The 56633-nt window shown below is 60.1% G+C and carries 53 protein-coding genes (1 of these 53 running past the window's edge); 34 read left to right on the forward strand and 19 right to left on the reverse strand.

Features of this window, described 5'->3' with window-relative positions; genetic code table 11:
- Positions 1-19: 19 nt before the first annotated feature.
- Genes U367_RS0103465 through gcl form a run of 3 tightly spaced genes read right to left on the reverse strand, consistent with a single transcriptional unit; the run spans position 20 to position 3496 of the window.
- A complete protein-coding gene (locus U367_RS0103465) occupies positions 20-928 on the reverse strand; it encodes a 2-hydroxy-3-oxopropionate reductase (RefSeq protein WP_323990650.1) in 909 nt (302 codons plus the stop codon).
- On the reverse strand, positions 928-1710 hold the full coding sequence (gene hyi, locus U367_RS0103470) for a hydroxypyruvate isomerase (protein WP_028615701.1): 783 nt from the start codon (positions 1708-1710) through the stop codon (positions 928-930). The genes U367_RS0103465 and hyi overlap by 1 nt, the downstream gene beginning before the upstream one ends.
- A gap of 10 nt (positions 1711-1720) precedes the next feature.
- Positions 1721-3496 carry a glyoxylate carboligase gene (gene gcl / locus U367_RS0103475; protein ID WP_028615702.1) on the reverse strand — a complete coding sequence of 592 codons (1776 nt, stop codon included), beginning with the start codon at positions 3494-3496 and terminating at the stop codon, positions 1721-1723.
- Between the two features lie 256 nt (positions 3497-3752).
- On the opposite strand from gcl, the gene U367_RS0103480 reads away from it, so the two are divergent.
- Positions 3753-4193, forward strand: a complete 441-nt coding sequence (locus U367_RS0103480; protein ID WP_028615703.1) for a GlcG/HbpS family heme-binding protein — start codon at positions 3753-3755, stop codon at positions 4191-4193.
- A gap of 98 nt (positions 4194-4291) precedes the next feature.
- Here U367_RS0103480 and U367_RS0103485 read toward each other — a convergent pair whose 3' ends face one another.
- Entirely contained in the window at positions 4292-4897 is a 606-nt protein-coding gene (locus U367_RS0103485; protein WP_028615704.1) for a TetR/AcrR family transcriptional regulator, read from the reverse strand.
- Positions 4898-5031: 134 nt separating this feature from the next.
- Between U367_RS0103485 and U367_RS0103490 the strand changes: the two genes are divergently transcribed.
- Together U367_RS0103490 and U367_RS0103495 are read left to right on the forward strand one after the other, a co-directional pair.
- A complete protein-coding gene (locus U367_RS0103490; RefSeq protein WP_028615705.1) occupies positions 5032-5946 on the forward strand; it encodes a DUF808 domain-containing protein in 915 nt (304 codons plus the stop codon).
- Positions 5947-6084: 138 nt separating this feature from the next.
- Positions 6085-6456, forward strand: coding sequence for a DUF805 domain-containing protein (locus tag U367_RS0103495; protein ID WP_028615706.1), 372 nt, complete (start codon positions 6085-6087; stop codon positions 6454-6456).
- Positions 6457-6522: 66 nt separating this feature from the next.
- Here U367_RS0103495 and U367_RS0103500 read toward each other — a convergent pair whose 3' ends face one another.
- The gene (locus U367_RS0103500) at positions 6523-7311 is read right to left on the reverse strand and encodes an MlaA family lipoprotein (RefSeq protein WP_028615707.1); all 789 of its coding nucleotides are present in this window, start codon (positions 7309-7311) and stop codon (positions 6523-6525) included.
- Positions 7304-8602, reverse strand: coding sequence for a serine/threonine protein kinase (locus U367_RS0103505; RefSeq protein ID WP_028615708.1), 1299 nt, complete (start codon positions 8600-8602; stop codon positions 7304-7306). Before U367_RS0103505 ends, U367_RS0103500 begins: the two co-directional genes overlap by 8 nt.
- A gap of 237 nt (positions 8603-8839) precedes the next feature.
- Between U367_RS0103505 and U367_RS0103510 the strand changes: the two genes are divergently transcribed.
- Positions 8840-9208, forward strand: a complete 369-nt coding sequence (locus tag U367_RS0103510; protein ID WP_028615709.1) for a hypothetical protein — start codon at positions 8840-8842, stop codon at positions 9206-9208.
- A 97-nt stretch (positions 9209-9305) separates the two neighbouring features.
- On the opposite strand, the gene U367_RS0103515 is transcribed toward U367_RS0103510, so the two are convergent.
- Positions 9306-10859, reverse strand: a complete 1554-nt coding sequence (locus tag U367_RS0103515) for a glycoside hydrolase family 17 protein (RefSeq protein WP_028615710.1) — start codon at positions 10857-10859, stop codon at positions 9306-9308.
- 332 nt (positions 10860-11191) lie between these two features.
- Here U367_RS0103515 and U367_RS0103520 point away from each other — a divergent pair, with 332 nt between their 5' ends.
- The 3 genes from U367_RS0103520 (at position 11192) to U367_RS0103530 (ending at position 14227) form a co-directional block, all read left to right on the forward strand.
- The gene (locus U367_RS0103520) at positions 11192-12043 is read left to right on the forward strand and encodes a glycine betaine ABC transporter substrate-binding protein (protein WP_025857941.1); all 852 of its coding nucleotides are present in this window, start codon (positions 11192-11194) and stop codon (positions 12041-12043) included.
- A gap of 217 nt (positions 12044-12260) precedes the next feature.
- Positions 12261-12572: a DUF485 domain-containing protein gene (locus U367_RS0103525; RefSeq protein WP_003190001.1), complete on the forward strand. Its 312-nt coding sequence runs from the start codon at positions 12261-12263 to the stop codon at positions 12570-12572.
- On the forward strand, positions 12569-14227 hold the full coding sequence (locus U367_RS0103530; RefSeq protein WP_028615711.1) for a cation acetate symporter: 1659 nt from the start codon (positions 12569-12571) through the stop codon (positions 14225-14227). Before U367_RS0103525 ends, U367_RS0103530 begins: the two co-directional genes overlap by 4 nt.
- Before the next feature lie 156 nt (positions 14228-14383).
- Here U367_RS0103530 and gltA read toward each other — a convergent pair whose 3' ends face one another.
- Entirely contained in the window at positions 14384-15673 is a 1290-nt protein-coding gene (gene gltA / locus U367_RS0103535; protein ID WP_028615712.1) for a citrate synthase, read from the reverse strand.
- A 364-nt stretch (positions 15674-16037) separates the two neighbouring features.
- Between gltA and sdhC the strand changes: the two genes are divergently transcribed.
- From sdhC to U367_RS0103590, 11 genes are all read left to right on the forward strand, one after another.
- A complete protein-coding gene (gene sdhC, locus U367_RS0103540; protein WP_003190005.1) occupies positions 16038-16412 on the forward strand; it encodes a succinate dehydrogenase, cytochrome b556 subunit in 375 nt (124 codons plus the stop codon).
- Positions 16406-16774 carry a succinate dehydrogenase, hydrophobic membrane anchor protein gene (gene sdhD / locus U367_RS0103545; protein WP_003172805.1) on the forward strand — a complete coding sequence of 123 codons (369 nt, stop codon included), beginning with the start codon at positions 16406-16408 and terminating at the stop codon, positions 16772-16774. The genes sdhC and sdhD overlap by 7 nt, the downstream gene beginning before the upstream one ends.
- Positions 16775-16777: 3 nt before the next feature.
- Positions 16778-18550: a succinate dehydrogenase flavoprotein subunit gene (gene sdhA / locus U367_RS0103550; protein WP_010211741.1), complete on the forward strand. Its 1773-nt coding sequence runs from the start codon at positions 16778-16780 to the stop codon at positions 18548-18550.
- 11 nt (positions 18551-18561) lie between these two features.
- The gene (locus U367_RS0103555; protein ID WP_003172807.1) at positions 18562-19266 is read left to right on the forward strand and encodes a succinate dehydrogenase iron-sulfur subunit; all 705 of its coding nucleotides are present in this window, start codon (positions 18562-18564) and stop codon (positions 19264-19266) included.
- 262 nt (positions 19267-19528) lie between these two features.
- A complete protein-coding gene (locus U367_RS0103560; RefSeq protein WP_016979562.1) occupies positions 19529-22360 on the forward strand; it encodes a 2-oxoglutarate dehydrogenase E1 component in 2832 nt (943 codons plus the stop codon).
- Between the two features lie 44 nt (positions 22361-22404).
- Positions 22405-23628 carry a 2-oxoglutarate dehydrogenase complex dihydrolipoyllysine-residue succinyltransferase gene (odhB, locus tag U367_RS0103565; RefSeq protein WP_028615713.1) on the forward strand — a complete coding sequence of 408 codons (1224 nt, stop codon included), beginning with the start codon at positions 22405-22407 and terminating at the stop codon, positions 23626-23628.
- A 106-nt stretch (positions 23629-23734) separates the two neighbouring features.
- The gene (gene lpdA, locus U367_RS0103570; protein WP_028615714.1) at positions 23735-25171 is read left to right on the forward strand and encodes a dihydrolipoyl dehydrogenase; all 1437 of its coding nucleotides are present in this window, start codon (positions 23735-23737) and stop codon (positions 25169-25171) included.
- Between the two features lie 204 nt (positions 25172-25375).
- The gene (gene sucC, locus U367_RS0103575; protein WP_016979559.1) at positions 25376-26542 is read left to right on the forward strand and encodes an ADP-forming succinate--CoA ligase subunit beta; all 1167 of its coding nucleotides are present in this window, start codon (positions 25376-25378) and stop codon (positions 26540-26542) included.
- Complete coding sequence (gene sucD, locus U367_RS0103580; protein WP_003210566.1) at positions 26542-27423, forward strand: succinate--CoA ligase subunit alpha; 882 nt, start codon at positions 26542-26544, stop codon at positions 27421-27423. The genes sucC and sucD overlap by 1 nt, the downstream gene beginning before the upstream one ends.
- Positions 27424-27800: 377 nt before the next feature.
- A complete protein-coding gene (gene brnQ / locus U367_RS0103585; protein WP_028615715.1) occupies positions 27801-29114 on the forward strand; it encodes a branched-chain amino acid transport system II carrier protein in 1314 nt (437 codons plus the stop codon).
- Between the two features lie 208 nt (positions 29115-29322).
- Positions 29323-30060, forward strand: a complete 738-nt coding sequence (locus tag U367_RS0103590; protein ID WP_028615716.1) for a DUF599 domain-containing protein — start codon at positions 29323-29325, stop codon at positions 30058-30060.
- A 90-nt stretch (positions 30061-30150) separates the two neighbouring features.
- Here the strand turns inward: U367_RS0103590 and U367_RS0103595 are convergent, their stop codons facing one another.
- Positions 30151-30402 (reverse strand): hypothetical protein, encoded by a 252-nt coding sequence (locus U367_RS0103595; protein WP_012723095.1) that lies wholly within the window; start codon positions 30400-30402, stop codon positions 30151-30153.
- 156 nt (positions 30403-30558) lie between these two features.
- On the opposite strand from U367_RS0103595, the gene U367_RS0103600 reads away from it, so the two are divergent.
- From U367_RS0103600 to U367_RS0103615, 4 genes are all read left to right on the forward strand, one after another.
- Positions 30559-31035 carry a PaaI family thioesterase gene (locus U367_RS0103600; RefSeq protein WP_028615717.1) on the forward strand — a complete coding sequence of 159 codons (477 nt, stop codon included), beginning with the start codon at positions 30559-30561 and terminating at the stop codon, positions 31033-31035.
- Positions 31032-31484 carry a PaaI family thioesterase gene (locus U367_RS0103605; protein ID WP_028615718.1) on the forward strand — a complete coding sequence of 151 codons (453 nt, stop codon included), beginning with the start codon at positions 31032-31034 and terminating at the stop codon, positions 31482-31484. The genes U367_RS0103600 and U367_RS0103605 overlap by 4 nt, the downstream gene beginning before the upstream one ends.
- An 89-nt stretch (positions 31485-31573) precedes the next feature.
- Positions 31574-33478, forward strand: a complete 1905-nt coding sequence (gene htpG, locus U367_RS0103610) for a molecular chaperone HtpG (RefSeq protein ID WP_028615719.1) — start codon at positions 31574-31576, stop codon at positions 33476-33478.
- Positions 33479-33544: 66 nt separating this feature from the next.
- Complete coding sequence (locus tag U367_RS0103615) at positions 33545-34273, forward strand: dienelactone hydrolase family protein (protein ID WP_028615720.1); 729 nt, start codon at positions 33545-33547, stop codon at positions 34271-34273.
- Positions 34274-34371: 98 nt separating this feature from the next.
- On the opposite strand, the gene U367_RS0103620 is transcribed toward U367_RS0103615, so the two are convergent.
- Entirely contained in the window at positions 34372-35238 is an 867-nt protein-coding gene (locus tag U367_RS0103620) for a pirin family protein (RefSeq protein ID WP_028615721.1), read from the reverse strand.
- Positions 35239-35302: 64 nt separating this feature from the next.
- Positions 35303-35719, reverse strand: a complete 417-nt coding sequence (locus U367_RS0103625) for an OsmC family protein (protein WP_028615722.1) — start codon at positions 35717-35719, stop codon at positions 35303-35305.
- A 140-nt stretch (positions 35720-35859) separates the two neighbouring features.
- On the opposite strand from U367_RS0103625, the gene U367_RS0103630 reads away from it, so the two are divergent.
- Positions 35860-36882: an amidohydrolase family protein gene (locus U367_RS0103630; protein ID WP_028615723.1), complete on the forward strand. Its 1023-nt coding sequence runs from the start codon at positions 35860-35862 to the stop codon at positions 36880-36882.
- A gap of 95 nt (positions 36883-36977) precedes the next feature.
- Entirely contained in the window at positions 36978-38603 is a 1626-nt protein-coding gene (locus tag U367_RS1000000132880; RefSeq protein ID WP_028615724.1) for a methyl-accepting chemotaxis protein, read from the forward strand.
- Between the two features lie 170 nt (positions 38604-38773).
- Here U367_RS1000000132880 and fabB read toward each other — a convergent pair whose 3' ends face one another.
- The 5 genes from fabB to U367_RS0103660 all read right to left on the reverse strand — a co-directional run bounded on the left by fabB (position 38774) and on the right by U367_RS0103660 (position 45720).
- Positions 38774-39994, reverse strand: a complete 1221-nt coding sequence (gene fabB, locus U367_RS0103640) for a beta-ketoacyl-ACP synthase I (protein ID WP_016979549.1) — start codon at positions 39992-39994, stop codon at positions 38774-38776.
- Positions 39995-40005: 11 nt separating this feature from the next.
- The gene (gene fabA, locus U367_RS0103645; RefSeq protein WP_010211704.1) at positions 40006-40521 is read right to left on the reverse strand and encodes a 3-hydroxyacyl-[acyl-carrier-protein] dehydratase FabA; all 516 of its coding nucleotides are present in this window, start codon (positions 40519-40521) and stop codon (positions 40006-40008) included.
- Between the two features lie 249 nt (positions 40522-40770).
- The gene (locus U367_RS0103650) at positions 40771-42672 is read right to left on the reverse strand and encodes an ATP-binding protein (RefSeq protein WP_028615725.1); all 1902 of its coding nucleotides are present in this window, start codon (positions 42670-42672) and stop codon (positions 40771-40773) included.
- Positions 42669-43598 carry an ABC transporter substrate-binding protein gene (locus tag U367_RS0103655; protein WP_028615726.1) on the reverse strand — a complete coding sequence of 310 codons (930 nt, stop codon included), beginning with the start codon at positions 43596-43598 and terminating at the stop codon, positions 42669-42671. Before U367_RS0103655 ends, U367_RS0103650 begins: the two co-directional genes overlap by 4 nt.
- Before the next feature lies 1 nt (position 43599).
- Positions 43600-45720, reverse strand: a complete 2121-nt coding sequence (locus U367_RS0103660) for a TonB-dependent receptor plug domain-containing protein (protein ID WP_317135396.1) — start codon at positions 45718-45720, stop codon at positions 43600-43602.
- A 195-nt stretch (positions 45721-45915) separates the two neighbouring features.
- On the opposite strand from U367_RS0103660, the gene U367_RS0103665 reads away from it, so the two are divergent.
- From U367_RS0103665 to U367_RS0103705, 9 genes are all read left to right on the forward strand, one after another.
- Positions 45916-46941, forward strand: a complete 1026-nt coding sequence (locus U367_RS0103665; RefSeq protein WP_028615728.1) for an NAD(P)H-dependent glycerol-3-phosphate dehydrogenase — start codon at positions 45916-45918, stop codon at positions 46939-46941.
- A gap of 10 nt (positions 46942-46951) precedes the next feature.
- On the forward strand, positions 46952-47299 hold the full coding sequence (locus U367_RS0103670; RefSeq protein ID WP_028615729.1) for a DUF4389 domain-containing protein: 348 nt from the start codon (positions 46952-46954) through the stop codon (positions 47297-47299).
- Positions 47296-47745 carry a phosphohistidine phosphatase SixA gene (sixA, locus tag U367_RS0103675; protein ID WP_028615730.1) on the forward strand — a complete coding sequence of 150 codons (450 nt, stop codon included), beginning with the start codon at positions 47296-47298 and terminating at the stop codon, positions 47743-47745. Before U367_RS0103670 ends, sixA begins: the two co-directional genes overlap by 4 nt.
- An 85-nt stretch (positions 47746-47830) precedes the next feature.
- Positions 47831-49480 carry an AMP-binding protein gene (locus tag U367_RS0103680; RefSeq protein WP_028615731.1) on the forward strand — a complete coding sequence of 550 codons (1650 nt, stop codon included), beginning with the start codon at positions 47831-47833 and terminating at the stop codon, positions 49478-49480.
- Between the two features lie 31 nt (positions 49481-49511).
- The gene (locus U367_RS0103685) at positions 49512-49955 is read left to right on the forward strand and encodes a hotdog fold thioesterase (protein WP_028615732.1); all 444 of its coding nucleotides are present in this window, start codon (positions 49512-49514) and stop codon (positions 49953-49955) included.
- A 97-nt stretch (positions 49956-50052) separates the two neighbouring features.
- On the forward strand, positions 50053-50856 hold the full coding sequence (locus U367_RS0103690) for an alpha/beta fold hydrolase (protein WP_028615733.1): 804 nt from the start codon (positions 50053-50055) through the stop codon (positions 50854-50856).
- A complete protein-coding gene (locus U367_RS0103695; protein ID WP_028615734.1) occupies positions 50853-51707 on the forward strand; it encodes an alpha/beta hydrolase in 855 nt (284 codons plus the stop codon). Before U367_RS0103690 ends, U367_RS0103695 begins: the two co-directional genes overlap by 4 nt.
- Before the next feature lie 102 nt (positions 51708-51809).
- The gene (locus tag U367_RS0103700; protein WP_028615735.1) at positions 51810-52628 is read left to right on the forward strand and encodes a DUF4892 domain-containing protein; all 819 of its coding nucleotides are present in this window, start codon (positions 51810-51812) and stop codon (positions 52626-52628) included.
- A gap of 72 nt (positions 52629-52700) precedes the next feature.
- The gene (locus tag U367_RS0103705; protein ID WP_016979537.1) at positions 52701-53762 is read left to right on the forward strand and encodes an AI-2E family transporter; all 1062 of its coding nucleotides are present in this window, start codon (positions 52701-52703) and stop codon (positions 53760-53762) included.
- Here U367_RS0103705 and U367_RS0103710 read toward each other — a convergent pair.
- Together U367_RS0103710 and U367_RS0103715 are read right to left on the reverse strand one after the other, a co-directional pair.
- Entirely contained in the window at positions 53759-54793 is a 1035-nt protein-coding gene (locus U367_RS0103710; protein WP_028615736.1) for a sensor histidine kinase, read from the reverse strand. The two genes, U367_RS0103705 and U367_RS0103710, sit on opposite strands and share 4 nt — an antisense overlap.
- Positions 54793-55557 (reverse strand): response regulator, encoded by a 765-nt coding sequence (locus U367_RS0103715; RefSeq protein WP_032864128.1) that lies wholly within the window; start codon positions 55555-55557, stop codon positions 54793-54795. Before U367_RS0103715 ends, U367_RS0103710 begins: the two co-directional genes overlap by 1 nt.
- A 260-nt stretch (positions 55558-55817) precedes the next feature.
- Between U367_RS0103715 and pyrF the strand changes: the two genes are divergently transcribed.
- A complete protein-coding gene (pyrF, locus tag U367_RS0103720) occupies positions 55818-56516 on the forward strand; it encodes an orotidine-5'-phosphate decarboxylase (protein WP_010211681.1) in 699 nt (232 codons plus the stop codon).
- 101 nt (positions 56517-56617) lie between these two features.
- Here pyrF and U367_RS0103725 read toward each other — a convergent pair whose 3' ends face one another.
- A protein-coding gene (locus tag U367_RS0103725; RefSeq protein WP_028615738.1) for an NADP-dependent oxidoreductase crosses the window boundary here: on the reverse strand, positions 56618-56633 show its 3' end. It continues 992 nt past the right edge of the window; only the last 16 of its 1008 coding nucleotides appear in the window; its start codon lies off the right edge, out of view; the stop codon is at positions 56618-56620.

Raw genomic sequence — 56633 nt, forward strand, 5'->3', positions numbered from 1 at the left:
TTGCATTTCAAGTGAACACTTACTTATCGCGAATCGAGAAATTCGCCATATGCTCCAGGCCCTTGATCAGCGCCGAGTGGTCCCAATTGCCGCCGCCAATCGCCGTGCAGGTGCTGAACACCTGCTGCGTACCGGCGGTATTCGGCAGGTTGATCCCCAGTTCCTTGGCACCGGCCAACGCCAGGTTGAGGTCCTTCTGGTGCAGGTTGATGCGGAAGCCCGGGTCAAAAGTGCCCTTGATCATGCGCTCGCCATGCACTTCGAGGATTTTCGACGAAGCAAACCCACCCATCAGCGCTTCACGCACCTTGGCCGGGTCGGCGCCGTTCTTGGCGGCGAACAGCAACGCTTCGGCCACCGCCTGGATGTTCAGCGCGACGATGATCTGGTTGGCGACCTTGGCGGTCTGGCCATCACCATTGCCGCCCACCAGGGTGATGTTCTTGCCCATGGCCTGGAACAGCGGCAAGGCGCGTTCAAAGGTCTGCGGCTCGCCGCCGATCATGATGCTCAGGGTGCCGGCCTTGGCGCCGACTTCACCACCGGACACCGGTGCATCCAGGTACTGCGCGCCGGTCTCGTTGATCTTGGCGGCGAACGCCTTGGTGGCGGTGGGGGAGATCGAACTCATGTCGATCACCACCTTGTTCGGCGACAGGCCGGCGGCGACGCCGTCTTTGCGGAACAGTACGTCGTCGACCTGCGGGGTGTCCGGGACCATCACAATGATGAACTCGGCTTCCTGCGCCACTTGCTGCGGGTTGGCCAGGGCCACGGCGCCTGCGTCGATCAGCGCTTGCGGCGCCTTGCCATGGTGCTCGGAAAGGAACAGTTGGTGACCTGCTTTCTGCAGGTTCGCGGCCATGGGTTGGCCCATGATGCCAGTGCCGATGAATCCGATTTTAGCCATGAAAGAATCCTCTTTTATTAGATGGCGTTGTGGGTCTTCAACCAACCCAAACCCGCTTCGGTGGTGGTCAACGGCTTGTATTCACAGCCGACCCAACCCGTGTAGCCGATGCGGTCCAAATGTTCGAACAGGAAGCGGTAGTTGATCTCACCGGTACCCGGCTCGTTGCGCCCTGGGTTGTCCGCCAGTTGGATGTGGTTGATCTCACCCAGGTGCGCGGCCATGGTGCGGGCCAGGTCGCCTTCCATGATTTGCATGTGATAGATGTCGTACTGCAGAAACAGGTTGGCGCTGCCCACCTGTTCGCGAATCGACAGGGCTTGCGCCGTGTTGTTCAGGTAGAAGCCCGGGATGTCGCGGGTGTTGATCGCTTCCATCACCAGCTTGATGCCCACCGCTTGCAGTTTTTCAGCGGCGTACTTGAGGTTGGCGACGAAGGTTTTTTCCAGGGTTTCGTCGTCAACGCCTTGTGGCCGGATGCCCGCCAGGCAGTTGATCTGGGTATTGCCCAGCACCTGGGCGTAGGCGATGGCCAGCTTGACCCCGGCACGGAATTCTTCGACCCGGTCCGGGTGGCAGGCCAGGCCGCGTTCGCCCTTGGCCCAGTCACCGGCCGGCAGGTTGAACAGCACCTGGGTCAGGCCGTGGGCGTCGAGTTGCGCCTTGATTTCGGCAGAGCTGAATTCATAGGGGAACAGGTACTCGACACCTTCGAAGCCCGCATCGGCGGCCGCTTTGAAACGGGCAAGAAAGTCCTGTTCGGTAAACAGCATGGACAGGTTGGCGGCGAAACGCGGCATAAGGTTCTCCTTAATCGAGCAGGGAAATGGCAGTCGGCGCATCGTTGCCGACCAAGGCCAGATCTTCGAATTCGTTGACGGCGTTGATCTCGGTGCCCATGGAAATATTGGTCACGCGCTCCAGAATAATCTCAACGATTACCGGAACCTTGAATTCTTCGATCATTTCCTCGGCGCGGCGCAGGGCCGGCGCGATCTGGCTCGGCTCGAACACACGCAAGGCCTTGCAACCCAGGCCTTCGGCAACGGCCACGTGGTCCACGCCATAGCCATTGAGTTCCGGGGCGTTGAGGTTGTCGAAGGACAGTTGCACGCAGTAGTCCATTTCAAACCCGCGCTGAGCCTGGCGGATCAGGCCGAGGTAGGAGTTGTTCACCACCACGTGGATGTACGGCAGCTTGAACTGTGCGCCCACGGCCAGTTCTTCGATCATGAACTGGAAGTCGTAGTCGCCGGACAGCGCCACCACTTTGCGGCTCGGGTCAGCCTTGACCACGCCGAGGGCGGCGGGGATGGTCCAACCCAACGGGCCGGCCTGCCCGCAATTGATCCAGTGGCGTGGCTTATACACGTGCAGGAACTGCGCGCCAGCAATCTGCGACAGGCCGATGGTGCTGACGTAGCAGGTGTCTTTGCCGAACACCTGGTTCATTTCTTCATACACGCGCTGTGGCTTGACCGGCACGTTGTCGAAATGGGTCTTGCGGTGCAGGGTGGCTTTGCGTTGCTGGCAGTCATTGAGCCAGGCGCTGCGGTCCTTGAGCTTGCCGGCGGCTTTCCACTCGCGGGCCACTTCAATGAACATCGTCAGCGCGGAACCGGCGTCGGACACGATACCCAGGTCCGGGGTGAAGACGCGGCCAATCTGGGTCGGCTCGATGTCGACGTGAATGAACTTGCGGCCCTCGGTGTACACCTCGACCGAACCGGTGTGGCGGTTGGCCCAACGGTTACCGATGCCCAGCACCACGTCCGACTTGAGCATCGTCGCGTTGCCATAACGGTGGGACGTCTGCAGACCGACCATGCCGACCATCTGTGGGTGATCGTCCGCAATGGTGCCCCAGCCCATCAGGGTCGGGATCACCGGGATGCCGGTCAGTTCAGCGAATTCAACCAGCAGCTCGCTGGCGTCGGCATTGATTACGCCACCACCGCTGACCAGCAGTGGGCGCTCGGCCTGGTCCAGCAGCGCCAGGGCTTTTTCCACCTGCACGCGGGTTGCCAGCGGCTTGGCGAGGGGCAGGGGTTGGTAGGCGTCGATGTCGAATTCGATCTCGGCCATCTGCACGTCGAACGGCAGGTCGATCAACACCGGGCCTGGGCGGCCGGAGCGCATTTCATAGAAGGCTTTCTGGAAGGCGTACGGCACTTGGCCAGGTTCCAGGACGGTGGTTGCCCACTTGGTCACCGGCTTGACGATGCTGGTGATGTCCACGGCCTGGAAGTCTTCCTTGTGCATCCGGGCGCGGGGCGCTTGACCGGTGATGCACAGGATCGGGATCGAGTCGGCCGACGCGCTGTACAGGCCGGTGACCATGTCAGTGCCTGCCGGGCCCGAGGTACCGATGCACACGCCGATATTGCCGGCCTTGGTGCGGGTGTAACCCTCGGCCATGTGGGAGGCGCCTTCAACGTGGCGAGCAAGGACGTGATCGATGCCACCCACTTTCTGCAAGGCCGAATACAGCGGGTTGATCGCGGCGCCTGGGATACCGAAGGCGGTGTCCACACCTTCGCGACGCATCACCAGGACGGCGGCTTCGATTGCTCTCATTTTGCTCATGATATTGGTGCCTCTTGCGTTTTGTAATTGTATACAAGTGGTGTCTGGACAAAGTGTATTCACGGCGAGCGGCGTAGGTCAATGCATTTTATAAACTGGCCTATGCGTTCGTCGGAACGGCTTTTTTCGACGCATGGAGCCTTTGTGCGAAAATATTGTATACAAAATTAAAGGTCATTGTGTTCTATTTGTTTGATCGAGCATCTGATCATTCAGACCTCCATCGCTTTCCCAATAACAAAAGAAGGACGGCACCATGAGCGCTTTAACCTTGAAAGTCGCCACCCAACTGGCCAGCCAGGCCCTCAGTGCAGGGCGCACCATCTGCGCTGCGCCGCTGACCATCGCCGTGCTCGACAGCGGCGGCCATTTGATCACCCTGCAACGCGAAGACGGCGCCAGCCTGCTGCGCCCGCAAATCGCCATCGGCAAGGCCTGGGGCGCAATTGCCCTTGGCAAGGGCTCGCGCCTGCTGGCACTGGACGCGCAGCAGCGACCGGCGTTTATCGCGGCGTTGAACAGTTTGGGGCAGGGCAGCGTGGTGCCTGCGCCGGGTGGGGTATTGATTCGAAATCAGGAAGGCGCGGTGCTGGGGGCGATCGGGATCAGCGGGGATACGTCGGACATTGATGAGCAGTGTGCGATCACGGCGATCGAGGAGATCGGGCTGTTGGCAGACGCCGGCGTATCAGCCTGACACCACCCTTTGTAGGAGCCGGCTTGCCGGCGATGGCGCTCGAAAGAGCGCCGCAGAATATGAAAGTCTCATCGCCGGCAAGCCGGCTCCTACCAAGGTCAGTCCGGCTCGCAGCCTTTGAGCACCAGCCGGATGATCGTCTGCGCCGCCGCCTCGTAATCCGCCTCATCCAGCTTGGCCTTCCCGGTCACCGCCGAGATCTGCCAGTCAAAATCCGCATAGGTCTGCGTCGCCGCCCAGATGGTGAACATCAAGTGATTGGGTTCAATCGGCGCAATCAGGCCGCGATCTACCCAGTCCTGGATGCAGGCGATGTTGTGCTTGGCCTGGGCGTTGAGCTGTTCGACCTGGTCGGCGCTGAGGTGCGGGGCGCCGTGCATGATTTCGCTGGCAAAGACCTTGGAGGCAAATGGCAGGTCGCGGGAGATACGGATTTTCGAGCGGATGTAGTTGCTCAGTACTTCCTTGGGCGCGCCGTCCGGGTTGAACGGCGTGGAAGCGGCCAGGATCGGCTCGATAATGCTCTCGAGCACCTCGCGGTAGAGGTTGTCCTTGGACTTGAAGTAGTAATAGACGTTGGGCTTGGGCAGCCCAGCCTTGGCGGCGATGTCGCTGGTTTTGGTCGCGGCGAAGCCCTTGTCGGCAAACTCCTCGCTGGCCGCCCGCAGGATCTTTTCTTTGTTGCGCTCGCGAATGGTGCTCATAAACCTGGAGTTTCCTTGCCAAGACTGGCGGTTGCGCATGGTAGCACCGGCCATCTGCGAGCCTCAACAATCTGCCCGCCGGGCCTTGCGCCGCGCTATGCTCGCGTCATCCCACTCTTACGGAAGCGCGATTCATGGCAGGAAGCAGCTTGTTGGTGTTGATCGACGATATCGCCGCAGTACTCGATGACGTTGCCCTGATGACAAAAATGGCGGCAAAGAAGACCGCTGGCGTCCTGGGTGATGACCTCGCCCTCAATGCCCAACAGGTCTCCGGCGTGCGTGCCGAGCGGGAAATTCCCGTGGTGTGGGCGGTGGCCAAGGGGTCCTTCGTCAACAAGTTGATCCTGGTGCCAGCGGCTTTATTGATCAGCGCGTTTGCACCGTGGGCGGTGACGCCGTTGTTGATGCTCGGCGGTGCCTACCTGTGTTTCGAAGGGTTCGAGAAGCTGGCGCATAAATTCCTGCACAGCAAAGATGAAGACCATGCGCAACATGTGCAGTTGGTCGAGGCCGTCTCGGACCCGGCAACCGACTTGGTAGCCTTCGAAAAGGATAAGATCAAAGGCGCCATCCGTACCGACTTCATCCTCTCCGCCGAAATCATCGCCATCACCCTCGGCACCGTGGCCGATGCGCCCTTGATGCAGCAGGTGATCGTGCTGTCCGGCATTGCCATCGTCATGACCGTGGGTGTCTACGGGCTGGTGGCCGGCATCGTCAAGCTGGATGACCTGGGCCTGTGGCTCACCCAGAAACCTGGCCAGGCGGCGCGCAGCATCGGTGGTGCCATCCTGCGTGCGGCGCCGTACATGATGAAGAGCCTGTCGGTAATCGGTACGGCGGCGATGTTCCTGGTGGGCGGCGGGATTCTCACCCACGGCGTGCCGGTGGTGCATCACTGGATCGAGACGGTCAGCCAGGGCGCAGGCGGGGTGGCGTGGTTGGTGCCGACGCTGCTGAATGGCGTGGCGGGGATCATTGCCGGGGCGGTGGTGTTGGTCGTCGTGCAAGTAGTTGGCAGGGTATGGCGAGCCGTTAAGCGCTGATTAGTTCGCAGCGAATACAGACTGAAAAGTTGTTTAAGCTTAATCCTACAGTTCGGTTTTCAAGGCATTTATAGGATGCGTCGCGTGCCTTCCCGTGAAGTCACGCACTAAGAAAACGGATCGAGTAGGGAGTTAAGGATGAACTGGTGTTTTCAGGCGATAAAAAACTATGCCAACTTCAGCGGGCGCGCTTGTAGAAGGGAGTATTGGGCGTTTGCAGTTTTAGACTACCTGCTGATGTACGGCTCAATTGTAGTAGCAGGCTGGGCCGGGGTTGCCTACAGCAAGTGGTTTTATATCCCGCTAGGCGTTTACGTTGTACTTACGATCATCCCCCGGCTATCTGTAACATTTAGGCGGCTTCACGATGTGAACACGACTGGCGCTTATATCCTGTGGTATGCGCTACCGTTCGTGGGTTTATTAGTTGTGACCATCCGACTGCTTAGAAAAGGCGACAAGGGGGAGAATAACTACGGATTGCCTTGCCGTGATGTCGAACATTCTTAACAGACCGGGCTTACCGTAACCGCAATAAAAAAGGCCATTCAATCGAATGGCCTTTTTTGTGGGCGTTTACTCGGCAATCTGCAGCTTTCGCGATTCCGTATAGATGTAGCGCACCTTCTCGTACTCGAACGGCGAGTTCATCTGGCCATACCGGAAGCTGGTCTGATAACGCTTGTCCACTGCGCGCAATGCCCAGATTTCCGGGTGGTTGGAGCTGACTTCGGACACATTGAGGAAGTTGATCTGGGTTTCGGCACCGTAGTCGACGATCAGGCCGGTGGTGTCGCGCAGGTTCGATGGGCCGAAGATCGGCAGCACCACATACGCGCCGCCGGGTACGCCGTAGAAGCCCAGGGTCTGGCCAAAGTCTTCGCTCTGGCGCGGCAGGCCCATGGCGGTCGCCGGGTCCCACAGGCCGGCGATGCCGATAGTGGTGTTGACCAACAGGCGGCCGGTGGTTTCCAGGGAGCGATGCCCCTTGAGTTGCAGCAGGCTGTTCAACAGGTTGGGCACGTCGCCCAGGTTGTTGAAGAAGTTGCTCACGCCGGTGCGCAGGAAACTCGGGGTGACGTAGCGGTAGCCGTCGACCACCGGCAGGAACACCCATTGGTCGAAGCGGTAGTTGAAGTGGTACACGCGACGGTTCCACGATTCCAGCGGGTCATACACGTTGAGTGCGGTGAGCGATGAGCGCTCGAACTCACGCTGGTCCAGCCCTGGGTTGAACTTGAGCTTGGTCAGCGGCTCCTTGAAACCGTCGGCGCCGACATTGACCGGCTCGTGGGCCTTGCTGTTGTCGGCATTGGCCACGCCTGCGCACATCAGGGCGGCAAGCAGCAGAAGATATTTAGCCACGGAAGAACTCCAGCATAGCGTCGGCGTTGACGCGGTAATTGAGGTTGCCGCAATGGCCGCCCAGCGGGTAGACGGTCAAGCGATCGCCGAAGGTTTTACGCAGGAAGCCGAGGTCGCCAGGGCCGAGGATCACGTCGTCGGCGTTGTGCATGACGGCGATCTTCGGGTTGGTGTGCAGGTAGTCCTTGAGGGCATACAGGCTGACCTGGTCGATCAGTTGCAGCAGGCTGCCGCCGTCGGAACGGGCGCGCCACATTGGGATCACTTGTTCGGTGAGGTAGCAGTCGAAGTCGCACTGCAGTGCACGCTTGAGGAATGGCGTGAGGCTGGTGCCTTCGGTGATCGGGTACTTCGGCGGGATGATCAGTCCGCGGCGGTTGATCAGGTCCGAGGTAAAGGCGATGTCGGCTGCCGAGAAGCGGAACGAGGTGCCGATCAGCATGGCCATCTGTTCGTTGGTCAGGTGCTGCTTGGATTGCTGGAAGTCGTAGAGCAGGGCGTCGTTCAGGTCGATGTAGCCCTTTTGCTGGAAGTAGCGGGTCAGCTTGTTCAGCACCAGCTCATAGAAGGTGGTGGTGTTGTTGATGCCTTTCACCTCGGTCTGCACCAGCTTGTCGAGGTTGGTGATCGAGGTGTAGAGGTTGACCGGCGGGTTCAGCAACAAGACTTTCTTGAAGTTGAAACTGCGGCGCGTCTCGTCGAGCTTGCTGACGAACGCTGCATCCAGGGCACCGAGGCTGTAGCCGGTGAGGTAGAAGTCAGTCACTGGCAACGAAGCGTTCTGCGCGCGCACGGCTTGCATCACGCGGTACATGTCTTCGGCGTCTTCCTGGGTGATGCCCGGCGTGGCGAAGCGCGAGGCGGCACTGATGAAGTCGAAGCTGGTGGGCGACGACAGTTGCACCACGTGGTAGCCGGCCTGGTAATACAGCTTTTTCAGGTATTCGTTGATGCTGCTGTCGAAGCGCGCACCGGTGCCCGCGATCAGGAAGATCAGCGGCGCGGCGCGGTCCTGCTTGGCGATGCGGTAGGTGAGTTTCTTCACCGCCCAAAAGTTGTCCGGCAGGCTGAATTCGCGCTCGGGGCGCATGTTCAGGGTGTAGTCGGACTGATTGATCTCGTCATCGCTCGGCAATTTCGGCCGAAGGTCAGGCGGCGTGGTGGCGATGGTGGCTTCAAACGGGTTGGTCAAAGGGTAGCCATAGCTGGCTTGGTCAATGTCGACGGCCAGTGCTGACGCACTCAGAAAAAGGCTGCCCAGCAAGGCAGCACAGCGCAAGGAACGGAGCATGACTTAATCCCTAGGAGGAAACGTACTTAATGAAGTTCGCAGGCTATGACCGCCGTCCAGTCGCCGAAGTGCCATCACGCGGCACGAAATGTCGGAAAAAAAACGTCGGAATCGGGGTAATAGTAGCCAGACGATACACTTTGCCACGCTTTGGTGAACACTAATTGTGTGTATGCGCCTTGCTAACGGCTGCCGGGGCATTAAGCTGAGCGCCGTTTTTGCCTATCGGAGTACCCCATGTCCCGTCGTTTGCCGCTGATTTTGCTGCTTATTGCACTGCCGCTGTGGCTGGCCGCCAGTTACGGTGCGCGCTATGGCTTTATGGAAGATGGCCAGTGGGTGGGCCTCTGCGCGGACGAGGCGAGCCGCTGGGAATGCCAGCTGCGTTCGAACCTAGGGTTGATGATCCACTTCAAGGTGCTGGGCTGGACGGCGTTGATCACGTCGGTGCTGGCGTTTTTCGTGCCGGGTCGGGCGGGGTGGGGGTTGGCGGTGCTGGGGATGGTGTTCGGGTTGCCGGCACTGGCGTTGTACAACACCACGTTTGCGGTGTTTGCCGTGGTGATTGCGGGGTTGCGGTTGGTCAGGAAGCCCCGCGGCGCCTGATAGGGCCTCTTCGCGAGCAAGCCCGCTCCCACATTTGACCGAGTACATCCTTGGAATGCGGTCGAATGTGGGAGCGGGCTTGCTCGCGAAAGCGGTCTTAAGTCTTGCGTGCCCGCAAGCAGCGCCACAAGGCTGCCGTCATGAGCAGGCTCACTACCGCCCAGCCCCAAGCCTGCTGGTTCAATAACCCCTCACGGTACAACTGCGGCGCAATGCCCGCACCGATGATAAAGGCCAGCAACGCAATCTCCCGACGCGGTCCCGTCACCGGACGTATCACGTACACCAGGGCCGGCAACACCAGCGCCGCGCTCGGAAAGCTGCGGTAGCGCGGGTCGAAGACCAATGCCAGCATCATTACCGCTCCGGCAAACCCGGCAATCGCCACCAGCCAGCCTGCGCGTTGCTCCAGCCAGTTGAACGCCCGCTCACGCCAACCTTCCTGTGCACTCAAGGCCAAGGCCGCATGGGCCAGCACCAGCAGGTTCAACACCAGCAGCAACCCAGCCCACATCCATTCATCATTGAAGCGCGCCGTCACGCGGGTCAGCTCGGCCCAGGTGCCAATGGAGCAGGCCGCAACGGCGCCCAACAACGGCAGGGCAAGCGCGGCACGCGCGCTGCGTACTCGACCACCCAATGCGAGGGTGCCCAGCAGGATAATCCCGCCGACGCCCAACCACAGCGGCCAGTACGGCACATTGGTCACCGGCCCGGCGAGGATGCCCTTGTCCTGGCGATCGGCATCAAACAGGCCCCAGTAACCACCCACGGCGCCTTCACTGGCACGCTTCCACGGCTGGTCAAAGGCTTCGATCAGGTTGTAACGCCAGCCATTGGCCTCGGCCATGGCCACGAAGCCGCGCATGAACTTGGCTTCATTAACCCGGCTCGGCACGGCCGTTTCGCGCTGGCGGCCTTCGCTTGGCCAGCCGGTTTCACCGATGAGTATGTCCTTGGGCGCAAACTTGTTGCCGAAGGTCTGGCGCACATCGCCCACGTGCTTGAGGGCCTGGTCGATGCCCGACGGGTCATCTTCCCAGTAAGGCAACAGGTGGATGGTCAGGAAATCCACCGCCGGGGCGATTTCCGGGTGCTGCAGCCAGAACTCCCACACATCCGCGTAGGTCACAGGCTGCTTGATCTGGCTCTTGACCGTCTGGATCAGCGCCACCAGCTGCTTGGCGGTCACTTCCTTGCGTAGCAATGCTTCGTTGCCGACGATCACCGAGGTTACGACATCCGGGTGGGCGTTGGCCGATGCGATCAATTCGTTGATTTCTTTTGCGGTCGCCACCGGGTCACTGCTGACCCAGGCCCCGGCCATTACCTTCAGCCCGTGCTTGCGCGCCATGTCCGGCAAGGCTTCCAGGCCGGTCATAGAGTAAGTGCGAATGCACTCGAAGCGAGTGGCCAGCAGGGCGAGATCAGCGTCCATGCGCTCCGGACGCAGCGTGAATGGCTGGTCGAACGGCGATTGGTCTTTATCGAACGGTGTATAGGACGCGCAATGCATCTTGTGCGTGGCGCTGGCGACGTCGGGCAGCACCACGGGCCGGCCGAGGCCATACCAGTAAGCGAACAGGGCCAGCAGGCCGAGGATCAAGGCGAAGCAATAGGGCAGGGCAGGGAAGCGGGCAGTCGCGGGCATGGTCGGCTTATCTGGAAGAGCAAAGGCGCGCATCTTACCCGGATTTGGCCCGACTCAGTGGGGCTGCATAATTTTGACATGCAAAGTTCGGGCGGGATTTTGGCGTCAAGTCCTACAAAACATCCTACTGGCGATGTGATGTCGTTCCTTGCTTGTAGGATGTCGCTGACAGAGCAGGTCCAACACCCGAGCAGGTTGATGATCGAAGTGTCAGTACTCCGCTGACGGCGCACTACCGTGATCGATGCGCGTGAAGGGGGCGCGGTGCACCACATAACAACAGGTTGACGTCGCTCGGCATCCGCCGGGCGCAGCACTTTCGGGGAAGTACTATGAAGATGCGACGACTCTTGGGCGCAGCTGCCACTCTGGTAGTTGCGATGAGCTCCACACTGGCCAGCGCCGACAGCAAGACCCTGAGCATCGGCTATGTGGACGGCTGGTCCGACAGCGTGGCTACCACCCACGTGGCGGCAGAAGTGATCAAGGCCAAGCTCGGTTATGACGTGAAACTGCAAGCCGTCGCCACCGGGATCATGTGGCAGGGCGTTGCCACCGGCAAGCTCGACGCCATGCTCTCCGCCTGGCTGCCGGTCACCCACGGTGAGTACTGGGCCAAGAACAAGGACAAGGTGGTCGACTACGGCCCCAACTTCAAGGACGCGAAGATCGGCCTGATCGTACCGGAGTACGTCAAGGCCAAGTCCATCGAAGACCTCAAGACCGACACCACCTTCAAGAACAAGATCGTCGGCATCGACGCAGGTTCTGGCGTGATGCTCAAGACCGATGAAGCGATCAAGCAATACGGCCTCGATTACAAGCTGCAAGCCAGCTCGGGCGCGGCGATGATCGCCGAGCTGACCCGTGCCGAAGACAAACAGGAATCCATTGCGGTCACCGGTTGGGTGCCACACTGGATGTTCGCCAAGTGGAAACTGCGTTTCCTGGACGATCCAAAAGGGATTTATGGTGCTGCTGAAACCGTCAACAGCATCGGCAGCAAGGGCCTGGAGAAGAAAGCGCCGGAAGTCGCGGCCTTCTTGAAGAAATTCCAATGGGCCTCCAAGGATGAAATCGGCGAAGTCATGCTGGCGATTCAAGAAGGCGCCAAGCCTGATGCCGCCGCCAAGGATTGGGTCGCCAAGCACCCTGAGCGTGTCGCCGAGTGGACCGGTAAATAACACCCGAAGCGTCTAGACAGCACCTTGCAAGCCCGCCTGGCGTTTTCGTCAGGCGGGCTTTGTCGTTTTTGTGCCAAAGGCTGTCAATTCGATCAGTTCAAAACTGGCGACAACGCCTATGTCGTTCTAATACTAAGGTCGTCTGGAACCCTTTGTGCAGCCGCATACAGTGGATACGTTCCAATAATAAAAAAGCTGTGCTGCGAGGATAAAAACAATGAACGACAGCATTTACCTCTCGATTCAAAACAGCCCGCGTTTCAAGGAGCTGGTGAGAAAAAGGGAAAGGTTCGCCTGGATTCTCTCGGCGATCATGCTAGGGCTTTACTCCGCTTTCATCCTGTTGATCGCCTACGGGCCACAAGTACTGGGGGCCAAGATCAGCCCCGGCTCGTCGATTACCTGGGGCATTCCCCTGGGCGTCGGGCTGATTGTGTCCGCCTTCATCCTGACCGGCATCTACGTGCGCCGGGCCAATGGCGAGTTTGACGACCTGAACAATGCGATTCTCAAGGAGGCTGCGCAATGATCCGGCGTCTACTGGCAATATTCGGCGCTTCGCTCTTTGCCCCGGCCGTTTGGGCGGCGGATGCATTGACCGGTGAAGTGCACAAGCAACCCCTGAACGTTTCGGCCATCGTGATGTTCGTCGCGTTTGTCGGCGCCACCCTGTGCATCACCTACTGGGCCTCCAAGCGCAACAAATCGGCGGCCGACTACTATGCGGCCGGCGGCAAGATCACCGGTTTCCAGAACGGCCTGGCGATTGCCGGTGACTACATGTCGGCGGCGTCCTTCCTGGGGATTTCCGCGCTGGTCTACACCTCTGGTTATGACGGCCTGATCTACTCGATCGGCTTCCTGGTGGGCTGGCCGATCATTCTGTTCCTGATCGCCGAGCGCCTGCGTAACCTGGGCAAGTACACCTTTGCCGACGTGGCGTCCTATCGCTTGGGCCAGACCCAGATTCGCAGCCTCTCGGCCTGTGGCTCGCTGGTGGTGGTGGCGTTCTACCTGATCGCGCAGATGGTCGGTGCGGGCAAGCTGATTCAGCTGCTGTTCGGCCTGGACTACCATGTTGCGGTGATCCTGGTCGGTATCTTGATGGTGATGTATGTACTGTTCGGCGGCATGCTGGCGACCACCTGGGTACAGATCATCAAGGCTGTATTGCTGCTGTCCGGTGCATCGTTCATGGCACTGATGGTGATGAAGCACGTCAACTTCGACTTCAATGCCCTGTTCTCCGAGGCGATCAAGGTTCACCCTAAAGGTGAGGCGATCATGAGCCCCGGCGGCTTGGTGAAAGACCCGATTTCCGCGTTCTCCCTCGGGCTTGCGCTGATGTTCGGTACGGCTGGCCTGCCACACATCCTGATGCGCTTCTTTACCGTCAGCGACGCTAAAGAAGCGCGTAAGAGCGTGTTCTACGCCACCGGTTTCATCGGTTACTTCTACATCCTGACCTTCATCATCGGCTTTGGCGCGATCCTGCTGGTCAGCACCAACCCGGCGTTCAAGGATGCGGCAGGCGCCTTGCTGGGCGGCAACAACATGGCGGCGGTGCACCTGGCCAACGCGGTGGGTGGCAGTATCTTCCTGGGCTTCATCTCGGCCGTGGCCTTCGCCACCATCCTCGCGGTGGTTGCCGGCTTGACCCTGGCCGGTGCGTCGGCGGTGTCCCATGACCTGTACGCCAGCGTGATCAAGAAAGGCAAGGCCAACGACAAGGATGAGATTCGCGTTTCGAAAATCACCACCGTTGCCTTGGGCGTCCTGGCGATTGGCCTGGGTATCCTGTTCGAAAGCCAGAACATCGCGTTCATGGTTGGCCTGGCGTTCTCCATTGCCGCCAGCTGTAACTTCCCGGTGCTGCTGCTTTCCATGTACTGGAAAAACCTCACCACTCGTGGCGCAATGATTGGCGGCTGGCTGGGCTTGATCAGTGCCGTTGGCCTGATGGTGCTGGGCCCGACCATCTGGGTCTCGATCCTGCACCATGAAAAAGCCATCTTCCCTTATGAGTACCCGGCGCTGTTCTCGATGATCATTGCGTTCGTCGGCATCTGGTTCTTCTCCATTACCGACAAGTCGGCGGCGGCAGAGAAAGAGCGTGCGCTGTACTTCCCGCAGTTTGTGCGTTCGCAAACTGGCCTGGGGTCGAGTGGGGCGGTTTCTCACTAAGGTTGTAGCTGGATAGGAAAATACCCCGGTCGAAAGGCCGGGGTATTTTTTTGTCTATAAATTAGGGATTGATCTGACAAAACTGTTTCTCAAATCCTGCACAAATAAAAACGGCCTCCACTAAGGGAGGCCGTTTTCAGTGCAACTAAGCGATGCTTACTTGCGATCTTCCAGCTGGGTGATGTCACGCGACTCGTAGCCGGTGTACAGCTGGCGCGGGCGGCCAATCTTGTACGGGCTGGAGAGCATTTCTTTCCAGTGGGAGATCCAGCCCACGGTCCGCGCCAGGGCGAAGATCACGGTGAACATGCTGGTTGGAATGCCGATTGCCTTGAGGATGATCCCCGAGTAGAAGTCGACGTTCGGGTACAGCGAGCGTTCGATGAAGTACGGGTCGGTCAAGGCGATCTCTTCCAGGCGCATGGCCAGTTCGAGTTGCGGATCGTTCTTGATGCCCAGTTCCTTCAACACTTCGTCGCAGGTCTGCTTCATCACGGTGGCGCGTGGGTCGCGGTTCTTGTAGACGCGGTGACCGAAGCCCATCAACTTGAACGGATCGTTCTTGTCTTTGGCCTTGGCGATGAACTTGTCGATGTTCGAGACATCGCCGATTTCATCGAGCATGGTCAATACGGCTTCGTTCGCACCGCCGTGGGCAGGGCCCCAGAGTGCGGCGATACCGGCGGCGATACAGGCGAACGGGTTGGCACCCGAAGAACCTGCCAGGCGGACGGTGGAGGTGGAGGCGTTCTGCTCGTGGTCGGCGTGGAGGATGAAGATCCGGTCCATGGCCTTGGCAAGCGTCGGGCTGATCGGTTTGATCTCGCACGGCGTGTTGAACATCATGTGCAGGAAGTTTTCCGCGTACGTCAGGTCGTTGCGCGGGTACATCATGGGTTGACCCATGGAGTACTTGTAAACCATTGCGGCCAGGGTCGGCATCTTGGCAACCAGGCGGATCGCGGAGATTTCGCGATGCTGCGGGTTATTGATGTCGAGGGAGTCGTGATAGAAGGCCGACAGGGCGCCGACCACGCCGCACATAACGGCCATCGGGTGGGCGTCGCGACGGAAGCCGTTGAAGAAGGTCTTCAACTGCTCGTGAACCATGGTGTGGTTCTTCACGGTGCTGACGAACTGGGCTTTTTGCTCGGCTGTTGGCAGCTCGCCATTTAGCAGCAGGTAGCAGGTTTCCAGGTAGTCCGATTTCTCAGCCAGTTGCTCGATCGGGTAGCCGCGATGAAGCAGAATGCCATTATCACCGTCGATATAGGTGATCTTCGACTCGCAAGAGGCGGTCGACATGAAGCCTGGGTCGAATGTGAAACGGCCCGTGGCCGTCAGGCCCCGTACGTCGATAACATCGGGACCAACGGTGCCGGTTAAAATGGGCAGCTCGACGGGGGCTGCGCCCTCGATGATCAACTGCGCTTTTTTGTCAGCCATGTGGCCTCCTATTTATGCTTCAAATCATCAGACAGACCCCCCACGCAGGGCCCGCACCACTATATTGATATAAATCCAGATGTCAATTTGCCTAAAGTCTTGCAGCAGAAGGCTTTAACCGTACTTTTTCCTCGAAATTGCCTGCCATTTACGCCTTTTATTCCCCCAGCGCAATCCGCTATTAGGGTGAGGAGTGCGCGTTGTCATTAGTAACCTAACTGTCTATACTCGGCCACCGACCGCCAAGGGCTTTTGGGCTTGCTTTCATTGGGGGTCGCACTCCCTGGGTGGTGCTTACCTGACCAGTGCACTCCCCAACAACTTTGCCCTGATTGTTAGGGGCTCTTCAGTGTGAAAAAAAGCCGTGAATAGCCAACGACCTGTAAACCTAGACCTAAGGACCATCAAACTCCCCATCACCGGCGTTACGTCGTTCCTGCACCGTGTTTCCGGCATCATCCTGTTCCTGGGCTTGGGCATCATGCTTTATGCATTGAGCAAATCCCTGGGTTCCGAGGAAGGATACGCCGAGGTGAAGGCATGCTTGACCAGCCCGCTGGCCAAGTTCGTAGCATGGGGCCTCCTGTCTTCTCTTCTGTATCACCTGGTAGCCGGTGTGCGCCACTTGATCATGGACATGGGCATCGGTGAGACGCTGGAAGGCGGCCGCCTGGGCTCGAAAATCATCATCGCCATTTCCGTGGTGCTGATCGTTCTGGCAGGAGTTTGGATATGGTAACCAGCGTTACGAACCTTTCGCGTTCGGGCCTCTATGACTGGATGGCACAGCGTGTGTCTGCGGTCGTTCTCGCGGCTTATTTCATTTTCCTGATCGGATACCTCGTCGCAAACCCGGGCATCGGCTATGAGCAATGGCACGGCCTGTTTTCCCACAATGCGATGCGAATCTTCAGTCTGCTGGCCCTTGTTGCCCTGGGCGCACACGCCTGGGTAGGCATGTGGACCATCGCGACCGACTACCTGACGCCGATGGCGCTGGGCAAGTCCGCGACTGCAGTACGTTTCCTCTTCCAGGCAGTATGCGGCGTCGCGATGTTCGCTTACTTCGTCTGGGGTGTGCAGATTCTTTGGGGTATCTGATTCATGGCTAACATTCCAACTATTTCATTCGACGCCATCATTATTGGTGGCGGCGGTGCTGGCATGCGCGCTGCGCTGCAGCTGGCCCAGGGCGGTCACAAGACTGCCGTGATCACCAAGGTGTTCCCGACCCGTTCCCACACCGTATCGGCCCAGGGTGGCATCACCTGCGCCATCGCCTCCGCCGACCCGAACGATGACTGGCGCTGGCACATGTACGATACCGTCAAGGGTTCCGACTACATCGGTGACCAGGACGCGATCGAATACATGTGTCAGGAAGGCCCGGCCGCGGTGTTCGAGCTGGACCACATGGGTCTGCCGTTCTCCCGTACCGAGCAAGGCCGTATCTACCAGCGTCCATTCGGCGGCCAGTCGAAGGATTACGGTAAAGGCGGGCAGGCTGCCCGTACCTGCGCCGCGTCCGACCGTACCGGTCACGCGCTGTTGCACACCCTTTATCAGGGCAACCTGAAAGCCGGTACCACGTTCCTGAACGAGTACTACGCGGTCGACTTGGTGAAAAACGCCCAGGGCGAATTCGTCGGTGTAATCGCCATCTGCATCGAAACCGGTGAAACCACCTACATCCGCGCCAAGGCTACCGTGCTGGCGACCGGCGGTGCAGGCCGTATCTACGCGTCGACCACCAATGCCCTGATCAACACCGGTGACGGCGTCGGCATGGCACTGCGTGCTGGCGTACCGGTGCAAGACATCGAAATGTGGCAGTTCCACCCGACCGGTATCGCTGGCGCTGGTGTACTGGTTACAGAAGGTTGCCGTGGTGAAGGCGGTTACCTGATCAACAAGCACGGCGAGCGTTTCATGGAGCGTTATGCTCCGAACGCGAAAGACCTGGCGGGTCGTGACGTTGTGGCTCGTTCGATGGTTAAAGAGATCATTGCCGGCAACGGCTGTGGCCCGAATGGCGACCACGTACTGCTGAAGCTCGATCACCTGGGCGAAGAAGTACTGCACAGCCGTCTGCCAGGTATCTGTGAGCTGTCCAAGACCTTTGCTCACGTTGACCCGGTGGTTGCTCCGGTGCCGGTTGTTCCGACTTGCCACTATATGATGGGCGGCGTGCCGACCAACATTCATGGCCAGGCGATCACCCAGAACGCCGAAGGCGAGGACGAGATCATCCACGGTCTGTTCGCTGTAGGCGAAGTGGCGTGCGTATCGGTTCACGGCGCCAACCGCCTGGGCGGCAACTCGCTGCTCGACCTGGTGGTCTTCGGCCGTGCTGCCGGCCTGCACCTGGAAAAGGCGCTGACCGACGGCATCGAATACGACGACGCTACCGACGCCAACATCGAGGCCGCCCTGGCGCGCCTGAACGCTCTGAACGAGCGCACTGATGGCGAAGACGTGGCTACCCTGCGTCGCGAACTGCAAAGCTGCATGCAGAACTACTTCGGTGTATTCCGTACCGGCGAATACATGCAGAAGGGTATCGCCCAGCTGGCTGACCTGCGCAAGCGCATCGCCAACGTCAAGATCAACGATAAGAGCCAGGCGTTCAACACCGCTCGTATCGAAGCCCTTGAACTGCAAAACCTGCTGGAAGTGGCCGAAGCGACTGCAATCGCCGCCGAGGTTCGTAAGGAATCCCGTGGTGCCCACGCCCGTGAAGACTTTGAAGATCGCGACGACGAAAACTGGTTGTGCCACACCCTGTACTTCCCGGGTGACAAGCGCGTGACCAAGCGTGCCGTGAACTTCTCGCCGAAGACGGTTCCGACGTTTGAACCGAAAATTCGGACTTACTAAGGGTGGCTGCCATGTTGAAAGTCAGTGTTTACCGCTACAACCCTGATCAGGACGCCGCGCCGTTCATGCAGGAATTCCAGGTCGATACCGGTGGTAAAGACCTGATGGTGCTGGATGTATTGGCACTGATCAAAGAGCAGGACGAAGGTTTCTCCTATCGTCGCTCTTGCCGTGAAGGTGTGTGCGGTTCCGACGGCATGAACATCAACGGCAAAAACGGCCTGGCGTGCATCACGCCGCTGTCCGCCGTGGTCAAAGGCAACAAGCTGATCGTTCGTCCACTGCCAGGTTTGCCGGTTATCCGTGACCTGGTCGTCGATATGAGCATCTTCTACAAGCAATACGAGAAAGTTAAGCCGTTCCTGCAGAACGACACGCCGGCTCCGGCCATCGAGCGTCTGCAGTCCCCGGAAGAGCGCGAGAAGCTCGACGGTCTGTACGAGTGCATTCTGTGCGCTTGCTGCTCGACTTCGTGCCCGTCCTTCTGGTGGAATCCGGACAAGTTCCTGGGTCCAGCTGCCCTGCTGCAAGCGTACCGCTTCCTGGCAGACAGCCGTGATACCAAGACGTCCGAGCGTTTGGCTTCGCTGGATGACCCGTTCAGCGTATTCCGCTGCCGCGGGATCATGAACTGCGTCAACGTATGTCCCAAAGGCCTGAACCCGACTAAGGCCATTGGTCACATCCGTAACATGCTGCTGCAGAGCGGCGTGTAACTGACGTTGTAGTAAAAGCAGGACCGTTGTGCCCGTAAATGCTACGGCGCAGGCTTCAACCGGCGCCGTAGTTTTAACTTGAGCAGCGACTTACAAAGCCGCGGCTCTTATTTTGAAGAAATGAGACAAGCAGGGGCATTCGGGTTGGTACCCGAACTATCAGCGTGATCCTAAGTGGCTTGTTTTGGTCGCTGCACTTGGCCGTTTGCAAGCAAACTCGGTGTTTTCGCCGGTGGTGTCCCCAAATCGAGGGTGACCAAGCATGCAAGAAAGCGTGATGCAGCGCATGTGGAACAGCGGCTATCTTTCAGGTGGTAACGCTGCCTATGTGGAAGAGCTTTATGAGCTCTACCTGCACGACCCTAACGCTGTGCCAGAAGAATGGCGCACCAAATTTCAGACGTTGTCTTCAGACGGCAACGCTGCCACCGATGTATCGCACGCAACGATTCGCGATCAATTTGTGCTGCTGGCAAAGAACCAGCGCCGCGCCCAACCGGTTTCTGCCGGGAGCGTGAGCAGTGAGCACGAGAAGAAGCAAGTTGAAGTATTGCGACTGATCCAGGCCTACCGGATGCGCGGCCACCAGGCGGCCCAGCTTGACCCGCTGGGGCTCTGGAAGCGTCCTGCACCTGCTGACCTGTCGATCAATCATTACGGCTTGACCAATGCCGATCTTGATACGACCTTCCGTGCCGGCGACCTGTTCATCGGCAAAGAGGAAGCGAGCCTACGCGAAATTCACGAAGCGTTGCAGCAGACATATTGCCGCACCATCGGCGCTGAGTTCACGCACATCACCGATTCCGAGCAACGCCACTGGTTCCAGCATCGCCTGGAAGGTGTGCGTGGTCGTCCGGTATTGTCCGCTGACGTACGCAGCCACCTGCTTGAGCGCGTAACCGCTGCCGAAGGCCTGGAAAAATACCTGGGTACCAAATACCCGGGCACCAAGCGTTTCGGCCTGGAAGGCGGCGAAAGCCTGATCCCGATGCTCGACGAGCTGATCCAGCGTTCCGGTTCCTACGGCACCAAGGAAATCGTGATCGGCATGGCCCACCGTGGTCGCCTGAACGTGTTGGTCAACACCTTCGGCAAGAACCCGCGTGAGCTGTTCGACGAGTTCGAAGGCAAGAAGAAGGTCGAGTTGGGTTCCGGTGACGTTAAATACCACCAGGGCTTCTCGTCCAACGTGATGACTACCGGCGGTGAAGTTCACCTGGCCATGGCCTTCAACCCATCCCACCTGGAAATCGTTTCTCCAGTGGTCGAGGGTTCGGTCCGTGCTCGCCAGGATCGTCGTAACGACACCACCGGTGAAAAAGTTCTGCCAATTTCCATCCACGGTGACGCGGCATTTGCCGGTCAAGGCGTGGTCCTGGAAACGTTCCAGATGTCGCAGACACGCGGCTTCAAGACGGGCGGTACGGTTCACATCGTCATCAACAACCAGGTAGGTTTCACCATCAGCAATCCGCTGGACGCGCGCTCCACCGAGTACGCGACCGACGTTGCCAAGATGATCCAGGCGCCGATCCTCCATGTGAATGGTGATGATCCGGAAGCTGTGTTGTTCGTGACCCAGTTGGCCATTGACTACCGCATGCAGTTCAAGCGTGACGTCGTGATCGACCTGGTCTGCTACCGCCGTCGCGGTCACAACGAAGCTGACGAACCAAGCGGCACCCAGCCGTTGATGTACCAGCAAATCACCAAGCAGCGCACCACCCGTGAGCTTTACGCCGAAAGCCTGACCAAGGCCGGTGTGGTTGACGATGCGCGTGTTCAGGCCAAGGTCGATGAATACCGCAACGCGCTGGACAATGGTCTGCACGTAGTGAAAAGCCTGGTTAAAGAGCCGAACAAAGAGCTGTTCGTGGACTGGCGTCCGTACCTGGGCCACGCCTGGACTGCGCGTCACGACACCTCGTTCGATCTGAAAACCCTGCAGGAATTGTCCGCCAAGCTGTTGGAAATTCCAGAAGGCTTCGTGGTTCAGCGCCAAGTGGCGAAGATTTACGAAGACCGTCAGAAGATGCAAGCCGGCGGCCTGCCGATCAACTGGGGTTACGCCGAAACCATGGCGTACGCGACCCTGGCGTTCGAAGGTCACCCGATCCGCATGACCGGCCAGGACATCGGTCGTGGTACGTTCTCGCACCGTCACGCGGTATTGCACAACCAGAAAGACGCGGGCACCTACATCCCGTTGCAGAACCTGTACGAAGGCCAGCCACGTTTCGATCTGTACGATTCGTTCCTGTCCGAAGAAGCGGTTCTGGCGTTCGAATACGGTTACTCGACCACCACGCCAAACGCGCTGGTGATCTGGGAAGCCCAGTTCGGCGACTTCGCCAACGGCGCCCAAGTGGTAATCGACCAGTTCATCACCAGCGGCGAGCACAAGTGGGGTCGCCTGTGCGGTCTGACCATGTTGCTGCCACACGGTTATGAAGGTCAGGGTCCTGAGCACTCCTCGGCCCGTCTGGAGCGTTACCTGCAGCTGTGCGCCGAGCACAACATCCAGGTGTGCGTGCCGACTACCCCGGCCCAGATCTACCACTTGCTGCGTCGCCAGGTGATCCGCCCGCTGCGCAAGCCGCTGGTAGTGCTGACACCGAAGTCGCTATTGCGTCATAAATTGGCCATCTCGACCCTGGAAGATCTGGCTGATGGTTCGTTCCAGACTGTTATTCCAGAAATCGACACGCTGGACGCAGCCAAGGTGACTCGCCTGGTCCTGTGCAGCGGCAAGGTCTACTACGACCTGCTGGAAAAACGTCGTGCCGAAGGCCGCGAAGACATCGCCATCGTGCGTATCGAGCAGCTTTACCCGTTCCCGGAAGACGACCTGATGGAGGCCATCGCGCCTTACACCAACCTCACCAACGTGGTGTGGTGCCAGGAAGAACCGATGAACCAGGGCGCGTGGTACAGCAGCCAGCATCACCTGCGTCGCAGCATGGGTAACCACAACAAGGCGCTGAACCTGGAGTACGCCGGTCGCGATGCTTCTGCTGCACCTGCATGTGGTTATGCGTCGATGCACGCCGAGCAGCAGGAAAAACTGCTGCAAGATGCTTTTACTGTTTAACGCCTTCGCGCTGACTGAAACCGAATTTTAAGGACACACAGATAATGGCTATCGAAATCAAAGCCCCGTCATTCCCGGAATCGGTTGCCGATGGCACCGTTGCCACTTGGCACAAGAAACCAGGCGACGCTGTAAAGCGTGACGACCTGATCGTTGACATCGAGACCGACAAAGTCGTGCTGGAAGTATTGGCCGAAGCTGACGGCGTGCTGGGCGCAATCGTTGCCGAAGAAGGCGCTACCGTTCTGTCGAACCAGGTACTGGGCTCGATCGAAGAGGGCAGCGCTGCTGCCGCTGCTCCTGCTGCCGCTGCACCGGCAGCCGCCGCTGCTCCTGCCGCCGCTCCGGCTGCTGGCGCTGAAGACCCGATCGCTGCACCAGCTGCCCGTCAGCTGGCTGAAGAGAACGGCATCAACCTGGCGTCCGTCAAAGGCACCGGCAAAGACGGTCGCATCACCAAGGAAGACGTGGTTGCTGCTGTTGAAGCCAAGAAAAACGCTCCAGCTGCCGCACCTGCCAAGGCTGCTGCCCCGGCCGCCGCTGCTCCTGTGTTCGCCGCTGGCGACCGCACCGAGAAGCGCGTTCCGATGACTCGCGTACGTGCCACCGTGGCCAAGCGTCTGGTTGAAGCCCAGTCGAACATGGCGATGCTGACCACCTTCAACGAAGTCGACATGACCGAAGTCATGGCCCTGCGTTCGAAGTACAAGGATCTGTTCGAGAAGTCCCACAACGGCGTGCGCCTGGGCTTCATGTCCTTCTTCGTGAAAGCGGCCACCGAAGCGCTGAAACGCTTCCCGGCAGTCAACGCTTCCATCGACGGCAACGACATCGTTTACCATGGCTACGCCGACGTCGGCGTTGCCGTGTCCAGCGACCGTGGCCTGGTGGTTCCAGTACTGCGTAACGCCGAACTGATGAGCCTGGCTGAAATCGAAGGCGGCATCGCCACCTTCGGCAAGAAAGCCCGTGACGGCAAGCTGACCATCGACGAGATGACCGGCGGTACCTTCACCATCACCAACGGTGGTACCTTCGGTTCGATGATGTCGACGCCGATTGTCAACCCACCACAAGCGGCAATCCTGGGCATGCACAACATCATCCAGCGTCCGATGGCCATCAACGGCCAAGTCGTGATCCGCCCAATGATGTACCTGGCGCTGTCGTACGATCACCGCCTGATCGATGGTAAAGAAGCCGTGACTTTCCTGGTGACCATCAAGAACCTGCTGGAAGACCCGGCTCGTCTTCTTCTGGATATTTGATTGAAGCAGCTTCAAGTTGCGAGCTACAAGCTGCAAGTAAACGCAGTTTGGCTTGCAGCTTGAAGCTCCGAGCTTGAAGCTTGAAGCTAATAGAGGATCTATTTTCATGACACAGAAATTTGACGTCGTAGTGATTGGTGCAGGTCCTGGCGGCTACGTTGCTGCCATCAAGGCCGCACAACTGGGCCTCTCGACTGCTTGCATCGAAAAATACACCGACAAGGAAGGCAAACTGGCACTGGGCGGTACTTGCCTGAACGTCGGTTGCATTCCTTCCAAGGCGCTGCTGGACAGCTCCTGGAAATTCCACGAAGCCCAAGACGGCTTCGCGATCCACGGCATCAACCATGCTGGCGTGACCATGGACGTGCCAGCAATGGTCGGCCGTAAAGCCAACATCGTTAAAGGCCTGACTTCCGGCGTTGCCACCTTGTTCAAGGCCAACGGCGTGACTTCCCTGCAAGGCCACGGCAAGCTGCTGGCTGGCAAGAAAGTTGAAATCACCAAGCCAGACGGCTCGACCGAAATCATCGAAGCCGAGAACGTGATCCTGGCCCCTGGTTCGCGTCCAATCGACATCCCGCCTGCTCCAGTTGACCAGAACGTGATCGTTGATTCGACTGGCGCCCTGGAATTCCAAGCAGTGCCTAAGCGCCTGGGCGTGATCGGCGCTGGCGTAATCGGCCTGGAGCTGGGTTCGGTATGGTCCCGCCTGGGTTCCGAAGTCACCGTGCTGGAAGCCCTGGACACGTTCCTGCTGGCTGCCGACACCGCTGTGTCCAAAGAAGCGCTGAAAACCCTGACCAAACAAGGTCTGGACATCAAGCTGGGCGCTCGCGTGACCGGCTCGAAAGTCAACGGTGAAGAAGTTGTCGTCAACTACACCGACAAGGATGGTGAAAAAACCATCACTTTCGACAAGCTGATCGTAGCCGTGGGTCGCCGTCCAGTGACCACCGACCTGCTGGCAGCTGACAGCGGCGTGACCCTCGACGAGCGCGGTTATGTGCACGTTGACGATCACTGCGCGACCACCGTGCCTGGCGTCTACGCCATCGGCGACGTGGTGCGTGGCATGATGCTGGCGCACAAGGCTTCCGAAGAAGGCATCATGGTTGTCGAGCGCATCAAGGGCCACAAGACCCAGATGAACTACGACCTGATCCCATCGGTTATCTACACCCACCCGGAAATTGCATGGGTCGGCAAGAACGAACAGCAGTTGAAAGCTGAAGGCGTTGAAGTTAACGTCGGCACCTTCCCGTTCGCCGCTTCTGGCCGTGCCATGGCAGCCAACGACACCGGTGGTTTTGTCAAGGTCATCGCTGATGCCAAGACTGACCGCGTATTGGGCGTCCACGTGATTGGCCCAAGCGCTGCAGAACTGGTTCAGCAAGGCGCGATCGGTATGGAATTCGGCACCAGTGCCGAGGATCTGGGCATGATGGTCTTCTCCCATCCGACCCTGTCCGAAGCGCTGCATGAAGCCGCGTTGGCAGTGAATGGCGGCGCCATCCACATCGCCAACAAGAAGAAGCGCTAAGCGAGATAATAAGAAACCACGGCGGAGTTGCCCGTCGTGAGCCTTGCGCGCAAGACTCACCGCGGAATATCCGCTGGACGCAGTCTTGCGCAGCTTTACGGGCCTTGAGCCCCGCAAGTTGCGCAAGCAGCAGTCACAGGTGGCGCGGCACTCATAATGAGCGCAGCGCCGAATGCGCAGTACCTAACGAAGACGGTAAAAAGCATGAATCTTCACGAGTATCAGGGTAAGCAGCTGTTCGCTGAATACGGCCTGCCAGTTTCCAAGGGCTACGCAGTAGACACCCCGGAAGCAGCAGCAGAAGCTTGCGACAAAATCGGCGGCAGCGAGTGGGTTGTCAAAGCCCAGGTCCACGCCGGTGGTCGCGGTAAAGCGGGCGGCGTTAAGCTGGTTCGCAGCAAAGAAGACGCCAAGGCCTTCGCACAGCAGTGGCTGGGCAAGCGTCTGGTGACTTACCAGACTGATGCCAATGGCCAGCCAGTCACCAAGATCCTGGTTGAATCGTGCACTGATATCGCTAAAGAGCTGTACCTGGGCGCTGTCGTTGACCGTTCGAGCCGTCGCATCGTGTTCATGGCTTCCACCGAAGGTGGCGTGGACATTGAGAAGATCGCCGAAGAAACCCCAGAAAAAATTCTGAAAGCTACTATCGATCCACTGGTTGGCGCTCAGCCATTCCAGGGTCGCGAGCTGGCTTTCCAGCTGGGCCTGGAAGGCAAGCAAGTTGCCCAGTTCGCCAAGATCTTCGTCGGTCTGGCCAAGCTGTTCCAGGATCACGATCTGGCCCTGCTGGAAGTGAACCCGCTGGTGATCAAGGCTGACGGCGATCTGCACTGCCTGGACGCCAAGATCAACATCGACGCCAACGCCATGTACCGTCAGCCTAAGCTGAAGACTTTCCACGATCCGTCGCAAGACGATCCGCGCGAAGCGCACGCTGCCAAGTTCGAACTGAACTACGTAGCCCTGGAAGGTAACATCGGCTGCATGGTCAACGGTGCTGGCCTGGCCATGGGTACCATGGACATCGTCAACCTGCATGGCGGCAAACCAGCCAACTTCCTCGACGTGGGCGGTGGTGCTACCAAAGAACGCGTAACCGAAGCTTTCAAGATCATCCTGTCCGACTCCAACGTCGCTGCAGTACTGGTCAACATCTTCGGCGGCATCGTTCGTTGCGACATGATTGCCGAAGGCATCATCGGTGCAGTGAAAGAAGTCGGCGTTAAAATCCCGGTTGTTGTTCGCCTTGAAGGTAACAACGCTGAACTGGGCGCTAAAGTACTGGCAGAAAGCGGTTTGAACATCATCGCGGCTACCAGCCTGACCGACGCTGCTCAACAAGTTGTCAAAGCTGCGGAGGGCAAATAATGAGCGTCCTGATCAATAAAGACACCAAAGTTATCTGCCAGGGTATTACCGGTTCGCAAGGTAGTTTCCACACCCAGCAAGCCATCGAATACGGCACCAAGATGGTTGGCGGCGTAACACCTGGTAAGGGCGGCACCGAGCACCTGGGTCTGCCAGTGTTCAACACCGTGAAAGACGCTGTAGCTGCCACTGGCGCCACCGCCAGCGTGATCTACGTTCCAGCTCCTTTCTGCAAGGACTCGATCCTGGAAGCAGCATTCGGCGGCATCAAGCTGATCGTCTGCATCACCGAAGGCATTCCTACCCTGGACATGCTGGACGCTAAAGTTAAGTGCGACGAGCTGGGCGTAGTCCTGATCGGCCCTAACTGCCCAGGCGTGATCACTCCAGGCGAATGCAAGATCGGCATCATGCCAGGTCACATTCACTTGCCAGGCAAGGTCGGTATCGTTTCCCGTTCCGGCACCCTGACCTACGAAGCTGTGAAGCAGACCACTGACGCCGGTTTCGGTCAGTCGACTTGCGTCGGCATCGGCGGTGACCCGATCCCAGGCTCGAACTTCATCGACATCCTGAAACTGTTCCAGGAAGACCCGAAGACCGAAGCGATCGTAATGATCGGTGAGATCGGCGGTTCGGCTGAAGAAGAAGCGGCTGCCTACATCAAGGCACACGTGACCAAGCCGGTTGTTTCCTACATCGCTGGTGTGACTGCCCCTGCTGGCAAGCGCATGGGCCATGCTGGCGCAATCATCTCTGGCGGCAAGGGCACTGCAGACGAGAAGTTTGCTGCCCTGGAAGACGCAGGCGTTAAAACCGTGCGTTCGCTGGCAGACATCGGCAAGGCTTTGTCCGAGCTGACCGGTTGGGCTGTCAAGTAAGCCTCGCGCTTAACTGACGCTTCACCAACACAAAGGCCACCTTCGGGTGGCCTTTGTGCTTTCTAAGTAACCACATTTTCTGTAGGAGCCGGCAAGCAGGCTCCTACAGTTTTTTGTATGGCATGGCTGTGTAACTTATCTGCATTGCCAGATTAAGTATGAAAACGCGACATAGAGATGTCGCTTATCGGACAGTCCGCCCCGCAACAGTGCGTTCGTCAGCCAATTTCTGTACCCTAGCCGCCTCTTTATGCGTGCGCATCCCAAAAGGAAGCCCCGCGCTAGACCGGTCGGCTCCCATAAGGGCCGGCAGTATTTCCCTCATCCATAGGGAATCCCTCTCTAAATTCCGATTCAGTAGTGTGGTATTTCCCGAAATGAAAGTGTTGAAAAGCCAGGATATCCTGGCGTTGGGCTTTATGACGTTTGCCCTGTTCGTGGGCGCCGGCAACATCATCTTCCCGCCTATCGTTGGTTTGCAGTCCGGACCTCACGTCTGGATGGCAGCGCTGGGCTTTCTGATCACGGCCGTCGGCCTGCCGGTGGTCACCGTGATCGCCCTGGCCAAGGTCGGCGGCGGTATGGACGCGTTGAGCAGCCCGATCGGCAAGATCGCCGGTGGCCTGCTGGCGGCGGCGGCGTATCTGGCGGTAGGGCCGCTGTTCGCCACCCCGCGTACCGCCACCGTGTCCTTTGAAGTGGGCCTGGCGCCGTTGACCGGCGAAAGCCCGCTGGCGTTGTTCCTCTACAGTTCGGTGTATTTCCTGGTGGTGTTCTTTGTCTCCCTGTACCCAGGACGACTGCTGGACACTGTGGGGCGCTTCCTCGCACCGCTGAAGATCATTGCGCTGGCCATCCTCGGTATCGCCGCCTTTGCCCTGCCGGCCGGTGAAGTGGGTGTCGCCACCCCGGAATACGTGGCTGCGCCGTTCTCCCAAGGTTTCATCAATGGTTACCTGACCATGGATACTCTGGGGGCACTGGTGTTTGGCATCGTGATCGTCAATGCGATCCGGTCCCGTGGTGTTGAGTCGCCGAAGCTGATCACCCGCTACGCGATCATTGCCGGCCTGATCGCCGGTGTGGGCTTGGCCCTGGTGTACATCAGCCTGTTCCGCCTCGGCTCGGGCAGCCACGCGGTTGCCGCCGGTGCAAGCAACGGCGCGGCGGTGCTGCACGCTTATGTGCAACACACCTTCGGTTCCCTGGGCAGCGGCTTCCTGGCCGTGCTGATCTCCCTGGCATGCCTGGTCACCGCCGTAGGCCTGACCTGCGCCTGCGCCGAGTACTTCAGCCGTATCCTGCCGCTGTCCTACAAGACGCTGGTGGTGATCCTGGCGCTGTTCTCGCTGTTCGTGTCCAACCTGGGCCTGACCAAGCTGATCGCGTTCTCGATCCCGGTACTCACGGCGATCTACCCGCCGTGCATCGTGCTGGTGGCGTTGAGCTTCTGCAAAGACTTCTGGCTGGAGCAGGGGCGCATCGTCGGTCCGGTGATGCTGGTGTCGTTCATCTTTGGTTGCATTGATGCGCTCAAGGGCGCTGGCCTCGCGGATTGGATGCCTGCGCAATTGGCCAACCTGCCGCTGAGCGAGCAGGGCCTGGCGTGGCTGGTGCCGTCGGTGATGACACTGGCTGTGGCGTTTGTGGTTGATCGTATGCTCGGCAAGCGTAGCGAAGCTATCGCTTAAACAAGCGGGTTTACGTTACAAGGAAATGCCTCGTATCAATCGATACGGGGCATTTTTTATGCTTATAGAACACGATCCTGTAGGAGCTGGCTTGCCAGCGATAGCGGTGTGTCAGCCAACGTATTCTGTGATTGATATGCTGCCATCGCCGGCAAGCCAGCTCCTACGATCGCTCGTGTTTGCCAAATCGCCGCTTAATAGGACCCGCATGTCGTTTATCGAAACCAATCAAATCCACCTGCTTGCCGCCCTCTGGTTCGTCCTGTGCTGGGGCGGCTACACCCGCTATGCCACCTGGAAAGCCCGCGACACGGCCTGCCTGGCCAGCGTGCTGCATCTGTATCGCGAGGACTGGATGCGCCGCATGCTGCTGCGCGACAACCGCATCGCCGACGCCAGTGTGATCGGCAACCTCGAGCGCAACGCCTCGTTCTTTGCCTCCAGTACCCTGATCATCCTCGCCGGTATTCTCACCGTGCTCGGGGCCTCGGAGCGCGCGGTGTCGTTGCTGGCGGATATCCCCATGGTGCAGCAGGCGTCCCAGGGCATGTCGGAGATCAAGTTGTTGTGCCTGGCGCTGGTGTTCGTCTACGCGTTCTTCACATTCAGCTGGTGCATGCGCCAGTACAACTTCGCGGCGGTGCTGGTGGGTTCGGCGCCGATGATCGGTGAGCGGCATGTGTCGGAACAGGAGCGCAATGCGTTTGCCCTGCGCGCGGCGCGGGTGATCTCCATGGCCGCTAACCAGTTCAACTTCGGCCTGCGCGCTTATTACTTCGGCATGACGATGCTGGCGTGGTTTGTCAGCCCCTGGTTGTTCATGTTGATGAGCAGCGGGGTGGTGTTGGTGCTGTACCGTCGGGAGTTTCATTCCGACGTGCTGCAAGTGATGGTGTATACGCAAACGGACGCGCCGCCGCCGGAACCGGCTAAAGAAGTGGGCTAACTACGGCCTACAAATAGAAACCCAGACAAAGTAAAGCCCGCTATCTAAGCGGGCTTTCTTTTTGCAGCCAGGCTATTTCAAGCCGCGGTCTCAAGAACCGGTGGCTGGGGTAGCAGGTGCTGCTTCTTTTGCGGCGGCTGCGTTCGATTCAGCCTGAGCTTTGGCAGCATCGGCGTTTTCTTTCGCAGCGTCGTTCACTTTATCCTGAGCCTTCGCCATATCTTTCTGAGCTTGCTCAGAGTGCGCGGCGGCGTCTTGGGCTTTGTCTTCGGATTTCTTGTCGCAGGCAGCGAGACCGAGGGCAGCGGCGAGCATCATGGAAATAGCTAAAGTCTTGCGCATGGGTGTTTCTCCTTATTGAAGATATCTACTGGCCTTTCGAGCATGGCGGTTCGGCATTAGTTCCTTTTATTCCATAGATATATAAATCGCTGACTAACCGGAACTTTTGCCCACCCACCCCTTCCGCGAATCAACACTAATAAGAGTCTGGAACGAATGACCGAAAATCCCCTGTTAGAGCGCGCGACGCGCTTTGTTTCGGCCTTGCGCCATTGTCAGGTGCTGGGCATTACCGCTCATCAGGCCAGCGAGGAGGGCATCACCTTGATCATGCCCTACGCCACGCATTTAGTGGGTGATCCCCAGTCGGGGGTGATCCATGGCGGCGCGCTGACTTCTCTGATGGACACCGCCTGCGGCATGGCCACCCTGTGTGTGCTGCCGGAATTCGAAGTGTGCCCGACCCTCGACTTGCGCGTTGACTACATGCATCCCGCTGCGCCCCACAAACCCGTGTATGGCTTCGCCCAATGCTACCGGGTGACCACCGACGTCATCTTCACCCGCGGCTTTGCCTTCCAGGATGACCCCCAGCAACCCATCGCCCATGTGGTGGGCACGTTCATGCGCATGGGCAAACGCCTCAGGGGCACACAAGGATTGGGCAGCGCGATAAAGGGAGAACAGGCATGACGCACCGATTCAAGACCCGCCTGGAACAGGCCCATGAGCGCGGTGATTACGAGGCGCTGCTCAACCTCATTCCTTACGCCAAGCTCATCGGCATTGAATGCACGCGACTGGGGGATGAATTGCTGTTCCGCCTGCCGGCCAACAAGGACAATATTGGTAACCCCATATTGCCGGCGCTGCACGGCGGCGTGATTGCGGGCTTCATGGAGCTGTCGGCGGCGCTGTACCTGCTGGTGTTCACGGGCGCGCCGGGCATCCCGAAAATCATCGACTTTTCCCTGGATTACCTGCGCGCCGGGCAGTTTCGCGACACCTATGCCAAATGCCAGGTGTGGCGCCAGGGTCGACGGGTGGCGAACGTGGCTATCACCGCCTGGCAGAGCACGGCCGCAGAACCTATCGCCACCGCCCGCGCGCATTTCAAGATCGAGGAACAGAGCCGCCCTTGAAATCCTGGTCTTAGCCCCCAACTTTGATGACAACCCGCCGCCAACCCTCAAGGGCGCGGCCACTGCCATCCAATTGGAGTTTGATGACCATGAGTGTGGAAACTCAAAAGGAAACCCTGGGCTTCCAGACCGAGGTGAAGCAACTGCTGCACCTCATGATCCATTCGCTGTATTCCAACAAGGAAATTTTCCTTCGCGAATTGATCTCGAACGCCTCTGACGCTGTCGACAAATTACGTTTCGAAGCCCTGTCCAAGCCTGAGTTGCTGGAAGGTGGCGCCGAACTGAAAATCCGTGTGAGCTTCGACAAGGACGCCAAGACCGTCACGATCGAAGACAACGGTATCGGCATGAGCCGCGAAGATGCGATCACCCACCTGGGGACCATCGCCAAATCCGGTACTGCCGACTTCATGAAGAACCTGTCGGGCGACCAGAAGAAGGATTCGCACCTGATCGGCCAGTTCGGCGTGGGCTTCTACTCGGCCTTCATCGTCGCCGACCAAGTGGAAGTGTTCAGCCGCCGTGCCGGCCTCGACGCCAGCGAAGGCGTGCATTGGTCGTCCAAAGGCGAGGGCGAGTTCGAAATCGCCACTATCGACAAGGCCGACCGTGGTACCCGCATCGTCCTGCACCTGAAATCCGGTGAAGACGAATTCGCCGATGGCTGGCGCCTGCGCAACATCGTCAAGAAGTACTCCGACCACATCGCTTTGCCGATCGAGCTGCCGAAAGAACAAGCGGCCGCCGAAGGCGAAGAGGCACCTGCCCAGGAATGGGAAGTGGTCAACCGCGCCAGCGCGCTGTGGACCCGTCCGCGTACCGAGATCAAGGACGAGGAATACCAGGAGTTCTACAAGCACATCGGTCACGACTACGAAAACCCGCTGAGCTGGAGCCACAACAAGGTCGAAGGCAAGCTGGAATACAGCTCGCTGCTCTACGTACCGGCCCGTGCCCCGTTCGACCTGTACCAGCGTGAAGCGCCGAAAGGCCTGAAGCTGTACGTACAGCGCGTCTTCGTGATGGACCAGGCGGAGTCCTTCCTGCCGTTGTACCTGCGCTTCATCAAAGGTGTGGTCGACTCCAACGATTTGTCTCTGAACGTGTCGCGGGAAATCCTGCAGAAAGACCCGATCATCGACTCCATGAAGTCGGCGCTGACCAAGCGTGTACTCGACATGCTGGAAAAACTGGCGAAGAACGAGCCTGAGCAATACAAAGGCTTCTGGAAAAACTTCGGCCAGGTCATGAAAGAAGGCCCGGCGGAAGATTTTGCCAACAAAGAAAAAATCGCTGGCTTGCTGCGTTTTGCTTCGACTCACGAAGAAGGCGGCGAGCAAGTGGTGTCCCTGGCCGAATACCTGGCACGCGCCAAGGAAGGTCAGGACAAGATCTACTACCTGACCGGCGAAACCTACGCTCAGGTCAAAAACAGCCCGCACCTGGAAGTCTTCCGCAAGAAAGGCATCGAAGTGCTGCTGCTGACCGACCGTATCGATGAGTGGCTGATGAGCTACCTCAACGAGTTCGACGGCAAATCCTTCGTCGACGTGGCCCGCGGTGACCTGGACCTGGGTAACCTGGATTCCGAAGAAGAGAAGAAAGAAGCCGAAGAAGTCGCCAAGGCCAAAGAAGGCTTGGTTGAGCGTATCAAGGCGTCCCTGGGCGATGCGGTCAGCGAAGTGCGGGTTTCCCACCGTCTGACCGACTCCCCGGCGATCCTGGCCATCGGCGAAGCGGACTTGGGCATGCAAATGCGCCAGATCCTCGAGGCCAGCGGCCAGAAAGTGCCGGATTCCAAGCCGATCTTCGAATTCAACCCGGCTCACCCGCTGATCGAGAAACTCGACGGCGAGCAAAGCGAAGAGCGGTTTGGCGACCTGTCGCACATCCTCTTCGACCAAGCGGCCCTGGCCGCTGGCGACAGCTTGAAAGACCCGGCCGCCTATGTGCGCCGCCTGAACAAGCTGTTGGTTGAACTGTCGGTTTGACCCTGACGTAGAAAAACCCGCTTCGGCGGGTTTTTTCGTTCTAGTGCACCTCAACTGGAGTAAATGATGAGCCAAGTCACAGTACGTTCCGTGGTCTATCAGATTGATGGCCAATCTTACGAAAGCCGTCTCGCGTTCGATGCCAGCCACAAGGGCCCGCTGCCGGGCCTGCTGATGGCGCCGAACTGGATGGGAGTGAGTGCGGGTGCCGAAGAGATCGCCAAGAGCGTCGCCAGCAAGGGCTATGTGGTGCTGATTGCCGATTTGTACGGGCAGACCGTGCGTCCGTCGAATGGCGATGAAGCCGGTGCGGCGATGATGCCGTTGAAGAACGACCGTGCGTTGTTGAACAAGCGTATGCAGGCGGCCTTCGAGCAGTTGCAGGGCCAGACTGAGGCAGCGGTTGATACCTCGAAACTGGCGACCTTTGGTTTCTGCTTCGGCGGGTGCTGCTCCCTGGAGCTGGCGCGTACCGGTGCGCCGGTCAAGGCTGCCATCTCGTTCCACGGCACCCTCGACACGCCGAACCCGGCGGATGCGAAGAACATCAAGGGCTCAGTGCTGGTGCTGCATGGCGCTTCTGACCCATTGGTCCCTAAAGAGCAACTGCCGGCGTTCGAAGATGAAATGAACGCGGCCGGTGTGGATTGGCAACTGCTGAGCTACGGCGGCGCGGTGCATTCGTTCACCGACCCGCATGCGAATGTGCCGGGCAAGATGATGTACGACGCGAAGACGGCCAAACGGGCTTTCCAGTCGATGCATAACTTGCTGGAAGAAGTGTTCAAGGGCTGATTTTTCAGCGCCTGTTTTGGCCTCTTCGCGAGCAAGCCCGCTCCCGCATTTGACGCTGTTCACAAGTCAAAATGTGGGAGCGGGCTTGCTCGCGAATGCTACCTCACCGGCAACTCAATTCTTTCAGACTCACCCGGCACCGTCGGCCAATCCCCAGCCGCCCACCGCTGCCTGGCCTGTTCGATCACCGCTGGATCACTCGCGACAAAATTCCAATTGATCCGCCGAGGCCCATCCAGCGGCGCGCCGCCAAACACCACCAGGTGGCAATCGCTTTCGGCAAACAGTGTCATCTCCTTACCAGCCGGCAGCACCACCAGGCTGTGCACTTCAAGCGTCTCGCCGTCCAACTGCGCTTCCCCCTCCAGCACATACACCGCGCGTTCCTCATGCTCATCCGGAATCAGCAGGGTTGTGGCCGTTTGCATCTGCACCTCGGCATACAGCGTGGGCGACAGCACCGGCACCGGCGATTTGAGGCAGAACCCATCGCCCGCGATCAGGCGTATCTGCACGCCCAGATTGTCACTCACCGGCAGGCTGGCTGCCGGGTGATGGCTGTAATGTCCCGGCCCGGTCTCGTGGTCCTTGGGTGAGGCCAGCCACACTTGCAACCCATGCAGGCTAAAACCGCTGGCCTTGAGCGGCTCAGGGGTGCGTTCGACATGGGCAATCGCGCTGCCGGCCGTCATCCAGCTCACATCACCGGCCTGCACCACCTGATCCGAACCCAGGCTGTCCTTGTGCTGCAGCGCACCTTCAAACAAATAGGTGAGGGTCGACAGCCCGATATGCGGATGCTGGCGGATATTCATGCCATCGCCCGGTGCGTAACGAGTGAGCAGCATATGGTCGAAGAACACAAAAGGCCCGACGCTGCGGCATTCCCGCGACGGCAGCGGGCGCAGGATCGGTTGGCCTTCGACATCTTCGGGGCGAGGGCGGATCACGGTGAGGGTGGTCATGGTGCGTCCCAGTCTGAGCGGGTTAGATGCTGCTGAGCATAACCCGCTCGGAAGGATGTTGCCGCTATTGGCTGAAGGCGCCTTCCGACAGCTTTGTCTCGATGGTGACGTCGGCGGTGGTCATCAGCTTGTGCACCGGGCAGCGATCTGCCACACGGTGCAGTTCGTCGCGTTGCTCGTCGGTGAGCACGCCCTTGAGCGTCAGCTTGACGTTGAGCTTGTATTTGCCCTTTTGCTCTTCGGTGGCGTCGTGGGTGACTTCCACAGTCACGCCGGTCAGCGGAATGTCTTTCTTCTGCGCGTAGAGCTTGACCGTCAGCGCTTTGCACGACGCCAGCGCGGCATCGAAGTAGTCATGGGGGGAGGGCGCCGAATCGTCGCCGCCCAGGCTTTTAGGCAGGTCGGTAAACAACTCATGGTTATTGATATTGACGCTATGACGGAAGTTGTCCTGGTTCAGGGTATTCACGGTAACAGGCATGGTAAACCTCACAGGGTGGCAGGATGAAGGTCATGCAGTTATAGAGCATGCTGGCACTTCGGTGTTCCGTGTTTTTTGCCGGATGAACCCTGGCAGCCTGAGCAAGGTCTACCCGTATCAGCCCTTATCGAGGTTTTATCGTGCCGTTGACCCGCCTGACGCTTGCCCTGTTGCTCACCACCAGCAGCCTTGCTGCGCAGGCCCGCGACTATGCCTACAGCGACGCGCACCTGCATTACGTGGATTTCTTCCAGGAAACCGCGGGCATGGACAAGCTGCTCAATGCCATGGCTGACAGCCGCATCGAGCATGTGATGATTTCCGGCATCCCGGTCGCCAAGAAATGGCACGAAGATGAACCCAAGCGGCCGCGCTACTACGCCGGTGACGATGCCGATGCCTACTGGTACAGCGCCACCGATGTGATTGTGGCCGCAGCGGTCAATAAACTGAGCCCAGAGCAACGCCAGTATTTTCATCCGTTCCTGTCCGGCTTCAACCCCAACGACAAGAACTCGGCCGCCCATATCCAGCGCATGCTCGACCTCAACCCAGGGCTGTGGCAAGGCATCGGTGAGGTCTTCACCCGCCATGACGACCTTACCGCCATCACCGCAGGCGACACCCCGCGTGCCAATAACGAAGCCATGACCCGCATCTATCACCTGGCGGCAGAAAACGACCTGCCGGTGATGCTGCACTCCAACATCACCTCCAAGCGTGAGCGCAATCCGCTGTACCTGGCTGAAGTGGAAGAGCCGCTGCGCAACCATCCGCACACCCGCTTTATCTGGGCCCACGCCGGCACCAGCAAGGAAATCCACCGCCATCAGGTGCAGATGGACTTTTTGCTGCCGACCCTGAGCCGCCTGCTGGAGGCTTACCCCAACCTGTACATCGACCTGTCCTGGAGCATGCTCACGCCGTATTTGCTGGATGACGCAGGGCAGCCGCGCCCGGAGTGGGTCAAGCTGGTGGAGCGTTTCCCGGAGCGGTTTATGCTGGGCTCGGACGTTGTAGGGCGGTTCAACAAGCTCGGTAAGGAAATGCGCCGCTTCGACCCGTTCCTGGATGCCCTGCCGGAGGACGTCGCTCGCAAAGTCGCACGGGACAACTTTTTGGCGATCCTGCCTAAAGCGCCCCGCGATGGTGTAGCACGTTGATATCGCGTTTTCGTCTTACGCAAAACGAGCAATAGGCCGATACCTTTCAAGAGCCAGCTGCAAATGGATGCAGCGAAATTGGAAGGAGCCAAGGCATGAGTATCAGAAGTCTGAATATCGCCCCGCGCGCGGGCTTGGGGTTTGGCCTATTGGCGTTGATGGTATTTGCCCTGGGCGGCTTTGCCCTGTTGCAGATGGCCAATATGCGCCAGCAATCGGACCAGGTGGAGAATAACTGGCTGCCCAGCGTGATGGCGGTGGGGCAGATGAGTCAGGACTTGCTGCGTGTTCGGGCGCTGACCTTGCGCCTGCTGGTCAACCGCGATTCCCAGGCGCTGGCGCAGAACGAACAGAAACTGGGCGAGCTGAAAAGCGGCCTGCATCATGCGCAGACCCTCTACGAGGCGCTGATTGTGCTGCCCGAGGAACGCACGCTGTTTGATCGCTTCAAGGCCCAGGAGCAGCAATACCTGCAACGCCAGGAGCAGGTCATGGGGTTTTCGAAGGCCAACCAGCTGGAAGACGCGATCAGGGTGGTCAATGGCGAGATGAACCAGATCGCCGATGAAATGGCCACGACCCTGCACGAACTGGTCAACCTCAACAAAGCCAATGCCAATCAAGCTGCAAGCTTGGCGCAAAGCGTGTTCAGCCAGTCGCGCAGCTGGGTGGTCGGCATGATCGTGCTTACGGCGCTGATTACCATCGGCCTGGCAGTGTGGCTGACACGCAGCATCGTGTTGCCCCTGGCCCAGTCTCTGAAAGTCGCCCAGGGCGTGGCCAGTGGCGATCTGACCGGCGAGATCCATGTGAGTGGCAATGATGAGCCGGCGCGTCTGCAGCAGGCGCTCAAGGGTATGCAGGAGAATCTACGCGATACCATCCGGCGTATCTCCGAGTCGTCGAACCAGTTGGCGTCCGCCTCGGAGGAGCTTAGCTGCGTGACTGAAGACGCCACCCGTGGTTTGCACCAGCAGAATCAGGAAATCGAGCAGGCCGCCACGGCGGTGAACCAGATGACGGCAGCCGTGGAGGAGGTGGCAAGCAACGCAGTGGCCACGTCCCAGGCGTCCCGCGAGTCCGACCGCATTGCCCAGCATGGGCGCGAGCAAGTGCATCAGACTGTGGTGTCGATCGAGGCGCTGGCCACTGACGTGACCGACAACGTGACGCAGGTCGAGGATCTGGCGCAGAAGGTTTATGGCATCAGCAAGGTGCTGGACGTAATCCGCTCGATTGCCGAGCAGACCAACTTGCTGGCGTTGAACGCGGCGATTGAAGCGGCGCGCGCCGGGGATGCTGGGCGTGGGTTTGCGGTAGTAGCCGACGAAGTGCGGGCTTTGGCTCATCGCACCCAGCAGTCGACCCAGGAAATCGAGCAGATGATCAGCGGGATCCAGCAAGGCACCGATCAGGCGGTCAGCTCGATGCAGCAGAGCAATACGCGAGCACGCTCGACCTTGGATATCGCCAAGTCGGCGGGCACGGCATTGGAGGAAATCGCCTCGGCGTTCACCTTGATCAATGAACGCAACCTGGTGATCGCCAGCGCATCCGAGCAACAGGCGGCGGTGGCGCGGGAGGTGGATCGCAACTTGATCAACATCCGCGACCTGGCGCATCAGACATCGACCGGGGCGAATCAGACCAGTGCGGCGAGCCAGGAGTTGTCGCGCTTGGCGGTGGACCTGAACACGATGGTGGCGCGATTTTCGGTGTAGGGCCGGGTACCGAGTTGGCGCTATCGCAGGCAAGCCAGCTCCCACAGGGGAATGCGTTTCAAATGTGGGAGCTGGCTTGCCTGTGATGAAGCCGACTCGGTCTCAAATCCATTACCCACAAAAAAGCCCCGAACCAGTCGGGGCTTTTTCATGCAATCAAGCTACAGGTCTTACTGACCCTGCCAGCGTTTCAGCACCAGGGTAGCGTTAGTGCCACCAAAGCCGAAGCTGTTGCTCATCACGGTGTCGATTTTTGCATTCTCAACGGTCTTGGTCAGGATCGGCATGTCAGCCACCACCGGATCAATCTCGTCGATGTTGGCCGAACCGGCCATGAAGTTGCCTTCCATCATCAGCAGGCAGTAGATCGCTTCGTGAACGCCAGCGGCGCCCAAGGAGTGACCGGACAGGCTCTTGGTAGAGCTGATGGCCGGAGCCTTGTCGCCGAATACCGCACGCACGCCTTCCATTTCCTTGGCGTCGCCGACCGGAGTCGAGGTGCCGTGGGTGTTCAGGTAGTCGATTGGGGTATCTACAGTGGACATGGCCATCTGCATGCAACGGATGGCGCCTTCACCGCTTGGGGCAACCATGTCGTAGCCGTCGGAAGTGGCGCCGTAGCCGACGATTTCCGCGTAGATCTTGGCACCACGGGCCAGAGCGTGTTCCAGCTCCTCGACCACCACCATGCCGCCACCGCCGGCGATGACGAAACCGTCACGCTTGGCGTCGTAGGCGCGGGAGGCCTTTTCCGGGGTTTCGTTGTACTGGGTGGACAGTGCGCCCATGGCGTCGAACAGGAACGATTGGCTCCAATGTTCTTCTTCACCGCCGCCGGCGAACACGATGTCCTGCTTGCCCAACTGGATCTGCTCAACCGCAGTACCGATGCAGTGTGCACTGGTGGCGCAGGCGGAGGAAATCGAGTAGTTCACGCCCTTGATCTGGAAAGGCGTGGCCAGGCAGGCCGACACAGTGCTGCCCATGGTCCGCGTGACACGGTACGGGCCGACACGCTTCACGCCTTTTTCGCGCAGGATGTCCAGCGCTTCCATCTGGTTCAGGGTCGATGCGCCGCCGGAGCCGGCGATCAGGCCGGTGCGTACGTTCGAGACCTGGTCTTCGCTCAGGCCGGAGTCGGCGATTGCGTCTTTCATCGCCAGGTAGGCGTAGGCGGCAGCGTGGCCGACGAAGCGATAGATCTTGCGATCGATCAGCTCTTCGAGGGGCAGGTCGATGGAGCCGGAAACCTGGCTACGCAGACCCATTTCGGCATATTCCGGGTTGAAGCGGATGCCAGGGCGACTTGCACGCAGGTTAGCGGTGACGGTCTCTTTGTCATTGCCCAGGCAAGAAACAATGCCCAGACCAGTGATAACGACGCGGCGCATGCGGATAACCCTTAAAAGTTGTCAGTGGATGTGAATACGCCGACCCGAAGGCCTTCGGCAGTATAGATCTCGCGACCGTCGACGCTCACCGAACCATCGGCGATGGCCAGGTTCAGCTTGCCCTTGAGGACGCGCTTGATTTGAATGTTGTAGGTGACTTTCTTGGCGGTCGGCAGGACCTGGCCAAAGAACTTCACTTCGCCCGAACCCAGGGCACGACCGCGGCCCGGCAGGCCTTGCCAGCCGAGGAAGAAACCGACCAGCTGCCACATGGCGTCAAGGCCCAGGCAGCCTGGCATCACAGGGTCGCCTTCGAAATGGCAGGCGAAGAACCACAGGTCCGGGGTGATATCCAGCTCGGCGACCAATTCACCTTTGCCGTACTTGCCACCCTCTTCGCTGATATGGGTGATGCGATCCACCATCAGCATGTTCGGGGCGGGCAGTTGCGCGTTACCTGGGCCGAACAGCTCACCGCGACTGCAGCGCAGCAGGTCTTCCCGAGTAAAGGCGTTTTGTTTGGTCATGCGAGCTCCTCAATAATCCCATGCGGCAGGGTAGGGTAAATCTTCCCGAACCGAATGAAGCGTTCATGCCTCATGTCGGCAGCCTACACATAGACTATTGCGTTGTAGTGAAAGTCACAGCGGCAAGGCACTGAATGTACACTTGTTCACTGAAATTTTAAACCGGGCCTGTTTATGGGCCCGTTCGGGTGCCTAAGACTGCCGCACTTTCGCCTTTCACGCCAGTCGGAGTTGGCTGATGGCGCGGCGCTATTGCACCCAACGCTGCAGGATTTGCTGCAAATCCGTGCGTTTGAACGGCTTGGCCAGGTAATCGTTCATTCCCGCTGCCAGGCAGGCTTCACGGTCGCCCTGTAAAGCGTTGGCGGTCAGGGCGATGATCGGCAGATCGGCACAGCCCGGTAACTGACGGATTTGCCGGGTGGCTTCATAGCCGTCGATGACCGGCAGCCGACAATCCATCAGGATTGCGGTGAAAATCAGGCTCTCGGCGCTGCGGATCGCTTCGGCGCCGTCGGTGGCCAGGCTCACTTCGAAGCCCAGGCTGCGCAGCATGGCCTCAACCACCGTGCGGTTGACCGGGTTGTCTTCCACCAGCAGCACGTGACGACCATCACCCGCGCCGGCTTTGCCGTCGGCGTCGCTGGCAATCGGCGGCACGCTGTGCTGGTCGATGGCCAGGGGAATTTCCAGGGTAAACACCGAGCCGCGGCCTTCTTCGCTTTGGGCACGCAGGGTGCCGCCCATGCGTTCGGCCAGGGTGCGTGCGATGGGCAGGCCCAGGCCGGTGCCGCCGTAACGTCTTGAAATGGAACTGTCAGCCTGCTGGAACGCGTCGAACATCGCCTCCAGGCGTTCGGCGGAAATGCCTATGCCGCTGTCACGCACGGTGCACGTGAACCACACCAGTTCATGGTCGAGGGTCTGCCAGTGGGGCTCGACACTGACGCTGCCGTGCTCGGTGAACTTCAAGGCGTTGCCGATCAGGTTCACCAGGATCTGGCGGATCCGCGTCGGGTCTCCCTGCACCTGCAAGGCGTCCATCCCCAGCGGGATCGCCAGTTTCAGCGCCAGCCCACGTTGCTGGGCGCTGTGCTGGAAGGCCTGCGCGCAACTGTTGATCAGGTCCGCCAGGTTGAACGGAATATGCTCCAGTTCCAGGGCGGCGCGTTCGATACGCGAGAAGTCGAGGATATCGTTGATCACCTTGAGCAAATGCTCGGTGGACTCCGAAGCCAGTGCCGCGTACTCGGTCTGCTCCTCGGTCATCTCCGTGGTTTCCAGCAACTGCAACATGCCCAGCACGCCATTCATGGGCGTGCGCAGTTCATGGCTCATCATCGCCAGGAACTCCGACTTGGCGTTGTTAGCGCGCTCAGCTTCTTCGCGGGTCTGGATCAACTGGGCCATGGCCTGCTGTTGTTCGCGACTGGCCTGGTTGAGGCCTTCGGCAAGGTTGTTGATATGCCGCGACAGGTCGCCCAGCTCCGAGTCATCCACAATCGGCAGCGGCGTCTGGTAGTCGCCTTGCTGGATCGCCTTCACCGCATGGCCCATGGCGCTGATCGGCTGGGACAGGCTGGCGGCCAGGCGCCGCGCGAGCAGGAAGGTAAACAGCAGGGCAAACAGCGCGAGGATGCCGGCCTTGAACAGGATCTCCTGCTGGCGCTGGCTGAACGCGTCGTTGGACATGCCGACGATCACCCGGCCCAGGTAATCGGCGCGCGGTGCCTTGGATTCGTTGAGGTTGTCCTGGAAGAAATCGTTACCCAGTTGAATGTGTTGCAGACGAATCGGTGCCTGGAACACTTTCACCGACAGTGAGCGGTCGTGCTTCTCCGACGGTTGCTCGACATACACCAGGATATTCTCGCTGCTGTCCTGGATCTCCAGGAAGCGCACGTGCGGCGTGGCCAGCGTCGCGCGCAACAGGCTGTCGAGCACGTCATTGTTGCCGGAAATCACCCCGTATTCGGTGGCCGGCGCCAGTTGGTTGGCGATCAGTTGGCCGGTGTGGTCCAGTTCTTGGCGCAAATCCTGGATACGCACAAAGGTGAAGAAGCTGATCAACAGCAACGTCAGCAACAGCGCCGGGCCCAGGGTAATGAGCTGGGTACGGGTGTTGATGTCCCAACGACGACGCAAGGTCATGGGCGTTTTTCTCCTTCGGCCAATCGGGTGGCGACGCTGGCTTCGTCCACCTGTTCGATCCCCAGTGAGCGCGCGACTTGCGGGTTGCCCACGACTTTGAAGCGATCCGGGTACAGCGAGCGCGGCCAGTTGGCCGGCGAATGGTCGAGTAGACGGTCAAGCACGGCCAGCCAGTCAGCCTGGTCGCTGTAGGTGCTGGCCAGGCTGCCGGCTCGTACGAAGCCCGCGTTCGGGCCTATCAGCGGCAATTGCTGGGCGTAACTGCTCAGCAACAGGTTCTTCGCGGTTTTCGGGTTGTACAACTGCGGGTCGTCGAGGCCGAGCAGCACATCACTGTTGCGGAACAGGATTTGGAGCGGTCGACTGTCATTAATGTTGTCCCAGAGCTGGGGCACGATCTCCAGGCCTAGCGAGGTGGAGTGCTGTTTCAGCTCGGGCAGCAGGAATTCGCTGTCGGCGCCATAAAGCACGCCGATACGCCGCGCCTGCGGCAGGATGCCCGCGATCAGGCGCAATTGGCGATCCAGCGGCGGGTCGCTCCACAGCAGGCTAATGCGTGGGTGCGGCATGCTGCCCAGGCGCTGATGGGCTTGCAGGCGGCTGATGCGCAGCACCAGGGTCGGTGGGCCCTGAGGCTCTTGCAGGCGCCAGTCGAGGCCGGGCAGGTCCAGCAGGATCAAGCGCGTGGTTGCCGGCAGGCGGCCGGGTGCCGGCAAGTCTTTGAGGGCTGTAAAGGTGACACGGTCTTCGGGGCGTTGCTGTGCCAGGGCCTGGGCAAAGGCTTGCACACCGGCGCCGTCTTCAGCGGCGGTCAGCAGGATATCGGCACTCCACGCCGGCGCGGCCAGCAGCAGGCAGGCGAGCAGCACGGCACGCCGCCAAAGCCGAGTGATCAACACGCCAGTCATCCGTGACGAGTCGCCCATGTCAGAACTCTAGCTCGGCACTGAAGTAGAGCACGTGGCGATGGTCATAATTGTTGTCGGCCCAGGTGGTGGGCTGGTTGTCGAGGCGTTCTTGCAACATGCCGGCCAGCTCCACGTTGGCTTTGCCCAGGGCAATGCGCTTGGCGACCCGCAGGTCGACCCGTTCGAAGCGATATTGGTTGAGTGCGTCATCGCCATAGTAGAACAGCGCGCTGGACCAACCCTGGCCCCACTCACGCAACCAGCCGGCGGAGCCACTGTTGCGCGCGGTCTGGGCTTTGTCCAGCGGGTTGCTGGTGCTGGCGTCGACGTAAGCATAGGTGAGCCGCAGGCGGTCGGCGTTGCTCACACGCCAGTCGAATTGGGACTCTGCGCCGGTAAACCGGGCGCTGTTGGCGTTGCTGGCAATGTACTGGTTATTGCGCAGCGGCGAGCTGATCATGTCGGTGATCTCGTCGTAGAACAGTTTCACGTCCATGTTCAGCCCGATGTCGGCAAAGAAGCCGTTGTACCCCAGTTCCCGTGACTTCATCATCTCTTTATCGAGGTTACCTGGGCCCCGGGTCTTTACGAAGTATTGCCCGGTGGTCTGCCCGTAGGCCGGGGAGCTGAGGTTGGTGACGCGGTAGCTCCAGTTGACGTTGTTCTCGAACATGTCCGGCGAGCGGATCGCCTCGGAGTACACCGCACGCAGGCCGTGGCGCGGGTTGATCAGGTAGTTGACCGCCACCCGTGGCGTCAGCGAGTTGCCGCTCAGGTGAGTGTCTTCATACATGGCGCCGCCTTGCAGCAGCCAATGCTCGCTGGCGCGCCATTCCAACTGGCCGAACAGGCGCCAGGTGGTGTCGTCCAACGTGCCGTTGAAGTAAGTGTCGGAGTCGGCGCGGTCATAGCGGTAGTTCATGCCGCTGACCAGGCGCAGGCTGTCGGACAGGCTGAGGGTGTCTTGAATCTCCAGGTCGTAGCGGCTTTCGCGGGTGCTCTGGTCGATGTCGCCGCACACGCTTTGACTGGCACCGTCGCGCCACTGTTGCAGCACTTGGTTGGCCAACGCCTGCTCGGCTGCGCTGCCCGGTGGTGCGCTGCCCTGGCTGTAGGTGTCCATGTGCCGGGCCAGCAGTTCGGCGTAGTTGGGATTCATCTGCCACAACTGGGTCAGCTCGGGGCTGAACGAGACCTTGGCGTCACACGCCTTCCAGATTTGCTGGCGGTCCCACTGCTGGGCGGAGCCCTGGATATACAGACTGTGATCCGGGTTGAAGTCGAAGTTCCAGCGCAGGGAGCCGGCATAATCCTTGGCGGTGACGTCGGAATTGTTACCGCCCTCGGTAATCCCGGCGAAGACCGGGCTGTAGGTATACGGTCGCTGGTTTGTGCCTTCTTTCGCATCCAGTTGCAAGTCGATGCTTTGCTGCGTGTTCAGCGTCTGGCTGATCGCCAGGCTGAAGCGGCTGAGGCGGCGGCTGTCACGACGGTCGGCCCCGGATGCATCGCTGTCGAAACCGTCGTCTTGCTGCCCGGACAGGGACAGGCGCAAGTCACCGGTTTCCCAGCCTGCGCCCTGGCTGGCATAGAAATCATTGATGCCGCGTTCGCCACGCACCACTTTTACCCGCGTGCCGTGGCTGTTGGCCGGCGAGCGCGTAAGAATGTTCACCACCGCCATCAAGGCATTGGCGCCGTAGCTGACGGTATTGGGGCCACGGAATACTTCGATGCGCTCGATATCCTCCATGGCCACCGGAATGTCGCTCCAGTCCACGGTGGCCAGGCCCGCGCGGTACACCGAGCGGCCGTCGATCAACACCTGCATGCGCCGCGCATCGCTGGCACTGGTGCCGTGGTAGTTCACCGCCGCCTGATTGCCGCTGGTGTAGCCGACCATCATCCCCGGCACAAGGCGCAGCAACTCACTGATATCCCGCGCGCCACTGGCTTTGATCAGCTCGCTGTCGATCACGGTCATGCTGCCGGGCACGGCGGCGGCCGATTGCTTGAGGCGCGTGGCCGTCAATACCTGGGGCAGCGGCTGGCTGTCGAGGAACAGGTCGTCGGCCATGGCAGGCGTGCAGCACAACAGCATCAGCCACAGAGATGAACGGGGAGGAGGGCCCAAATACACGGCACGGCCTTGATAATTGCGGATAGCCGCCCATGTTAACTGAGGTGGGGCCTTTTGCCAGTCGCCGGACTTGCAATTACTCCATGTAAATGTGGCATTTTCCGACAAACGCGCGAATTGATACGGGGGCTGGCCGCCAGCGGGTCGGCCCGTATAATGCCGCCATCGCCACTGGTATGGATTAACGGATTGCATATGACTGAACAGCGCCCTATTGCGGTCCTGGGAGGCGGAAGTTTTGGTACCGCCGTGGCAAACCTGCTGGCCGAGAACGGCCACGCTGTGCGCCAGTGGATGCGCGACCCCGAACAGGCCGAGGCCATTCGGGTGCACCGGGAAAATCCGCGTTACCTCAAAGGCATCAAGATTCATCCGGCGGTCGAGCCGGTCACCGACCTGCTCGAAACCCTCACGGCGTGCGACCTGTGCTTCGTCGCGCTGCCCTCCAGCGCCTTGCGCTCGGTGCTGGCGCCCCACGCCGAGCGTCTGGCCGGCAAGTTGCTGGTCAGCCTGACCAAGGGCATCGAGGCACAGACCTTCAAGTTGATGAGCGAAATCCTCGAGGAAATCGCTCCCCAAGCGCGCATTGGCGTGCTGTCCGGGCCGAACCTGGCACGGGAAGTGGCCGAACACGCGTTGACCGCCACCGTAGTCGCCAGTGAAGACGAAGAACTCTGCGAACGTGTCCAGGCCGTGTTGCATGGGCGCACTTTCCGCGTCTATGCCAGCAGCGACCGTTTTGGCGTCGAGCTCGGCGGTGCACTGAAAAACGTCTACGCGATCATCGCCGGCATGGCCGTCGCGCTGGGCATGGGCGAAAACACCAAGAGCATGTTGATCACCCGCGCCCTGGCCGAGATGACCCGCTTTGCGGTGAACCAGGGCGCCAACCCAATGACCTTCCTGGGTCTGGCAGGCGTGGGCGACTTGATCGTCACCTGCTCCTCACCGAAAAGCCGCAACTACCAGGTGGGTTTCGCCCTTGGCCAGGGCCTGAGCCTGGAAGACGCGGTCACGCGCCTGGGCGAAGTCGCCGAAGGGGTCAACACGCTCAAGGTGCTCAAGGCCAAGGCCCAGGAAGTCGGTGTGTATATGCCGCTGGTCGCCGGGTTGCACGCGATCCTGTTTGAAGGGCGCACCTTGGACCAGGTCATCGAGTTGCTGATGCGTGCCGAGCCGAAAACCGATGTCGACTTTATTTCCACCAGTGGTTTCAACTGAGGAACGCGTCATGAACGATCCGAAAGCAGCTCCCAAGTACGAATCCATTGGCCTGCGCATTCTGTGGATGCTGGTGTTTGCCCTGGTGTGGCAAGTGGCGCAGTTCCTGCTCGGCGCGCTGGTGGTGGTGCAGTTGATCTACCGCCTGGTCTACGGCGCCCCGAACCTGGGCCTGATGAACTTTGGCGACAGCCTCAGCCAGTTCCTGGCGCAGATCGGCCGCTTCGGCAGCTTCCACACCGACCAGAAGCCGTGGCCGTTCGCCGACTGGCCGACCCCGCGCGCACCCGAGGGCGAAGCCGCCCACAGCGTGCCGCCGGCGCCACACCCGGTGCGCGATGAAGAGCCGAAACTGTGAAGCTGTGGATCCTGCGCCACGGTGAGGCCGAAGGGCATGCGCGCACCGATGCCGAGCGCAACCTCACCGAGCATGGCCGCGCCGAAGTGTTGCGCAGTGCTGCGCAACTGATCGGCCAGCCCCTCAGCGCGATCATTGCCAGCCCCTATGTGCGGGCGCAGCAGACCGCGCAGCTGGTGCGTGAGGCCTTGGGCTTTGAGCCTGAGATTCGCACAGTGCCGTGGCTGACGCCCGAGGGTAATCCGTCGCAGGTGCTGGAAAAGCTCGACACTGATGACAATGTGCTGCTGGTCAGCCATCAACCGTTGGTGGGCAGCCTGATCAGCTTTCTGCAGCACGGCCACCAGCGCCAGCCGCAGCCGATGCACACCGCCAGCCTGGCGGAACTGGAAGGGGATTTCCCGCTGGCGGGGCTGATGAGCCTGGTCAGTGTGAAGAACCCGTAGGCTTTATCGCGGCTTTGTGTGTGCTATATAGTCAACCAAGCAAGTGCTTGGTTGGCTATCGTCGGACCACAAAGGAGCGCGTCCCATGCCCGTCGCTTTTCGTTTGCCGTTGCAGGTCTTCTTCGAACGTGAAGCGCGACATCCGCGCCAAACCTTTCTGGTGCAGCCGGTCGGTGGTGGCGACGTGCAAAGCCTCACCTGGGACGACGTCGGCCACCAGGCCCGCTGCGCCGCGCACTGGCTGCGCGCCCGGGAGTTGCCTCCCCGCTCGCACATTGCGCTGATTTCGAAAAACTGCGCCCACTGGATCATTGCCGACCTGGCGATCTGGATGGCCGGGCATGTCTCGGTGCCGCTGTATCCCAATCTCACCGCTGATTCTGTCGCCCATGTGCTGACCCATTCCGAGGCGGCGCTGGTGATTATCGGCAAGCTTGATGATTGGCCAGCCATGGCGCCCGGCGTGCCTGCGGATGTGCCGACCATCAGCCTGCCGTTGTGCCCAGCGGGCGAATTCGATTTCAGTTGGGCCGATCTGCAAGCCTGCTCGCCGATCCAGGATGAGCCGGCACCTGCGGCCTCGGACCTGGCCACCATCATTTATACCTCCGGCACTACTGGCCTGCCGAAGGGCGTGATGCACACCTTCGGCGCGTTGGGGTTTGCCGCCACCCGTGGTACGGAGTTGTTTGGCTTGGGTGAGGGCGACCGGTTGTTGTCCTACCTGCCGCTGTGCCATGTGGCGGAGCGGATGTTTGTCGAGATGGCCTCGATCTATACCGGGCAAACCGTGTTTTTCGCCGAAAGCCTGGAGACGTTTCTGACGGACCTGCGTAGGGCACGTCCGACCGCACTGTTTGGCGTGCCGCGTATCTGGACCAAATTCCAGATGGGCGTCTACGCCAAGATTCCCGCAAAGCGCCTGGACACCTTGTTGCGCCTGCCCTTCATCGGTAAGCGTGTGGGCCACAAGGTACTCGCCGGCTTGGGCCTGGACGCGTTGCGTATCGCGCTTTCGGGAGCGGCGCCTGTGCCTGAGGCGTTGCTGCGCTGGTATCAACGCCTGGGCCTGGATGTGCTTGAGGTGTATGGCATGACCGAGAGTTGCGGCTACTCCCATGTCTGCCGCCCCGGCCAGCAGACCCTCGGTTGGATCGGCTTGCCGTGCCCCGGGGTGGAAGTGCGTATCGACCCGACAGGCGAAGTCCAGGTCCGCAGCGGCGCGACCATGCTCGGCTACTACAAGGACCCGCAGAAAACCGCCGAAACCATCACCGCCGAGGGTTTCCTGCGCACGGGCGACAAAGGCGAGCAGGACGCCGAGGGGCGTTTGCGCCTGACCGGACGGCTCAAGGAAATCTTCAAGACCAGCAAAGGCAAATACGTGGCGCCGGCGCCGATTGAAAACCGCTTGGCCGAGCATCCGCGTATCGAGCAGGTGTGCGTGGTGGGTGATGGATTGATCGCGCCGATAGGCTTGTGCGTGTTATCGGCAGTGAGTGAGGACTTGCCAACCCTGCGTGCCAGCCTGGAGCGCTGGCTGGAACAGGTCAACCGGGCGCTGGATAAGCATGAGCGCCTACGCCAATTGGTGGTGGTCAAAGACAGTTGGGCGGTAGAGAACGGCTTCCTGACGCCGACCTTGAAGATCAAGCGCAACGTGATCGAATCGAGTTACGGCGAATATTTCCAGACATGGAGCGAGCGTTCCGAAACCGTTCTGTGGCAGGATTAGGGCCGTAATAAAACCAATAAGGACACTCTCCATGAGCCTGTGGCGCACCCAACCGAATATCGAGCAACTCAACGCAATCCAGAAAAACACCATCGGTGAACTGCTGGACATCCGTTTTGAAAGCTTCGACGACGAATCCCTGACCGCGAGCATGGTGGTCGACCATCGCACCCATCAGCCCTACGGCTTGCTGCATGGCGGCGCTTCGGTGGTGTTGGCCGAGAGCGTCGGCTCCATGGCGGCCTATCTGTGTATCGACCCGAGCAAGTTTTATTGCGTGGGCCTGGAGGTCAACGCCAACCACCTGCGCGGTGTGCGCAGCGGGCGGGTGACAGCGGTGGCCAAGGCCGTCCATATTGGCCGCACTACCCAGGTCTGGGACATCCGCCTGACCAACGATGAGGGCAAGGCCAGTTGCGTGTCGCGCCTGACCATGGCTGTGGTGCCGCTGGGCGAGAACCCGCCGGCACGATAGGTGTGGCGTGAGTGTCATCATTCCTGGCAGTTACAGTCATTGCTGTGCCGGCCGGGCATGGTGACAATCAATCTCTGTTTTTGTAGATGGATCCGGTATGTCGCAGCACGTGTTTTTTGCCCACGCCAATGGTTTCCCCTCGGCCACCTACGGCAAGTTGTTCGCCGCCCTGGCTCCGGAGTACGCGGTGGCTCATCTGCCACAGCACGGTCACGACCCCCGGTTTCCGGTGGACGATAACTGGCAGAACCTGGTGGACGAGCTGATCCACCACCTGGAGCAGCAACCGGAACCGGTGTGGGGCGTGGGCCATTCTCTCGGCGGCGTGTTGCACCTGCACGCGGCCATGCGCTGCCCGCAGTTGTACCGTGGCGTGGTCATGCTGGACTCGCCAGTGCTGACCCGCGCCGACCGTTGGGTGATTCGCGCGGCCAAACGCTTCGGGTTTATCGACCGGCTGACCCCGGCCGGGCGCACCTTGGGCCGTCGGGAAGAATTCAGCGACCTGGACGCCGCGCGCAGCTATTTCTCCGGCAAAACCCTGTTCCGTGGCTTTGACCCCGAATGCTTTGACGCCTACCTGCAACACGGCCTGCTGCAAGTGGGTGATCGCCTGCGGCTGCGTTTCGATCCGGCCACCGAAATCAGCATCTACCGTGGCGTGCCCCACACCAGCCCCGGCCAAGTGCGCCAGTTGAAGGTGCCACTGGCGGTGGTGCGCGGCCGGCAGAGCAGGGTGGTGATGCGTCACCACGCCAGCGGCGTCGGGCGCCTGCCCATGGGCGAAATGCTCACCATGCCCGGCGGCCACATGTTTCCTCTTGAACGGCCCCAAGACACCGCGACGCTGATCAAGAACCTGTTCTCCCGCTGGGAAGCCCGCGAGCGCAACTGCGCATGAGCACCCCGGTTGAAGAGGTGCGCCTGAGCCTGCCCCATATCGAACTGGCGGCCCATTTATTCGGGCCCGAGGACGGTTTGCCGGTGATCGCCCTTCATGGCTGGCTGGACAACGCCAACAGCTTTGCGCGGCTGGCGCCAAAACTTCAGGGGTTGCGCATCGTTGCGCTGGATATGGCTGGGCACGGGCATTCGGCGCATCGTCCTACCGGTGCCGGTTATGCCTTGTGGGATTACGTCTTTGACGTGCTGCAAGTCGCTGAACAACTGGGTTGGAAACGTTTTGCATTACTTGGCCATTCCCTCGGTGCCATCGTGTCCTTGGTGTTGGCCGGCGCGTTGCCGGAGCGTGTGACGCACCTGGGATTGATCGACGGTGTGATCCCGCCGACCGCCAGCGGTGAGAATGCCGCCGAGCGGCTGGGCATGGCCTTGCAGGCGCAATTGAACCTGCAGGACAAGCGCAAGCCGGTCTACAGCACCCTGGATCGCGCGGTCGAGGCACGCATGAAAGGCGTGGTGGCTGTCAGTCGCGAAGCCGCCGAACTGCTGGCGCAGCGCGGTTTGATGCCGGTGCCGGGTGGTTACACTTGGCGTAGCGACAGCCGTTTGACCCTGGCCTCACCGGTTCGCCTGACTGAGGAACAGGCGATGGCTTTCGTGCGACGCGTGAGTTGCCCTACCCAGTTGGTGGTCGCTGCCGACGGCATGCTGGCGAAACATTCCGAATTGCTTTCCCTGTTACCCTTTACCGTAACCACGCTGCCAGGCGGCCACCATTTACACCTGAATGATGAGTCCGGCGCGGTCCTTGTTGCAGACTGTTTCAATCGGTTCTTCTCCGCGCCTTGACTTGGGGCGGTCAACTGCCGAGGCTGGGCGGATTGAAAGGGAGTCAACCATGAACAAACTCAACACCGCTGCGACCTCCGATGGCCAGGGCTCGTTGATCTTATGAGCGTGCGTAAAGGATGTATCCGTATCCTGGGCTTGAGCCTTTTGAGCCCACTGGTATTCGCCGCCGACGTACCGGGCAGCCAGGACTTGCCCACCGTGGCCCGTCAGGTCGACTCGCAAATCGTCGACTACCGTCCCGCCGAAGAAAAAGAACGTATCTACCCCATGGGTGCGATCCGCAAGATCAGCGGCCAACTGCGTTATGAAGGCCAGGCCATCGCCCGCGGCCAGACCACCGCCGTCACCTATGAACTGCCCGCCGAACACAGCTCCAACGCCGCGTTCAAGGCCACGCGTGAAGCCTTGCAGGAGAAGGGCGCGCAGTTGTTGTTCTGGTGCCAGGCACGGGATTGCGGTGAAAGCAGCCTGTGGGCCAATGAAGTGTTCGGCAACGCCAAGCTGGTCGGCGCCGACGGCCAGCAGGAATACCTGCTGCTGCGCCTCGCGGCGCCGCAGGAAAACTCCCTGGTGGCGCTGTACGGCATCACCCGTGGCAACCGCCGCGCCTATTTGCATGTGGAGCAATTGGATGCCAACGCGCCGCTGGCCGACCTGCTACCCACCTCGGCAACCCTGCTGCGTGAATTGAAAAGCACCGGCGAACTGGATTTTCCCGCCCTGGGTGGCGAGCCTGACGACACCTGGCTGACCCTGATTTCTCGTGGCCTGAACCTGGATGCCACGTTGCGCGTCAGCCTGACCGGCCCGACCGCCGAAGCCTGGCGCCAGGCGCTGGTCGACAAAGGCGTGCGCGCCGCACGCATGGAAACCGGCACGGGTGACGCCAAGGGCCTGCACCTGCATCTGATACGCTAGGCGTAACAGGGCGAACGGACCCGCGCCGTTCGCCTAAGCTGTCTTCCTACAGTCTTCCTTTCGAGATCCTACATGCTCAATAACGATCGCCTACTGGTGCAAATCCTGCTGCTGGTGCTGTTCGGTGCCAGCTTCTGGGTGATGGCGCCGTTCTGGTCGGCGCTGTTCTGGGGTGCGGTGCTGGCGTTTGCCAGTTGGCCGCTGATGGTCCTGCTGACCCGCTGGCTGGGTGGCCGGGAATCCTTGGCTGCCGGCATCCTGACGTTGGGTTGGATGCTGCTGGTGGCGCTGCCGCTGGTGTGGCTGGGCTTCAACCTTGCGGACCATGTGCGCGATGCAACCGCATTGATCAAGGATATCCAGGTCGACGGCTTGCCGGAAGCGCCTACCTGGCTCGGCTCGATCCCCTTTGTCGGCGAGCGGCTGGTGGGCATGTGGGACAGCATTGATCAGCAGGGGGCAGCGTTGATGGTCAGCATCAAGCCGTACCTGGGGCAGGTCGGCAATTGGTTGCTGGCGCGCAGTGCGCAAATCGGTGGGGGGATTCTGGAACTGACCCTGAGCCTGGTATTCGTGTTCTTTTTCTATCGGGACGGGCCGCGCCTGGCGATGTTCGTGCACCGTCTGCTGGAACGCTTGATCGGCGATCGCGCCGGCTACTACATCGAACTGGTGGCCGGCACGGTGCAACGGGTGGTCAATGGCGTGATCGGCACCGCCGCCGCGCAAGCCCTGCTGGCGTTGATCGGCTTCTGGATCGCCGGCGTGCCGGGTGCGTTGGTGCTGGGCATCGTCACCTTCCTGCTCAGCCTGATCCCTATGGGCCCGCCGCTGGTGTGGATCCCGGCCACGGCCTGGCTGGCCTGGAAGGGCGACTACACCTACGCGGTGTTCCTCGGCGTATGGGGCACGTTCATCATCAGCGGCGTGGACAACGTGCTCAAGCCCTACCTGATCAGCCGTGGCGGCAACCTGCCGCTGGTGATCGTGCTGCTTGGGGTGTTTGGCGGCTTGATCGCCTTTGGGTTCATCGGCCTGTTTATCGGCCCGACCCTGCTGGCGGTGGCCTACAGCCTGTTGATGGATTGGAGCGCGACCCAGGCCCAGGGGCGACGGGAAGACAAACCGCTTTAAGCCCTGGGCAACCACATCACGGCGGTCAAGCCACCGCCGGGGGTTTCTTCCAGGTGCAGCCGACCCCCGAGGCGTTCGGCCGCTTCCTTGGAAATCGTCATGCCCAGGCCGACCCCGCCAGAGTTGCGATTGCGTGAGCCTTCCAGCCGATAGAACGGCTCGAACACCGCCTCACGCTTGTCGGCGGCGATGCCGGGGCCGTGGTCGATCACGCGGATCACCAAGGCCTCGCGGCTGTCCGTCAGCTCGATGCGCGCCGTACCGGCATAGCGCAGGGCATTGTCGATCAGGTTGTTGAGGCACGAACGTAAGGCCATCGGCTGCACCTGCAGCGGCGCGCAGGTGCCGGCGAATTGTACGTCGGAGCCTTGGTCCTGGGCGTTTTCGCTCATGGACTCGACCAACGCTTGCACGTCCAGCCAGTGTCGGGTTTCGCTGGTGCGTTGTTCGTGCAGGTAGCTCAGGGTGGCGTCGAGCATGCCGATCATGTCGTCCAGGTCCTGGCGCATCTGGCTTTGCAACCGGGTGTCTTCGATCTGTTCCAGGCGCAGTTTCAAGCGTGACAGCGGCGTGCGCAGGTCATGGGAGACCGCGCCGAGCATGCGCGCGCGTTGGCTGACCTGTTCGCGGATGCGCCGTTGCATCAGGTTGAAGGTCGACGCGGCTTGCTGTGCTTCACGCGGTCCCGACTCGTCGAGGGGCGGGCTGTCGAGGTCCAGGCTCAAGCGCTCGGCGGCTTCGCTCAGGCGCTGAATCGGCCGGCTCAGCAGCTTGGCGCCGTACCAGGCGGCGATGATCAACGAGATGAACTGGAACGTCAGCGGCACCACCGGGCCGCCAAACCACGGTCGCTTGTGCTTGGGCAGGGGCTTCATCGTGCCGTCAGGCTGTTCGACAAAGGTTTCCTGTGGCGGCGGCGGGGGCGGGCCGTAATAGCGAAACCAGGAGATCGCCAGCACGTGGGCCAGCACAATCGCCACCAGCAACACGCCAAACAGTCGACCGAACAGCGTGTTGAAGGCGTTGCGCATCAACCGATATCCCGCGCATCGAACAGGTAGCCTTCGCCGCGCACGGTCTTGATCAGTTGCGGGGCCTTGGGGTCGTCCCCGAGTTTTTGCCGCAGGCGCGACACCAGCAAGTCGATGCTGCGATCAAAGGCTTCAATGGAGCGGCCACGGGCGGCATCCAACAATTGTTCGCGGCTCAACACCCGGCGCGGGCGCTCGATGAAGACCCACAGTAGGCGGAATTCCGCGTTGGACAGCGGCACCACCAGGCCATCGTCGGCCACCAGTTGGCGCAATACGCTGTTGAGACGCCAATTGTCGAAGCGGATGTTGGCGCGCTGTTCGGTGCGGTCATCGCGCACACGGCGCAGGATGGTCTGGATCCGCGCTACCAGCTCACGCGGCTCGAACGGCTTGGACATATAGTCGTCGGCGCCCAGTTCCAGGCCGATGATGCGGTCCGTCGGCTCGCAGCGGGCGGTGAGCATCAGGATCGGAATGTCCGACTCCGCGCGCAGCCAGCGGCACAGCGAAAGGCCGTCTTCACCGGGCAGCATCAGGTCGAGCACCACCACATCGAAGGTTTCAGCCTGCATGGCCTGGCGCATGGCGGTGCCGTCGGTGACGCCATGCGCCAGGATGCCAAAACGGGCGAGGTAGTCGATCAGCAGTTCGCGGATCGGTACATCGTCGTCAACGATCAGCGCGCGGGTGTTCCAGCGCTTGTCATCGGCGATCACTGTGCCTTTTTGCTCGTCGTTCACAGAGACGGAAGGGGTCTGCATAATGCGATCATCTGCCTGGTCGTTGCGGTCAGCATAGGCGTCCAGCCCCATGGCTGGAAGTGCTGGTCGGTGGGTCGTGCGAGCGAGGCTAGCGGTGGGGCGTGTTGGGGGCATGTCGTGAATGTATCAGCTTTGAAATAATTGCCCGTAAATGCCTGCCCGATAGCGCTTGGTCAGTATTTACCGATCATCGGATCCCGCAACGCCGCCGCTTGCGCTACAATCCGCGCCGATTTCGACTTGCCTGAGAGCCCATTCCAATGTCCGTCTGCCAGACTCCTATCATCGTCGCCCTGGATTACCCCACTCGTGACGCCGCACTGAAGCTGGCTGACCAGTTGGACCCGAAGCTTTGCCGGGTCAAGGTCGGCAAGGAACTGTTCACCAGTTGCGCCGCAGAAATCGTCGGCACCCTGCGTGATAAAGGTTTCGAGGTGTTCCTCGACCTGAAATTCCACGATATCCCGAACACCACCGCCATGGCGGTCAAGGCCGCTGCCGAAATGGGCGTGTGGATGGTCAACGTGCACTGCTCCGGTGGCCTGCGCATGATGAGCGCGTGCCGTGAGGTGCTGGAACAGCGCAGCGGTCCCAAGCCTTTGTTGATCGGCGTGACTGTGCTCACCAGCATGGAACGTGAAGACCTGGCCGGCATCGGTTTGGACATCGAGCCTCAGGAGCAGGTGCTGCGACTGGCGGCCCTGGCGCAGAAAGCCGGTCTCGACGGCCTGGTGTGCTCGGCGCTGGAAGCCCAGGCCTTGAAAACCGCGCACCCGTCGCTGCAACTGGTGACCCCGGGGATTCGTCCGGCGGGCAGTGCCCAGGATGACCAGCGCCGTATCCTGACGCCGCGACAGGCGCTGGACGCGGGTTCCGATTACCTGGTGATTGGCCGTCCGATCAGCCAGGCGGCCGATCCGGCCAAAGCGTTGGCGGCAGTCGTTGCCGAGATCGCCTGAACAACACCCCCTGTAGGAGCCGGCGTGCCGGCGATAGCGGCCTTGAGATCAATGCTCAAGGGCCTCATCGCCGGCAAGCCGGCTCCTACATAAGCTGGGGGTCAGTTGACCTTCAGC

It is taken from the genome of Pseudomonas canadensis (assembly GCF_000503215.1).
Lineage (GTDB): Bacteria > Pseudomonadota > Gammaproteobacteria > Pseudomonadales > Pseudomonadaceae > Aquipseudomonas > Aquipseudomonas canadensis.

Coding starts and splice junctions, on each gene's coding strand:
- hyi (WP_028615701.1), bottom strand. CDS start 1,710: ATGCCGCGTTTCGCCGCCAACCTGTCCATGCTGTTTACCGAACAGGAC.
- gcl (WP_028615702.1), bottom strand. CDS start 3,496: ATGAGCAAAATGAGAGCAATCGAAGCCGCCGTCCTGGTGATGCGTCGC.
- U367_RS0103480 (WP_028615703.1), top strand. CDS start 3,753: ATGAGCGCTTTAACCTTGAAAGTCGCCACCCAACTGGCCAGCCAGGCC.
- U367_RS0103485 (WP_028615704.1), bottom strand. CDS start 4,897: ATGAGCACCATTCGCGAGCGCAACAAAGAAAAGATCCTGCGGGCGGCC.
- U367_RS0103490 (WP_028615705.1), top strand. CDS start 5,032: ATGGCAGGAAGCAGCTTGTTGGTGTTGATCGACGATATCGCCGCAGTA.
- U367_RS0103495 (WP_028615706.1), top strand. CDS start 6,085: ATGAACTGGTGTTTTCAGGCGATAAAAAACTATGCCAACTTCAGCGGG.
- U367_RS0103505 (WP_028615708.1), bottom strand. CDS start 8,602: ATGCTCCGTTCCTTGCGCTGTGCTGCCTTGCTGGGCAGCCTTTTTCTG.
- U367_RS0103510 (WP_028615709.1), top strand. CDS start 8,840: ATGTCCCGTCGTTTGCCGCTGATTTTGCTGCTTATTGCACTGCCGCTG.
- U367_RS0103515 (WP_028615710.1), bottom strand. CDS start 10,859: ATGCCCGCGACTGCCCGCTTCCCTGCCCTGCCCTATTGCTTCGCCTTG.
- U367_RS0103520 (WP_025857941.1), top strand. CDS start 11,192: ATGAAGATGCGACGACTCTTGGGCGCAGCTGCCACTCTGGTAGTTGCG.
- U367_RS0103525 (WP_003190001.1), top strand. CDS start 12,261: ATGAACGACAGCATTTACCTCTCGATTCAAAACAGCCCGCGTTTCAAG.
- U367_RS0103530 (WP_028615711.1), top strand. CDS start 12,569: ATGATCCGGCGTCTACTGGCAATATTCGGCGCTTCGCTCTTTGCCCCG.
- gltA (WP_028615712.1), bottom strand. CDS start 15,673: ATGGCTGACAAAAAAGCGCAGTTGATCATCGAGGGCGCAGCCCCCGTC.
- sdhD (WP_003172805.1), top strand. CDS start 16,406: ATGGTAACCAGCGTTACGAACCTTTCGCGTTCGGGCCTCTATGACTGG.
- sdhA (WP_010211741.1), top strand. CDS start 16,778: ATGGCTAACATTCCAACTATTTCATTCGACGCCATCATTATTGGTGGC.
- U367_RS0103555 (WP_003172807.1), top strand. CDS start 18,562: ATGTTGAAAGTCAGTGTTTACCGCTACAACCCTGATCAGGACGCCGCG.
- U367_RS0103560 (WP_016979562.1), top strand. CDS start 19,529: ATGCAAGAAAGCGTGATGCAGCGCATGTGGAACAGCGGCTATCTTTCA.
- odhB (WP_028615713.1), top strand. CDS start 22,405: ATGGCTATCGAAATCAAAGCCCCGTCATTCCCGGAATCGGTTGCCGAT.
- lpdA (WP_028615714.1), top strand. CDS start 23,735: ATGACACAGAAATTTGACGTCGTAGTGATTGGTGCAGGTCCTGGCGGC.
- sucC (WP_016979559.1), top strand. CDS start 25,376: ATGAATCTTCACGAGTATCAGGGTAAGCAGCTGTTCGCTGAATACGGC.
- sucD (WP_003210566.1), top strand. CDS start 26,542: ATGAGCGTCCTGATCAATAAAGACACCAAAGTTATCTGCCAGGGTATT.
- brnQ (WP_028615715.1), top strand. CDS start 27,801: ATGAAAGTGTTGAAAAGCCAGGATATCCTGGCGTTGGGCTTTATGACG.
- U367_RS0103590 (WP_028615716.1), top strand. CDS start 29,323: ATGTCGTTTATCGAAACCAATCAAATCCACCTGCTTGCCGCCCTCTGG.
- U367_RS0103595 (WP_012723095.1), bottom strand. CDS start 30,402: ATGCGCAAGACTTTAGCTATTTCCATGATGCTCGCCGCTGCCCTCGGT.
- U367_RS0103600 (WP_028615717.1), top strand. CDS start 30,559: ATGACCGAAAATCCCCTGTTAGAGCGCGCGACGCGCTTTGTTTCGGCC.
- U367_RS0103605 (WP_028615718.1), top strand. CDS start 31,032: ATGACGCACCGATTCAAGACCCGCCTGGAACAGGCCCATGAGCGCGGT.
- htpG (WP_028615719.1), top strand. CDS start 31,574: ATGAGTGTGGAAACTCAAAAGGAAACCCTGGGCTTCCAGACCGAGGTG.
- U367_RS0103615 (WP_028615720.1), top strand. CDS start 33,545: ATGAGCCAAGTCACAGTACGTTCCGTGGTCTATCAGATTGATGGCCAA.
- U367_RS0103620 (WP_028615721.1), bottom strand. CDS start 35,238: ATGACCACCCTCACCGTGATCCGCCCTCGCCCCGAAGATGTCGAAGGC.
- U367_RS0103625 (WP_028615722.1), bottom strand. CDS start 35,719: ATGCCTGTTACCGTGAATACCCTGAACCAGGACAACTTCCGTCATAGC.
- U367_RS1000000132880 (WP_028615724.1), top strand. CDS start 36,978: ATGAGTATCAGAAGTCTGAATATCGCCCCGCGCGCGGGCTTGGGGTTT.
- fabB (WP_016979549.1), bottom strand. CDS start 39,994: ATGCGCCGCGTCGTTATCACTGGTCTGGGCATTGTTTCTTGCCTGGGC.
- fabA (WP_010211704.1), bottom strand. CDS start 40,521: ATGACCAAACAAAACGCCTTTACTCGGGAAGACCTGCTGCGCTGCAGT.
- U367_RS0103650 (WP_028615725.1), bottom strand. CDS start 42,672: ATGACCTTGCGTCGTCGTTGGGACATCAACACCCGTACCCAGCTCATT.
- U367_RS0103655 (WP_028615726.1), bottom strand. CDS start 43,598: ATGGGCGACTCGTCACGGATGACTGGCGTGTTGATCACTCGGCTTTGG.
- U367_RS0103665 (WP_028615728.1), top strand. CDS start 45,916: ATGACTGAACAGCGCCCTATTGCGGTCCTGGGAGGCGGAAGTTTTGGT.
- U367_RS0103670 (WP_028615729.1), top strand. CDS start 46,952: ATGAACGATCCGAAAGCAGCTCCCAAGTACGAATCCATTGGCCTGCGC.
- U367_RS0103680 (WP_028615731.1), top strand. CDS start 47,831: ATGCCCGTCGCTTTTCGTTTGCCGTTGCAGGTCTTCTTCGAACGTGAA.
- U367_RS0103685 (WP_028615732.1), top strand. CDS start 49,512: ATGAGCCTGTGGCGCACCCAACCGAATATCGAGCAACTCAACGCAATC.
- U367_RS0103690 (WP_028615733.1), top strand. CDS start 50,053: ATGTCGCAGCACGTGTTTTTTGCCCACGCCAATGGTTTCCCCTCGGCC.
- U367_RS0103695 (WP_028615734.1), top strand. CDS start 50,853: ATGAGCACCCCGGTTGAAGAGGTGCGCCTGAGCCTGCCCCATATCGAA.
- U367_RS0103700 (WP_028615735.1), top strand. CDS start 51,810: ATGAGCGTGCGTAAAGGATGTATCCGTATCCTGGGCTTGAGCCTTTTG.
- U367_RS0103705 (WP_016979537.1), top strand. CDS start 52,701: ATGCTCAATAACGATCGCCTACTGGTGCAAATCCTGCTGCTGGTGCTG.
- U367_RS0103710 (WP_028615736.1), bottom strand. CDS start 54,793: ATGCGCAACGCCTTCAACACGCTGTTCGGTCGACTGTTTGGCGTGTTG.
- U367_RS0103715 (WP_032864128.1), bottom strand. CDS start 55,557: ATGCAGACCCCTTCCGTCTCTGTGAACGACGAGCAAAAAGGCACAGTG.
- pyrF (WP_010211681.1), top strand. CDS start 55,818: ATGTCCGTCTGCCAGACTCCTATCATCGTCGCCCTGGATTACCCCACT.